Genomic DNA, 56,363 nt, shown 5'->3' with positions numbered 1-56,363 from the left:
AGAGCTCACGTCCCTGCACCGGTTGCTGGTCGACAGCCTCAAACTGTGCCTGTCGGTCTATCTTTCCGGCGACCTGGACGCCGCCCGCCGCCTGCGCCGGCTCAAGCAGCGCTTCCGCTTGCTGGAGCGGCGCTACGCCCATGCCCACGTCGAGCGGCTGCACCAGCAGGTGGTGGAAAGCTTCGAGACCAGCTCCCTGCACCTGGGGCTGCTCAGCGACATGCGCCGGGTCAATTCGCTTTTCTGCAGCATCGCCCACGGCGTGCTGGAAGCGGCGGACGCCGGCTATGCCACAGAGCATGAATTACCGGTGGAGGGGCGTGAGGAATCGGGCGGGGTTTGAGGCCGCGGTTTGACCCGCGGGTTCGTGGATGAGGCTGCGCCGTCATCCACCCTACGGAGCTCCGCCGATGCTATGGGCACTTCGGTTCATCGCGGCCATGGCGGTCCGCCGATGCTGCCGCTCCTGCAGGGGCTTGACGCTTTCGTAGGAGCGGCCCATGGCCGCGATAACAAATCCGCTTACCGCACCCGGCTATCGAGCTTCTGCAAAATCCGCCAGGCCGTCTCGATCCGCGCCGGGATCGGGTAGTTGCGGTTGGCCAGGATCACCAGGCCGAGCTGGCGCTCGGGGATGAACAGCGCATAGGCGCCGAAGCCGTTGGTGGAGCCGGTCTTGTTCAGCAGGCGGGCGCCGCTGGCCGGTAGGGGCGGGTGCTGCCAGTCCACCGGTTGTGGCTCCAGGGCCATCGCCGGGGTGTTACCGGCCAGCAGTTGGGTCTTGGGCAGCGGATAGGCGTAGGCTTCCCAGCCCAGGCCCTGGGTCATGGGGCCGCTGCGGTAGTAGCCCTGTTGGGTAGTGGTGATGGCCTTGGCCAGGGGCGCCGGCAGCTTTTCAGGTTTCAGATTCGCCTCGATGAAGCCCAGCAGATCGCCCGCGGTGGTCTTGATGCCATAGGCCTCTTCGGCATAGACCCCTGGATTGACCCGCAGCGGCTGGCCCTGCTTGCCGATTCCCCAGGCATAGTGAGTCTCGGCGGCCGCTGGCACCTGCAGATAGGTGTGGCTGAGGCCCAGCGGGGTCAGCACCCGGCGCTGCAAGGCGGTGGCGAAGGACTCGTCGAGTCGCTCGGCTGACAGGGCGCCGAACAGGCCGATGCTGGGATTGGAATAGAGCCGGCGGCTGCCCGCGGGGAAGGGCGGCTGGAAGTCGCGATAGAAGGTGGTGGCCTGGGCTTCGGTGGTGATGGCGTCGGGAAACTGCAGCGGCAGCCCGCCGGCGGTATAGGTGGCCAACTGCAGCAGACTGGCCTGGCCGATGGCACTGCCGGCCAGGGCCGGGCGGACCTGCTGCGCCTTTTCGTCCAGGCGCAATCGGCCGGTCGCCGCCGCATAGGCGCCCAGGGTGGCGGTGTAGGTCTTGCTCAGGGAGCCGATCTCGAACAGGGTGGCGGCGTCCACCGGCTGGCCGCTGCGGCGGTCGGCGGTGCCGAAGTAATAGAGCCGGCGCAGGCCCGGGGCGCTGACGCCTATGGCCAGGCCGGGAATGTCCTGTTCGGTCATCACCGCACGGGCCGCGGCGCGGATCTCGTCGTCGAGGGGCGTGGCCGCCTGGGCCAGGAGCGGCAGGGCCAGGCCTAGGCCGAGCAGGCAGGAAAGGCGCGGGAAAACCGTCATGGGGGTGGGTTCCTGGAGACGAGGCCAGGAGTCTAGCCGAGCATCCGCCGCTCGGCGTGAGAACCGGACAACGCTGCGAGGTTTTGCCGCCCGTGCTGTCCATGGCTGGCTGGAGCCCGGCCATGGACTGGACTACAGTCGCCCTTTCCCTTTTTCAGGAGTCGCCCCATGTCCGCTGCCCCCCTCGTCGAACAGATCCAACTGGGCCAGTTGCCCGTCTGGCGCATCCGCGTCGGCCAGGCCGAAGCCCTGGTGGCCTGCCAGGGCGCCCATGTCCTGCGCTACGGCTTCGACGGCGAGCCGGACATCGTCTGGGGCAATCCGCAAGCCGTGTTCGAGCCCGGCACCCCGATCCGCGGCGGCATCCCGGTCTGCTGGCCCTGGTTTGGCGATCTGCTGAAGAATCCGGCCGAGGTCCAGGCCATGTGCACCACCACCGCGGACGCCCCGGCCCATGGCCTGGCGCGTCAGGTGGCCTGGCAGGCCGGGGGCGTCGAGGTGGATACCGATCGGATGCGCCTGGACTTCCACCACCGCACCTCCGCCGAGACCACCCCCGGCTGGCCCCATGCCACCGAGCTGACCCTGAGCCTGAGCGTGGGCGAGCGCCTGGAGCTGACCCTGAGCGTGCGCAACCTGGAAGATCACCCGTTGGTGCTGAGCCAGGCGCTGCACACCTATTTCGCCGTGAGCGACGTGCGCGAAGTGGGCATCGAAGGCCTGGCCAATGCCGACTACTACGACTGCCTAGACGGCTGGACGCGCAAGCGGCAGAACGGCGAGCCGACCATCACCGGCGAGACCGACCGGGTCTATGTCGGCCTACCGGCGCGCCTGGCGATCCGCGATGCCCAGTGGCAGCGTCGGCTGTTCGTCGAGACCCGCAACAGTCATTCGGCGGTGCTGTGGAATCCCTGGATCGACAAGGCGGCGCGGCTGAGCCAGTTCGCCGACGACGCCTGGCCCGGCATGCTGTGCATCGAGACCGCCCGGGTGATGGACGATGTCCTCACCGTGGCGCCTGGTGCTACGGCCGAGATGGCGGTGAGCCTGTGGCGCGAGGCGCTGTAGGGGCTGCTTAGGCGCTAGGGCTTGCCCTCACCCCGGCCCTCTCCCGGAGGGAGAGGGGGCGCTCGGATGGGCTTCGGCGCTATGGGTTGGGGCTTGCAGGCTTCAAGCGCACTCTCACCCGGCATTCTCGCTGAGGGAGAGGGGGCGCTCAGGGGACTTTGGTGCGCAGGGCTTGGCGCTGCCAGGCTTCAAGCGCACCCTCACCCTGGCCCTCTCCCAGAGAGAGAGGGGATGCTCCGATAGGCGTTGGCGTGTTGGGTATTGGCGCGTGCGCAGGGCTCACGCCTGGCTCACTGCCTTGCTGCGGCGCTTACCCAAACGCCCCCTCTCCCCCTGGGAGAGGGCCGGGGTGAGGGAACAGCCGGCACTAGCCGACCCTCACAACTCCTCGCACAGATTGCGCCCGATCCACTCGGCTGCCGCCGCGCGGTCCAGGCCGGCACCGAGCAGGGCATGCAGCTTGCCGAGGGCAGCTTCGCGGGTCATGCCTCGACCGGAGATCACACCGGCGTCGGCCAGGCCGCTGCCGGCGGCGTAGGTGCCCAGCTCCACGGTGCCTCGGGCACCCTGGCTCAGCGCGACCACGGGGACCCCGGCGTCACGCAACTCGGCCAGAGCGGCCAGAAAGTCGGCGTCGTCCGCCGGCCCCGTGCCGCTGCCATAGCACTCCAGCACCAGCCCCTGCACGCCACTGCCCGCCAGACCACGCAGGACCGCGCCGTCGACACCCGGAAACAGCGGCAAGACCGCCACCCGCACCGGTTGGCGTGGCTGGTCGAAGCGCAGCGCGGTAGGCGCGGGAACGAGGGCGTCACCACTACGCGGCCGGGCGCTTTCCACGAAGGCCTGCCAGCCGCTGCTGGCCTGCTTGGTGCAGCGCGCGGCGGGCAGGCGTTCACCATGGAATTGCACCTGCACGCCTGGCGCCAGTCCGCTGGCGAAGGCGGCGAAGCTGTCGGCCAAGTTGCCGTCGGCATCGCTGTCCGGCACGCCGGCCGGCAGCATGGAGCCGGTGAGCAGCACTGGGATGGCAAGGCCGAGCAGGCGGAAGGCCAGGGCGGCGGCACTGTAGGCCAGGGTGTCGGTGCCGTGCAGCACCAGCACGCCGCGGCAGGCCGGGTCCGCGGCCGCGGCGATGATCGCCTGGGCCATGCGTTCCCAGGCGGCGGGGGTCATGTTGGCGCTGTCGATCAGCGGCAGCAGCTCCTGCAGGCGCCAGGCCGGATCGCCCAGCTCCGGGCGGCTGGCCAGCAGGGCCTCGATGCGCGCCTCGAAGCCGGCGGCAGGGGCCAGGCCGGCGGCGGTCTCTTGCATACCGATGGTGCCGCCAGTGTAGAGGATGTGCAGGTAGGGAGCGCTCATAGGAGTTCCTGGGGATCGGGCCATGCAGGATTATCGCGGGGTCGTGGTTCGGGTCGTTGGGCTTCGGCGATGGCGCCGCCTCAACCCAACCTACGGAGTGACGTAGGTTGGGTTGAGCGCAGCGAAGCCCAACGTGACCGCAGCGGTGCTCAGTGCGCCTGGCGCGGCTGGGCGGCGCGGGCCTCGGCGACGGTCTCTTCCAGACGATCCAGCGCCGGCCAGGCCTGGCGATCCAGGTCCAGGTCGCGGAACTGGTCGGCATCGAACACCGGCTGGTCGACACCGGCACGCCGCTGGGCGTCGTAGTCGTTGAGGATGCGCATGCCGACCTTGATCAGCATGGCCAGTGCGATCAGGTTGACGAAGGCCAGGCAGGTCATGGTGATGTCGGCGAAGGCGAACACCGTGGTCAGGTTCTGCATGGAGCCCCAGCAGATCAGCACCAGCACCAGGCCACGATAGCCCAGCAGCACGGCCTTGCCGCGGCCGAGCAGGTAGCGCAGGCCGTTCTCGCCCAGGTAGATGTTGTAGAGGATGCAGGTGAAGACGAACAGCGACAGGGCGACGCTGATGAAGATGCGCCCCCAGTCACCGACCACCGCGGCCAGGGAGTTCTGGGTCAGGACGATGCCATCGCCTTCGAAGCCCGGGGTGTAGAAACCCGACAGCAGGATCAGCAGCGCGGTGCAGGTGCAGATGACGAAGGTGTCGAGGAAGACGCTGAAGGCCTGCACCACGCCCTGGGCGGCCGGGTGCTTGACTGCGGCCACGGCGGCGACGTTGGGGGCGGCACCCAGGCCGGCTTCGTTGGCGAAGACGCCGCGCTTCACGCCCATGGTGATGGCGGCGCCGAGCAGGCCGGCGAAGGCCGGTTCCAGGCCGAAGGCGCTCTTGACGATGGTCAGCAGGGTGCCGGGGACCAGGTCGATCTGGGTGACGATCACATAGAGGGTGACGGCGATGTAGGCCAGGGTCTTGACCGGTACCAGGATGTCGGAGACCGCGGCGATGCGCTTGATGCCGCCGATGAACACCAGGCCCAGCAGGATGGCCAGGGCGATCCCGGTGTACTGCACCGGCAGGCCGAAGGCGTTTTGCAGCGAATGGGTCACGGTGAAGGACTGCAGGCCGACGAAGGCGAAGCCGTAGGTCACCAGCAGCAAGCCCGAGAAGATCAGCGCCATCCAGCGCTTGTTGAGGCCATGCTGGATGTAGTACGCCGGACCGCCGACGTAGAGGCCTTCGCCGTCGGCGCGCTTGTAGACCTGCGCCAGGGTGCACTCGAAGAAGCTGCTGGCCATGCCGACCAGGGCGGTCACCCACATCCAGAACACCGCGCCGGGTCCGCCCAGGGTCACCGCCAGGCCCACGCCGGCGATGTTACCGGCACCCACGCGGCCGGCCAGGCTGAGCATCAGCGCCTGGAAGGAACTCAGGCCGTCGCCGCTGTTGCGCAGGGAGTCCTTGAATACGGTGAACATGTGCGGGAAATGACGCACCTGCACGAATCGCGAGCGCAGGGTGAAGTAGCTGCCCAGGCCGACGATCAGCACGATGAGCACGTGGCCGGACAGAAAGTCGTTGAGCATTTCTAGGTAGTGCATGAAGAATCCTCGAGCATGCTAGTGATGCCCCAAGGCCGGCTCGCACGCCGTGGGGCTATTATTGTGGGATAGCCATGCCAGAGCCGCTTCCCGTCATGGGGAGACGACGAAAATGGGCTCTGGCATGGATCGGTCCGTGCGGATCGGGCAGTGAATCGGACCGTGCGCCTAGGTTCGGCTATCCCACCGGCGTGGACAATTCCGCGCCTCGCTTCAAAATGGCGCGACTTGATGCTAGTTTTCCGGCCGTCTGTCAAGTTCGGGCGCCCGCCATGAGCGACTTTTCCGCCAATCTGCAGCTGCTCTGCCGGCACCACCGCTCGATTGCCGCCGTCTGTCGCGCCGTCGGCATCAACCGCGCCCAGTTCAATCGCTACCTCAATGGCCAGAGCCGTCCGTCGGCCTACAACCTCCAGCGGCTGGCCGATTTCTTCGCCCTGCCGGTGGCCGAGCTGCAGCTGCCGCACCGCCAGTTCGAGGCACGTCTGGGCCTGCCGGCGCAGCAGGAGAGCGGCTGGGCGGGACAGGCCCTGGGGCTGTTCGCCAGCCGCCAGGAAGGCCTGGTCCGCTACCAGGGCTACTACCACGAGTACTACCCCTCGCTGTCCACCCCCGGTGTGGTGCTCTGTGGCCTGGTGCGGCTGTTCGAGGAGCAGGGGGTGTTCCGCTACGTGCGCTTCGAACGCCTGCGCCGCCAGGGCGAGGCGATCAGCCAGGCGCGCTTTCGCTATCTGGGCCTGGCCATGAGCCTGGAAAGCCGGCTGTTCTTCACCGATTACGAATCCCTCACCGGCAACGAGCTGTCGCAGACCGTGCTCTTGCCCAGCGCGCGCAACCGCATCGATCGTCTCAATGGCCTCAAGCTCGGCGTCAGCGCCTCCGACCGGCGTGAGCCGGCCTGTACCCGGGTGGTCTGGGAGTACCTCGGTGACCGGCCGCGGCGGGGCGCGGCCTATGCCCGGATCGGTCTGTACGACTGGCAGGACCCGCGCCTGGACGACGACCTGCGCCAGCGCCTGGCCGACGTGACGCTGGTCGACCGGGTCTATCGCCTGGGTTAGAAGGGCTCGCCGATCGGGGTCAGGCAGCGATCACAGGCTTCCAGGCATATCCTGTCGCGCCCTTTTTGCTTGGCCCAGTAGAGCTGCCGATCGGCGGCTTCGATGAGGGTTTCGGCGCATTCATGATCCGGCCCGGCACAGGCGCCGCCGATGCTCACGGTCACCCGAGAATCGACGTTGGCATTGCCCAGGTGAGGGATTTCCAGCAAGCGCACCGCGTCCAGCAGGCGCTGGGCCAAGGCGCCAGCATCCTCGTTGCGCGAGGGTGTGCAAAGCAGGGCGAATTCCTCGCCGCCATAGCGGGCCAGGCAGTCACCGGGGCGTAACTCGCTGGCCAGGGCGGTGGCGACCCGTTGCAGGCAACGGTCACCAGCGGGATGTCCATAGCGGTCGTTGAAGGCCTTGAAATGGTCGACATCGATCATCAGCAACAGCAGGGGTTGAGGGTTCCGCCGTGGCAGCGCGGTGGCGAGTGCCTGCATCAGCGCCCGACGATTGGCCACGCCGGTCAGGGGATCGGTGGCGGACTGCTGCGCCAAGATGCGATTGGCGGCAGCCAGTTCCTCGTTACGCAACCGGTCGCGCAGCACCAGCAGATAGCCCCGTCGCTGCGCCCGCTCCATCCAGAAGGTCGCCAGCAGGGTGAAGAGCGTGGTGGCCATTGCCAAGGTGAACACCAGCGACGTTTCCAGGACCGGCAGGGCTTGGGCGCGGATCGCCAGGCCGATGGCCAGCAGGGCGACGGCGCTATGTGCCGCGGCCTGGCGCAGCGGCGGCGCGATGCAGCTGTTGGTATAGAGGATCAGCAGCGGCAGGATCGCCAGCCAGAGGGCGCGATGGGCGGCATCGCTGGCATCGATCTGCAGCAGGGGCGGGCCGTAGGCCAGCACGCTGGGCAGGATACCCAGCCATTCGCGCAGGGGATGCTCCGCCGGCAGCAGGCTCAATGCCAGCAACACGGCGCTCCCGCCTAGTACCACCAGGAGGCTATGCAAGGTGACGGCCCAGAAGCTGTTCGCCAGCAGGATCCAGTCCCAGATCGAAAAGCAGGCGTAGGCCAGGATAGCCAGCGTCAGGCTGATGCGCAGATGACGGCGCCGTGACCTGGCGATGTCTTGCTGATAGTGCTGTTCCAGCTCGGGCTCGAAGCGCAGGGCCCAGAAGGGCTGGTCCAGCGCTCGGGCAAGAGTGAGATTGAGAGGCATCGGCCGTACCTGGCGGAAGGATCCGGGTGGATCTCTTAGGCAGCGTCAGTCTCTTGGAGCGAGCGTTGGTTCCTGGCCCGAATAGAGAAAGCGCCGAATGGTAGCTATTTGCCACCATTCGGTCTGCTTGAGACATCATGATCCGTAACGGCCGGCCTCGCTCGTGTCCTGGCCGGAGTGTGCCGCGCCCAAGAGACGCGGCGACCATCCTAGATCGACTAGCCACCGAACCAACGCAGGCAAGGACGCCTCGGGGTGGCGGCAGCCTTCCAGGCGAGCAGGCTACTGCTCCTGGGTGTTGCCGTCAGACCTTGGCCTTGAGCGGCACCAGCCGCGGGGCGATCATGTTTTCCGGGCGCAGGATGTCGTCCAGGGTCGCCTCGTCCAAGAGGTTCTCCTCGCGCACCAGCTCCAGCACGCCGCGACCGCTTTCCAGTGCCGTCTTGGCGATGCGCGTGGAGGTCTCGTAGCCGAGGTAAGGGTTGAGCGCGGTGACCAGGCCGATGGAGTGCTCCACCTGGCGGCGGCAATGCTCGACGTTGGCGGTGATACCGGTGATGCAGTGCTCGCGCAGCATGTCCATGGCGCGCTGCAAGAGGCGGATGGAGTCGAAGATCTTGTAGGCGATCAAGGGCTCCATGACGTTGAGCTGCAGCTGGCCGCCTTCGGCCGCCAGGGTCAGCGCCAGGTCGTTGCCGATGATCTCGAAGGCCACCTGGTTGACCGCCTCGGGGATCACCGGATTGACCTTGCCCGGCATGATGGAGCTGCCCGGCTGGCGCGGCGGCAGGTTGATCTCGTTGATGCCGGTGCGCGGACCGCTGGAGAGCAGGCGCAGGTCGTTGCAGATCTTCGACAGCTTCACCGCGGTGCGCTTGAGCATGCCGGAGAACAGCACGAAGGCGCCCATGTCCGAGGTGGCTTCGATCAGGTCGGCGGCGGGCTTGAGCGGCTGGCCGCTGATCTCCGCCAGGCGCTGCACGGCGAGGAGCTGGTAGCCGGGGTCGGCGTTGATGCCGGTGCCGATGGCGGTACCGCCCAGGTTGACCTCGGTAAGCAGCTCCGGCGCCAGGCTCTTCAGCCGCGCCAGGTCCTCGCCCAGGGTGGTGGCGAAGGCATGGAATTCCTGGCCGAGGGTCATGGGCACCGCGTCCTGCAGCTGGGTGCGACCCATCTTCAGCACCTCGGCGAACTCAACGCCCTTGGCGGCGAAGGCGGTGATCAGGCTGTCCAGGCTGGCGAGCAGGGCGTCGTGGCCGAGCAGCAGGCCCAGGCGGATGGCGGTGGGGTAGGCGTCGTTGGTCGACTGCGCCATGTTGACGTCGTTGTTCGGGTGCAGGTGGCGATACTCGCCCTTGGCGTGGCCAAGGATCTCCAGCGCCACGTTGGCGATCACCTCGTTGGCGTTCATGTTGGTCGAGGTGCCGGCGCCGCCCTGGATCATGTCCACCACGAACTGGTCGTGGAATTCGCCACGGATGATGCGCGAGCAGGCCTCATTGATCGACTGGTGCTTTTCTGCCGGCAGATGGCCGAGGCGGTGGTTGGCGTCGGCCGCGGCCTGCTTGACCATGGCCAGGGCCACCACCAGCTTCGGATAGTGCCCGAGGGGCACGCCGGAGAGGCGGAAGTTCTGTACGGCGCGCAGGGTCTGGATGCCGTAGTAAGCCTCGGCGGGGACGTCGAGAGTGCCGAGCAGATCTTTTTCGAGGCGGACGGATGATGCAGAGTCGGACATGATAGCGTTAGGCTTCGATCAAGCGGCGGGCGCCGCGATGGCCTAGAATCTAGGCCTGCCAGCCGATCCCGGCCAATGCCGATCCGCCAAGCCTCATGCCGGATCGGCATAACTCCCGTTGTGACCTCGTGAGATCCGACGACGTATGGGTGCCATGAACATCGAATTCAAATGGCTGGAAGACTTCGTCGCCCTGGCGGCCACCTACAGCTTTTCCCAGGCCGCCGAAAAGCGCTTCGTCACCCAGCCCGCCTTCAGCCGGCGCATCCGCGCCCTGGAGGAAAGCGTCGGCCTGACCCTGGTCGACAGATCCCACACCCCGGTCAGCCTCACCGAGGCCGGGCAACTGTTCCTGGTCACGGCGCGCAGCGTGGTGGAGCAGCTGGGCGAGACGGTACGTCACCTGCACCACCTCGAAGGCGGGCAGGGCGAGGTACTGCAATTCGCCGCCGCCCATTCCCTGGCCCTGGGTTTCTTCCCGCAGTGGATCGCCGGCCTGCGCGGCCAGGGCTTGGCGCTGGCCAGCCGGCTGGTGGCCACCAACGTCGGCGACGCCATCCACGCCCTGCGCGACGGCGCCTGCGACCTGATGCTGGCCTTCCACGATCCCGACGCCGCCCTGCAGATGGACCCGGAACTCTTCCCCTCGCTGCACCTGGCGCACACCGCCATGCTGCCGGTCTGCGCCACCGACGGCGACGGCCAGCCACTGTTCCAACTGGACGGGGAGGGTAGCGTGCCCCTGCTGGCCTACAGCGCCGGCGCCTTCCTCGGTCGCTCGGTGAATCTGCTGTTGCGCCAGCGCAAGCTGCGCGCCGTCACCCTCTACGAAACCGCCATGGCCGACAGCCTCAAGACCATGGCGCTGCAGGGCCTGGGCGTGGCCTGGGTGCCGCAACTGTCGGTGGCGGCGGAACTGGCGCGTGGCGAGCTGGCGGTGTGCGGCGACGCCGCCTGGCAGGTCGGCCTGGAGATCCGTCTCTATCGCTGTGCCCTGTTGCGCAAGCGGCTGGTGCAGCAGGTCTGGCGGCATCTGGAGACGCAGCGCCACAGCGGCTGATCGGTGGTACTCGATTATGCTGATTTCGGCATTTCGCTAGCCGACGTCCTGCAAGCCTTTTCCGCGATTCTGCGCGACACTGGGATCTCTCTCACGGAGGTCAGCCATGCAGCGCATCCGCGTCATCGACTCCCATACCGGCGGCGAACCCACCCGCCTGGTGCTGGACGGTTTTCCCGATCTCGGCCACGGCAGCATGGCCGAACGCCGCAGCCGGCTGGCCGGCGAGCACGATGCCTTCCGCCGCGCCTGCATGCGTGAGCCGCGCGGCAATGAGGTGCTGGTGGGGGCGCTGCTCTGCGAGCCGGTATCGCCCGAGGCCAGCGCTGGCGTGGTGTTCTTCAATGAAGTCGGCTACCTCGGCATGTGCGGCCACGGCACTATCGGCCTGGTGGTATCCCTGGCCCACCTGGGTCGGATCGGTCCCGGCGATCATCTGATCGAGACCCCGGTGGGCGACGTCACCGCCACCCTGCACGACGACGGCAGCGTCAGCGTGCGCAACGTCCCGGCCTATCGCTATCGTCAGGCCGTGCGGGTGGAAATCCCCGGTCACGGCCCGGTCACCGGCGACATCGCCTGGGGCGGCAACTGGTTCTTCCTCTGTGCCGATCACGGCCAGCGCGTCGCCGCCGACAACCTCGACGGCCTGCTCGCTTTCAGCCTGGCGCTGCGTGGCGCCCTGGAAGCCGCCGGCATCACCGGCGCGCAGAACGGCCATATCGATCACATCGAACTCTTCGCCGACGACCCGGACGGCGCCGACAGCCGCAGCTACGTGCTCTGCCCGGGCCGCGCCTACGACCGTTCGCCCTGCGGCACCGGCACCAGCGCCAAGCTGGCCTGCCTGGCGGCGGACGGCGATTTGGCGCCCGGTGCGGTCTGGCGCCAGGCCAGCGTCATCGGCAGTCGTTTCGAAGCCCATTATCAGCCCGGCGACGAGGGCCGCATCCTGCCGGTGATCCGCGGCCGCGCCCACGTCATGGCCGAAGCGACCCTGCTGCTGGCCGAGGACGATCCCTTCGCCTGGGGTATCCCGGGGTGAAGCCGGTGGCGGACGTCCTCGTCGTCGGCGCCGGCATCATCGGTGCCAGCTGCGCCGCTGCCCTGGCCGCGCGCGGTTGCCGCGTGCGGGTGCTGGACGCCGGCCTGCCCGGCGCCTCCGCCGCGGGCATGGGCCACCTGGTGGTGATGGACGACGACCCCGCCGAATTGACCCTGAGCGCCCGCTCCCTGGCGCTCTGGCGCGAGCTGGTGCCCCAGTTGCCCAGCGCCGCCGACTACCGCAACTGCGGCACCCTTTGGCTCGCCCGCGATGCCGCCGAACTCGACCTCATCGAGCAGAAGCGCCAGCGGCTGGACGCCCAGGGTATCGCCAATCAGCCGCTGAACGCGGCGGCCACCGCCGCCGCCGAACCGGCGCTCACCGCCCTGGCCGGCAGCCTCCAGGTGCCCGGCGATGGCTTGCTCTATGCCCCGGTGGTGGCCGCCTGGCTGTTGCAGCGCTCGCCGCTGATCGAATTCCAGCGTGCCCGGGTAAGCGCCATCGAAGGCTCGCGGGTGCGCCTGGACGACGGCCGCTGGCTGACCGCCGACGCCGTGGTGCTCGCCGCCGGCTTGCAGGCTGTGACCCTCTGCCCGGACCTGCCGCTGGTGCCCAAGAAGGGCCATCTGCTGATTACCGATCGCTATCCCGCCCAGGTTCGCCACCAGTTGGTGGAGATCGGCTACGGTGCCAGTGCCCATGCCAGCAGCGGCGCTTCGGTCGCCTTCAACGTCCAACCGCGACCCACCGGCCAGTTGCTGATCGGTTCGTCGCGGCAATTCGAACGGCCCGATGCCACCGTGGAACCTGCCGTGGTCGGTCAATTGCTGCGCCGTGCCCTGGCTTTCCTACCGGGCTTGGCGCAGACCAACCTGATCCGCGGCTGGACCGGTCAGCGCGCCGCCAGCCCCGATGGCCTGCCACTGATCGGCGCCCATCCTGATCAGCCTGGTCTGTGGCTGGCGGTCGGCCACGAGGGCCTTGGTGTCACCACCGCGCCGGCCACCGCCGAGGCCATCGTCGCCGGCTTTTTCGCGGAGCGGCCGACGTTCCACGTGGAACCCTTCGCTCCCGACCGTTTCGCGAGCGTCACGAGGAGCCAGGCATGTTGACCCTGTTCATCGATGGTGAGCGCCTGGAAATCCGTCCCGGCAGCCTGCTCACCGCCGCCCTGGCCAAAAGCGGCAACCCAGCGGCGCGCCGTTCGGTGAGCGGTGAAGCCCGGGCGCCCTTTTGCGGCATGGGTGTCTGCCAGGAATGTCGGCTGCAGGTCGACGGCCGGCGCCGCCTGGCCTGTCAGACGCCCTGCGAGGACGGCATGCAGGTGGAGCGACTGCCATGAGCACCACTCACTGCGATCTGCTCATCGTCGGCGCCGGTCCGGCTGGTCTTGCCGCCGCTCGCGCCGCCAGTGGTCGCGACCTGAACCTGATGGTGCTGGACGACAACCCCTTGCCCGGCGGCCAGATCTGGCGCGCCCGCGTGGGTCAGGTCGCCGCCGAAGTCGGCCGTCTGCCCGCCGACGTGACCCTGCTCAGCGGCACCCGCGTCGCGGCGGTACTGGGACCACGCCAGTTACTGCTGGAGGATGCCAGCGGCAGTCGCACCCTGACGTTCGACACCCTCATCCTCTGCACCGGCGCCCGCGAATTGCTGCTGCCGTTCCCCGGCTGGACCCTACCCGGCGTGACCGGTGCCGGCGGTCTGCAGGCGCTGATCAAGGGTGGCGTCGAGGTCGCCGATGAGCGCCTCATCGTCGCTGGCAGCGGGCCGCTGTTGCTGGCCAGTGCCGCCACCGCGCGCCAGGCCGGCGCACGCGTCGCCCTGGTCGCCGAGCAGGCCGCGCGCCGCGCCGTGCGCGATTTCGGCCTGGGGCTCTGGCGCTGGCCGAACAAGCTGCGCCAGGCGCTGACCCTGGCTACTCTCCGCTATAGCCCCGGCACCTGGGTCGAAGCCGCCCTCGGCACCGATCGCCTCGAGGCCGTGCGCCTGCGCCAAGGCGAACGGCGCTGGGAAGTGGCCTGCGACCGCCTGGCCTGTGGCTATGGCCTGGTGCCCAATGTCGAGCTGGCCCAGAGCCTGGGCTGCACGACCCTGGACGGCGCCGTGGCCGTGGATGACCTGCAGCGCACCGCTCAGCCGCATATCCTCGCGGCCGGCGAATGCACCGGCATCGGCGGTAACGAACTGGCCCAGGCCACCGGCCGCATTGCCGGGCTGGTCGCCTCCGGTCAGCTCGACGCGGCCCATGCCGTGCAGTCCGAGGCCCGCGCCTGGCGCCGCTTCGCCACCCAGCTGGCCCGGACCTTCGCCCTCAATCCCGCCATCGCCCGGCTGGCCCAGCCGGACACCCTGGTCTGCCGCTGCGAAGACGTGCCCCTCGGCGCCCTGATCGGTCATGCCGACTGGACGCAGGCCAAGCTGCGCAGCCGCTGCGGCATGGGCGCCTGCCAGGGCCGTATCTGCGGTCAGGCCACCCGGGTGCTACTGGGCTGGACGCCGCCCACGCCCCGTTTTCCACTACAACCCACCCGTATCGACAGCCTCCTGACCCTGACCGAGGACGACGCATGAACGCCGCCGCCCACCTGGACGCCCTGAGCCGTACCCGCCCCGCCGATCTGCCCGCGCTGCTCGCCAGCCTGAGCCTGGTGGCGCCGCTGCTCGACGCCATCCCCGGCGTGGTGTTCTTCGTCAAGGACCTGGAGGCGCGCTATGTGCTGGTCAACCTGACCCTGGCTCAACGTTGCGGCTGCGAGAGCGTCGCCGAACTGCTCGGCAAGACCGCCGAGGAAGTCTTTCCCGCACCCCTGGGCGGCGCCTACGCCGAACAGGATCGCCGCGTGCTGCGCGAAGGCCTGGCGCTGGACGACCAATTGGAACTACACCTCTACGCCGGTCGCACCCCGGGCTGGTGCCTGACCCGCAAGCTGCCGCTGCACAACGCCCAGGGCCGGCTGATGGGCATGGCCGGCATCTCCCACGATCTGCAGGCGCCGGCCGCCGATCATCCGGCCCACGCCAAGGTGGCCGAGGTCGATCGCTACCTACGCGAGCACTACGCCCAGCCGCTCTCGGTGGGCGAGCTGAGCCAACGGGTGGGCCTGTCGGTCTCCCAGCTGGAACGCCAGTGCAAGCGCATCCTGCGCCTCACGCCCCAGCAACTGCTGCACAAGGCCCGGCTCGATGCCGCCTCACGCCTGCTGGCCCGCGACCTGCCCGTCACCGAGGTGGCCCTGGCCTGTGGCTACACCGACCACAGCGCCTTCAGTCGCCAGTTCCGCCGTCTCACCGGCCTGTCGCCCCGGCAATACCGCGACTCTCTCAAGCCCCGTTCCCGTCTGGAGGAAACCCCCGCATGAGCACTCCCCGCGTCAACTGGAGCGGCGTCTTTCCCGCCGTCACCACCCAATTCAACGACGACTTCTCGGTCAACCTGGAGAAGACCCACGGCGTGATCAGCAACCTGGTGCGCGACGGCGTCTCCGGCCTGGTGATGTGCGGTACCGTGGGCGAGAACACCTCCCTGACCCTGGACGAGAAGATCTCCCTGGTGGAAGTGGCCAAGGACGCCGCCGGCGGTCGCGTGCCGGTGATCTGCGGCGTGGCCGAATTCACCAGCCTCAATGCCACCCGCACCGCCCAGGCGGTGGGTCGCGCCGGCGCCGACGGCATCATGCTCATGCCGGCTCTGGTCTATTCGGCCAAACCCCACGAGACCGCGGCCCACTTCCGCAGCGTGGCCAGCGCCCTCGACCTGCCGCTGATGGTCTACAACAACCCGCCCATCTATAAAAACGACGTCACCCCGGACATCCTCATCTCCCTGGCCGACGTCGACAACATCGTCTGCTTCAAGGATTCCTCCGGCGACACCCGCCGCTTCATCGACGTGCGCAACGAGGTGGGCGACCGCTTCGTGCTCTTCGCCGGTCTCGACGACGTGGTGCTGGAAAGCATCGCCGTGGGCGCCGAGGGCTGGGTCTCGGGCATGTCCAACATCTTCCCCACCGAAGGCGAAACCATCTTCCGCCTGGCCAAGGCCGGCCGCTTCGCCGAAGCCATGCCGCTCTACGAATGGTTCATGCCGCTGCTGCACCTCGACGCCCGCCCGGACCTGGTGCAGTGCATCAAACTCTGCGAAGAACTCGCCGGCCGCGGCAGCGCCCTGACCCGGCCACCCCGCCTGGCCCTGCCGGACGCGGATCGCACCTTCGTCGAACGCCTGATGACCAAGGCGCTGGAAACCCGGCCGCAACTGCCGGACGTGGGGATCTGAGGCCAGGCCTCAATCGCGGCCATGGCCGCGATAGGCCGTAGGTTGGGTTGAGACGGCTCTATCGTCGAAGCCCAACAGGGCCTGGGCCCCGAGACACTGTTGGGCTTCGCTGCGCTCAACCCAACCTACGGCGGCCTATAGGAGCGTTCGCAGCGGCGAACCGCTATGGCCAAGATAGACACCAACGCCCTCATGCCACGCCGCTCCACCCCCTCTCCCGCCTGCGGGAGAGGGCTGGGGTGAGGGCGCTCCTCACCCCAATCCCACCTCATTCACCCAGATATCCTGCCCGCGTTTTTCGCCTTGGATCGCCGTCCATCTCAAAGACGCCACGTTCGGTCTTCCAGCCGACAGGAGCTATCCCTGGCAAGGCGCTCTCCGCCCCGCTTTCGTCTATACTAAGCCGCTCATTTCCCAAGCCACGTCCGCCGCGTGGCTTCTTCATTTCAGAGGCACGACGATGAGCGCACTCGTAGGCGTGATCATGGGCTCCAAGTCCGACTGGTCCACCCTGAGCCACACCGCCGACATGCTGGACAAGCTGGGCATTCCCCACGAAGTGAAGGTGGTCTCCGCCCACCGCACCCCCGATTTGCTGTTCCAGTACGCCGAAGAGGCTGCCGGACGCGGGATCGAGGTGATCATCGCCGGGGCCGGTGGCGCCGCCCACCTCCCGGGCATGTGCGCCGCCAAGACCCATCTGCCGGTGCTCGGCGTGCCGGTGCAGTCCTCCATGCTCTCGGGCGTCGACTCCCTGCTGTCCATCGTGCAGATGCCCGCGGGCGTACCGGTCGCCACCCTGGCCATCGGCAAGGCTGGCGCCATCAATGCCGCGCTGCTGTCCGCCAGCATTCTCGGCGGCAAGTACCCCGAGTACCACGAGCGGCTGAACGCCTTCCGCGACGAGCAGACCCGCACCGTGCTGGACAACCCCGATCCGAGGGACCAGGCATGAAGATCGGCGTCATCGGTGGCGGCCAATTGGGCCGCATGCTCGCCCTGGCCGGCACGCCGCTGGGCATGAACTTCGCCTTCCTCGACCCGGCCCCGGACGCCTGCGCCGCGGCGCTCGGCGAGCACCTGCGCGCCGACTACGGCGACCAGGACCACCTGCGCCAGCTGGCCGACGAAGTCGACCTGGTCACCTTCGAATTCGAGAGCGTTCCGGCCGAGACCGTGGCCTTCCTCTCGCAGTTTGTACCGGTCTATCCGTCCGCCGAAGCCCTGCGCATCGCCCGGGATCGGCTGTTCGAGAAGTCCATGTTCCGTGACCTGGGCATTCCCACCCCGGCCTTCGCCGACGTGCTCTCCCAGGCCGACCTGGACGCCGCCGTGGCCCGCATCGGTCTGCCAGCGGTGCTCAAGACCCGCACCCTGGGCTACGACGGCAAGGGCCAGAAGGTCCTGCGCCAGCCGGAAGACGTGATCGGCGCCTTCGCCGAACTGGGCAGCGTGCCGCTGCTGCTGGAAGGCTTCGTGCCCTTCACCGGGGAAGTCTCCCTGGTGGCCGTGCGCGGTCGCGACGGCGAGGTGCGCAGCTATCCGCTGGTGCACAACACCCACGAGAGCGGCATCCTGCGGCTGTCGGTGGCCAGCTCCGACCATCCCCTGCAGGCCCTGGCCGAAGACTACGCCCGGCGCGTGCTGGAACAACTCGACTATGTCGGCGTGCTGGCCTTCGAATTCTTCGAGGTCGAGGGTGGCCTCAAGGCCAACGAGATCGCCCCGCGGGTGCACAACTCCGGGCACTGGACCATCGAAGGCGCCGAGTGCAGCCAGTTCGAGAATCACCTGCGCGCCGTGGCCGGGCTGCCGCTGGGCTCCACCGCCAAGGTGGGCGAGAGCGCCATGGTCAACTTCATCGGCTCGGTGCCGCCGGTGGCCGCCGTCACCGCCCTGGAAGACTGCCACCTGCACCACTACGGCAAGGCCTTCAAGGCCGGGCGCAAGGTCGGCCATGCCACCCTGCGCAGCGCCGACAGCGCGACCCTGCAGACCCGCATCGCCACCCTGGAAGCCCTGATCCAGGATTGATGCCAGACGGCTTCCGCCCACGGAAGCCGTTTTCCCCTGAACCTCGATGTACCACCGGCTGTCGGAGTCTACAACGGCGGCAGATGCGCGCCGTCTAACCAGCACTCAAACAGGGGATTCTTCACATGGGCATCATCGCAACCATCATCATCGGTCTCATCGTCGGCCTGGTTGCCCGCTTCCTCAAGCCGGGCGACGACAGCATGGGCTGGATCATGACCATCATCCTGGGCATCGTCGGCTCCGTGGTCGCCACCTACCTGGGCCAGGCACTGGGCATCTACCAGGCCGGTCAGGGCGCAGGCTTCATCGGTGCCGTGGTCGGTGCCATCATCGTGCTGTTCATCTACGGCATGATCACCAAACGTCGCTGAGACGGCGCTTCGCCTCGGCGAAGCCCTAGCAGCACAGGTTTCAGCCCTCGGAGTCGCCTGTCGACCCGGGGGCTTTTTTGTGGACGCCGTTCTGGCTTGAAGCGCAAGACTGGACCCTAGGCTCGCCGCACCGCACACTCGATCTTTTGCGCCGCCACTACCTGCCCATGTCCAGACTGCTCATCACCCTGCTGCTCGCCAGCCTGCCGCTGCTGACTCACGCCGCTAAGGGCGAACCGCCGGAAACCAACTGGCTCGACCTGCTCACCAAGGAAGACCGTCGAGCCCTGGAAACCATGCCCGAGATCACCCACGACAGCCCCGAAGCTCCTGGCGGCTTCGGCGCACCGGGCGGGCTCAAGCAGAAGGACAGCCGCCTGCCCGCGGTGATGCACTCCACCCGTACCGTGGCGGCCTTGAATGGCAAGACCATCCGCCTGGGGGGCTTTCCGGTACCCTTGGAAAGCGACGCCAAGGGCAATTTCCGCGAATTCTTCCTAGTGCCCTATCCGGGCGCCTGCATCCACGTCCCGCCGCCACCACCGAATCAGATCGTGCTGGTGCGCTATCCCAAGGGCGTGCCGCTGCCGGATATCTATGAACCCTATTGGGTCATCGGCACCCTGCATACCGAGGCGGTCGACAACGACTTGGCCGAAGCGTCCTACACCCTGGACGCCAGCAAGGTCCGCAAGGTCGAAGAAAGCGATCTGTAGCAACCGCCGGTAGGGTGGACAACGGCGCAGCCTTGTCCACCACTGCATGTCCCGGAACCCTTAGGCCGCCGGCCGCTCGCCGTAACGCTGCTCCAGATAGGCGATGATGTCGTCCGACTCGTACATCCACACACTCTGGTTGCCTTCGTCGATGCGCAGGCAGGGCACCTTCACCCGGCCACCGCCCTGTTCCAGCTCGGCGCGCAGCTGCGGGTCCTTTTTGATGTCCTTGAGGCGGATCGGCAGGTTCAGCCGATGTAGCGCCCGACGCGTCTTCACGCAGAAAGGGCAGGCCTGGAACTGATAGAGCGACAGATTCGCCAGCTCCGCCTCGATGGCCGCCTGGGCTTGCTCACTGCGCTTGAGCTTGCGCGGCCGGGTCACCAGATCCAGGCCGACGATCACCTGGCCGAGGCCGTTGCGTAGCAGATTGATCAACGGGATTCACCTTGAGGTCGTTCGAGCCGGGCAGTCTACCCTATCGCTTCCAGGCTGCCTCACCATCAGTCGTTACGGAACGTCACCCGCAGGGCAGAGCTCTACAGGAGGGATTAATTCCTCGATGGAGACCTGTTGCATGCCGCTGTCTTCCGCAGAGCGCGAGGCCTTCCGCCAGCTCGCCGCCGATCTTCCCGGTATCGATCTTCCGGTCTACGAACACTTCGCCAAGGACCCGCGAGATCCCATCATCGGCCTGGGCGACCCCGATGCGCCCCTGGGCTTCTTCGGCCGCGATCCGGGGCGAGACGAGGTGAAATACGGCGAACCCTTCATCGGCAGCGGCGGCCAGATCGCCCGCAAGGTGCTCTACCAGCACCTGCACGGCCAGCCCCCGGCCGACTTCGAGGCCACCCGCAGCCTCAGCCAGCAATTCTTCTGGGCCAACACCGTGCCCTACAAGCCGCTGGGCAACAAAGCCTGGTCGGAACGGGTGAAGAAAACCTTTCATCCCCTGATGCGCCGGCTGCTGGTGGAGCACTGGCACGGCACCCAACTCATCACCCTCGGCCGCGAAGCCTTCCTCTGGTTCGGCATCGGCCAACCCAAGGAAGAACGCGCCCGCCTGGAAGCCTTCTGGAAAAGCGAAGACCGCTTCGAAAGCAGTATCGAGGTCACCCTGGAAACGGAGGATGGCAACCGCAAGACGCTGACGCTTTACCCGCTGCCGCATCCGTCACCGTTGAATCAGACGTGGTATACGAGGTTTCCGGGGTTGTTGGAAAGTAGGGTTAAGATTCTTCTCGAAAAATAATCTTACTAAAAAATATAGTTTTAGTGGGGTTATCTATCCCTCTTCTTTTTTTCGGTTTCGCACTATGGGTGCTTCATATTTTGGCTTCAATTGTCTAGTGCTTATCTATTGTTGGTTGGCTAACGAACTTTTAAATTTTTCGAGCTGCGAAAGCGATTTTTGTAACCTGCTGCTGCGTGATAAAGCCCAGAGACGGGCTGGCACCTTGAATAGGTAGGTCGGTTTCCTATTTTCACTTATCCATCAGGCTGACTATTCTTTTCAATTATTGCAATGTTGGTTGAATCTTCTTTAAGTATTGAGTTCTTTTTGTCGACTCATCTGCTATGCAGTTATTGACGGTCGTCTCAAATGCCTGAGTGCCTGTTTCGATCTCAAAGGACTCCAGACGGCAATTTGAATCTCTTAGTTTTATCCAATTAATTTGAGATTTATTTAGAATCGCTAGAAATTCTTCTTTTAACTGCGGTTCACTCTCATAATTCAGAGCGATCCTTCTCTTTAAGTCAGAATATTCTTTGTTAAGCGCGTTATCAGAATTTTGGGCGTTCTCTTTCGCGCATTCATATACTTTTTGGCTGTTGTCTTGAGTGGAGCACGCTATGCTTTCGGAAGCGATTTGCGAATAGGCAGGCTTAGCTAGCAGGGTTAATAGGAAAAGAATTTTTTTCACGATCAGTCTCTCAGGTATTGAGCTCTACGTCGGCCACTTTCATATTGCATCATGCTGGGTGTGTTTTCTATATAATTAATTAGTTCGGCTTTGCTATTTCTCATTCCGGCCTTCATAGGATTGGCTCCTTTGGTAAATCCTTGATAAACGAAATCTACTAAGATATCTTGGATTTTTGGGTCTAGTTCTCCCCATTCAACTCTGTCGCTGTATTCATTCGTCCACCTATTGTAGTTTGATTGAGCCTTTTCAATATATTCCGGATAAATAATGTTAAACAGTGCTGCTTGTTGCTCTCTGCTTATTTCTCCAATTTCTTCTTTTTTCAAACGAACAAAATCTTTTGCCGAGTGCCCCCTCAACTTAGACGCTAGTGAAAGCTTTTGCGCCATTGATTCTTCTACACCTGATCGAAGCATATGGGCTAGTATTTCGTTTTGACTTCTAAATCCCATGTCATAACCCCTGCCGATAGTAACACCTGATAGATCATTGCCCGGCCAGTGTATCCGGCGGCTGAAGTAGGGTGATTCGACGATGTCATTGCCTTCGGCGTCGAACGTGATTTTACCGCGAGTTATGACTGAGAGGTTAAGCTCATATATTATCTGAGAGCTCGAAAGCAGCTCCAAGAGGGTGGTAGGCTCAAAACACCAAAGCTGATCCTCAATGGATAGCCCTTTTATATTTTCACAGTTGTTCATCCAAGAGATATTTTCGATCTTTCTCTTTTCTGCTTGCCATTCAGGGTTTGGCGTGGGAGCGTCGTGGTTCAACAGGCCGTCTAGCTGATCCCATTTTTCTTTACTCCAATACCATTCACTCTGATGAAGTACCAAAAGGCTTCCTATGGCCTGGGCTTTCCAGGGCTTTAGATAGGCATCTTTTATTTCGTTGCTGGAAATTCGCCTATCGTGCTCCATATCTATTATGGAGCTAAGCTTTCCTCTAATCAGACAATTTTCAGACTCATCAATTAGTTCTTTGTATTTTTCTTCTTCTTCTTTTTTTAGCAATTCTTGGATGTGCAGTTTGTAAGCTAATTTTGATTTCGGAGAAGTAAGGTCTTTTAGTTGGATATAATCCACCCACTCCCACGGACTATGCCTGCTAGTAATAAAATCCTGCTCACAAAGCCACCCTGCTATCGGCTTCCCTTCACCATCCGCTAATAGACCTTTCAGATGCCACCAACGCTGTTCCTGCGAGCGAATACCCCCTTCGGTTCGCGCGGGTACGACGATCCTGTCGGCAGCGGGCAGAGCATCCAGTTGGGCCTGGCTGAGGATGAGATCCACGCCTACTTGGACGCCTGGATCGCTGATCCGTGGGGGATGGCTGGCGTCGATGTCGGGTCTGTGGGTGATCAGCTTGCTGGCGCCGGCATAGATTTTCAGTAGGGTTTTGTCGCTTTCCGGCAAGCGGGTGGCCCAGGCGCGGCTGCGGTCGATGAAAGCGGGGAGGTCATCGCAGCTGAAGGTTTCGAGGTGGATCTGCTGGCGACCTTCGTAGAACCCCGGGTGGCCGAGCAAGGTGCCAGCCTTGATGGGGAAAGGCTGGTCCAAGACCACCACGGTGTTCTGTGCCTTGGGCGTCGCCTCTGGCTTGAGATAGCGTCTCGCGACATAGCCGAGAATCACCTGCGTTCTTCCCGGGAGGGGCGTCAGACCGTTGTCGAGCAGCTCGGTGAGCCGGCACCAGTCACCGTTTCCCTCAATGCGGACCAAGCTCCCGTTGCTCAATTCGCAGTGTACGGGCGCGCTGTTGCTAGGCGCTTGGCGGACGTTGAGTTTTCCGCCCTGGGTCTGCACACGGAAGCGGTCGTTTTCCCAGAAGGCTGGTCGCGGCAGGTTGAGGTCGGCTTGGTAGCTGGCCCAGTCCAGCAGGTGCATATAGAGACTGAAGAACACCAATGAAGGCGGCGTATCCCTGCCGTCGGGCAGTTGCGGCGCTTCCAGGCGATGGCGGACCAGCACGAAACTGGTGGCGTAGGTCTTGCCCTCCGGCGCCGAACCTTCGTCAGGCTCAAAGCGATGGACCTTGGCGTCGATGCGATAGGCGACCACCTCGCCGTCGGCGATGCAGTGGATGCGGGATTGGTCCAGGTAGGCCGCGGTGCCTTCGTCGAAGTGCACGCCGCCGTGCCAGAGGCCATTGCTGCCCAGCAGGTAGGTGCCGCCGCGGGCGTGGGCCAGGGCCTGCTGGTAGAGCTGGGGGTCGGTGACGTCCTGGCCACCCTTCGCCTTGAAGGGGTAGGCCCAGTTTTCCACCTTGGGCTGCTGCGAATGAGCTGGAGCGGTCATATTGCAATCCTTGGCTAAGGCCGCTTGGTGGCGGCCGATCCTGTGAAGGGCACTGGTGTCATACGGAGAACTTGAGCATTCGCTGAAGCGTCACGTCCTCTCGCTCAGCCTCGTTAGCCAGCGCCAACTGGTTCGGATCTCCAGCGCCATCCTGATGGGCATTGCCCGGCGGTCGTGGCAGTTGCAGGGCGAGGCCGGAGCCGTTGCCGGGTGAGCCGCCGGCATTGAGGCGGGCCAGGGGGCCGGAGAGGGTGATGCCGCTGGGGTCGAGCTTGATGAAGTTGCCGCCGGCGGTCAGGGTGAGTTCGGTGCCGGCTTCGATGACGATCTTGTCGCCGGCCTTGAGATGGATCTCCTGGCCGGCTTCGAGGAACTGGCCGGTGCCCAGTTTGAGGTGCTGGTTGCCCCCGATCAGCAGATGGTCGCGGGCCTTGACCTCGGTCTTACGCAGGCCATGGACGAGGCGATGTTCTTCGCCGTGCAGTTCGCTGTGGCTGTTGCCGCGAATCCGCTGGTGGCGTTCGTTGCCGATCTCGCTGCGATGGTCGTGGCGGATGAGTTCGTCCCAGTCGCGCTGGGCGTGGACGTGGATCTCCTCCTGGCCCTGGCGATCCTCGATGCGTAGCTCGTTGTAACCACCGCCGCCGGGGCTGCTCAGGCTCTTGAAGCTGCTACGGGTCTTGTCCTTGGGCAGTTCCAGTGGCGGACGGTGCTCGGCGTGGTACAGGCAGCCGGTGACCAGGGGCTGGTCGGGATCGCCTTCGAGAAAGCCCACCAGCACCTCCATGCCGATGCGCGGCACGGCCAGGGCGCCATGGCCGTTGCCCGCCCAGCCACTGGCGACGCGCAGCCAGCAACTGGTGCGTTCATCCGCCTGGCCTTCGCGATCCCAATGGAATTGCACCTTGACCCGGCCCAGGGCGTCGCAGTGGATCTCTTCGCCGGCCGGGCCGGTGACCACGGCGCTCTGCTGGCCGAGCAGGCGCGGCTTGGCGTGGCGCCGCGCCGGCCGGAAGGGCAGTTGCCAGGGGATGGCCTGGAAGCGGTTGCGATAACCCTGGATCCAGCCATCGGCCTCCGGCTCGAGCAGCAGGCCGGGCGTGCCCAGGCCTTCTTCGAGCACCTGGGGCTGACGGCCCTGGTGTTGGAGGCGGGTGAGCAGCCACAGCTGATTCCAGTCCGCGCGGGGATGCTCGGTGAGGGGCAGGAAGTGGCCGCTGCTCAGGCTGGGTTGGTCGCCCTGGCCCTCGGCTAGCTGGGTGTCGGCACGCAGGGCTTCCAGCCCACGGGTGCTGAGTCGCTGGCCGCGGGTCCGGTCGTGGAAGCCGGCGGAATAGCCGTAGTGCTCCAGCGCGGGTTGTTGCTCGGCGTCGCTGCGGCTCTCCAGGCGCAGCCGCGGTTGCAGCGGGTCCTGGTCGCGCAGGGTCAGTTGGGTGCTGCGGGTCTGCAGGCCCACCTGCAGGCGACGGATGACCGGCCGGTCGGCGACCTGGCCGCTCCCAGGGTGGTAGGCGGTGGTGGCCAGGCGGGGAAAGCCGGTGGCGTCGTCGCCAAAGACCAGGACGGCGCCCTCGGGCTGGTGCTCGAAGTGGTAATGGATGCCTTCTTCCTCGCACAGGCGATGGAGAAAGTGCAGGTCGCTTTCGCCGTATTGCACGCAGTAGTCGCGTGCGGGATAGGGCGTGGGTCCCAGGGCCAGGCGGTAGGCACCCTCCAGGATGCCGTGCTCCTCGAGAAGCGTGCCGAGGATCTGCGGCACCGAGAGGTTCTGGAAGATGCGCGAGTTGGTGCGTTGGGCCAGATAGGCCAGCCGCGGAACCAGCTCGACGAGGTAGCGGGTCAGCCGCGTGCCGGAATCGCCCTGGGTGACGGTGCCGAACAGGCCGTGGATGCCCGGACCGTTGGCGGCCAGGCTCAGCCAGGCCGGTCGGTGGAGTAACTGGGTAAGGTCCCAGTCGCTTCTTTCGCTGACCAGCTCCACGTGGAAACGATAGGGCTCGTTGAGGGCTTCCTGGCCGTGGAAGGCCAGGACCTGGAAATCATGGGTGAGACCCGGCAGGGTCAGGGTGAAGTCAGGGGCGTTGGCAGGGCTGAACATGAGGGGTCTTCCTGACGGTGTAGGTTTCACGTGGAACGCCTGAGCAGTCGGTGCCACCAGCGGCGCGCTGGTGGGGCCGTTATCCGCCAGTGCGCGAGCCACTCGCCGAGGTCCTGCTGGCGCTGCGCCGAATCGATTTCCAGCGCCCGCCGCAGCAGCTGCCAGGCGACGACGGGCATATCCCGTGGGCGCTCGGGCTCGATCTGCATGCTGCGCGCCTGCTTGGCGCTGAGGCGGCGGTAGGGGTGCTTGCCGGTGGCCAGTTCATAGAGCACACAGGCGCAGGCGTAGAGATCGCCTGCCGGGGTCAGAAGGCCGTCTTCGAGCAATTCGAGGGGGGCATAGCGCACCGTCCAGGCATTGAAGCGCCCACGGCTCAGCCGTGGCAGACCGGGCAGTAGGTCTTCGCAGGGCTGGCCGAGACCGAAGTCGAACAGGCGTAGGCCGCTGTCGGTGAGGATCACGTTGCTGGGTTTGATATCCCCATGCAGCACGCCGTTGGCATGGGCGAACTGCAGGGCTTCCAGCAGGGGCACGGCGATTTCCTGCAGCTCCGACCAGGAGAGACCGTCGGGCCGGTCGCAGAGCAGGGCATCGAGGGTCGGGCCGCGCATGAGTTCGAGGGTGATGAAGGCGCGTTCGCTGTCGCGGTCGACCTCGAAACCGTGCAGCCGCACGATGTGTGGATGGCGCAGCCGCACGGTCAGGGCGAATTCGCCATAGAGCAGGGCGTTGGCATCGTTGTACTCGGCGAAGTCGTCGTTGAGGACCTTGATCGCGACGTGAGGCGCCGGATCGCCGTATTGCTCGCGCAGCAGATCGCGGGCGCGGTAGACAGCGCCCATGCCGCCGACGCCGAGCAGGGTTTCCAGGTGATAGCGACCACCGAGCAGCTCCGGCAGGGGCGTCAGCTGGCGGGTGACGGGGACGCTGGGTTGAGTGAAGGCGAAATGGGTGAGGCCTTCGTCGAGGGCGGAATCCTGAATGCTCATGCAGCCTCCTGGGGATGGATAACGATGGCGGTGAGGTTGTCCCGCGCCGGCCCCTGGAGGACGCCATCGAGCAGGCGCTCCAGGGCCACGGCGGGCGACGGCAGCGACAGGGCGGCGCCCAGGGCGCGCTCTTCCAGGGCGCCGTGCAGGCCATCGCTGCTGAGCAGCAGGCGATCGCCGGGCAGCAGTTCGAAGCGGACGATGTCCAGCGCCAGTTCGTCCTGGGCGCCCAGGGCGCGGGTCAGGGCGCGGGCGCTGGGATGCCGGGTCGCCTGTTGGGGACTGAGGCCTTCGCGCTCGATGAGCTGCTCCAGCAGGCTGTGGTCGCGGGTCAGTTGGTAGAGCTGGTTGCCGCGCCAGAGATAGGCGCGGCTGTCGCCGGCCCAGACGCAAGCGGCTTCGCCCCCTTCGAGGAGCAGCGCCACCACGGTGGTGCCGACCAGGCGCTCGGCGCTGTCGGCGAGCACCGTGAGGTCCTGGGTGAGGCGCCGATTCACCTCGTGCAGCACCTGGCGAACCTTTTCCAGGCGGTCGTCCAGGCTACCGTCCAGCGACAGTTCGGCGAGCCGTTCCACCACCAGGCGGCTGGCCCGCGCGCCTTCCTGGTGGCCGCCCATGCCATCGGCAACGGCCCAGAGACCGTCGGCGGCGCGCTCCAGCAAGGCGTCCTCGTTGTGCGCCCGCACCTTGCCGGGATGGCTGCGGGCGATGCTCAGGGGCCTGCTCATCAGAGTCGCTCCGGCAGCTTGAAGCCGCGCAGGGTGGCCAGGTCGAAGGGGTTGGGCGAACGCTGGCTGGAGAGCAGGTAGCCGGCGTGCCGGCCTTCGAGATCGGCCTGGACCAGCATGACGTCGCGGGCGCTGTGCTGTTGCAGCTTCAGGCGATCCAGCAGGCGGAACAGCGACCAGGCGCTGCCGTCCTGCTCCAGGCCGACCCGGCGACCGCCCAGCTCTTCCAGCACCAGGGTGGTTCGCAGGGCGTCGTTCTGCGGCCAGCGGAAGGTGGCGGCGACGATGGGGCCATGGCGATATTCCAGGCGATCCTTGCCGATGCTGAGGTCGGCGCGGGTCAGGCTCGGGTCCAGGGAGTAGGGCTCGAGCTTGAAGACGATGCCCGGCTCGGCCGGATTCTCGGCGAAGAAGCCGCGACGGATCTGCTGGGTACGGCCCATCTGGGCGAGGAATTCGCGCGACAGCGGCAGGCTGTGGCCGTCGATGGCGCGCGGCCGATAGGCGTCGCTATCGCCACGGATGACGAAGGGTTTGAGGTAGGTATCGAAGAAGGTGTCGGCGGTGCCCTGGGCCTTGAAGAACTCGCGGAAGTCGGCCAGGGAGACATCGCTTTCGCTGTCGGCCTTGAATGGATAGCGCTTGTCCAGGCCGTTGCGATAGCTCGCCAGAAGTTCGCTCTGGTAGCGGTCGTTGAGGTAGTCGTAGGCGCCGGCCAGGATCAGATTCCAGCTGTCGTCCACCAACAGGCCGAGCCAGCCGTTGACCGGTGTGGGCAGGCGGCTGGACGCGTTACGTAGGCTATTGAGGGCATCGCGATTTCCGGCCATGCGTGCCCTGGCTAGGTCGAAGGCGGCCTGTTCCGGGGCGCTGGCATGGGCCAGGCCGGCGAGTTGCTGTTGGAGGTCGTTGAGCGCGGCCATGGCCGGGGCGAGATCGGCCACCGCGGCGCCCTGGTCGTCGAGCAGCCGGTGCAGATTCTCGAAGCGGGTCTGCAGACTGCGGCGGGCAGTGTCCGGCAGGGGATCACCCCCACTAGCCGTATCGCTGGCAGCGGCGAGGCGGGTGTTGTCACGGACCTCCACCAGTAGCTGCAGCAGCGGCGAGTTGGCCGAAGTCAGCCCGGCCAGCAGGGTGGCGCCCTGATTGGCATCGCCCACCGGTTGCAGGGTCACGCGGGCGAGGGCTTCGCTCCAGAGATTGGCGTAATCGCGGAAGTAGAGTTGCTCCAGTTCCACCTGCAGTCGGCGCAGGTCCATGCCGGTGATGCCGTCGCCATCGCCCAGTACCCAGTTGTCGGCGGCCAGCTCGCGGATCACCGTGAGACCCTGGGTGGAGAAGGTCTGGGTGTAGCCCTGGCGGGTATAGAAGCCGGGAATGGGATAGTCGGCGCCTTCGAAAGCCTGTGCCTGGGGTCCCAGGTGCTGGCTCAGACGATAGACCGGCAGACCGCTGGCTTGGTCGCGCAGGATGCGATAGACCACCGCGGCGAGGGATTCGCTGCGCAGTACCTGGCGCGCCTGGCTGACCAGTTGCGCATCCACCGCATAGCTGCCGAAGCCCTGTTCGAGCAGCCGGGCCAGGTGGGTGTCCAGGCTGTTCTGGGTGAGGGCGTCGCCGGGATAGCGTTGCGACCAGTTCGCCGCGGCCCAGTCGCGCAGGGCTCGGGCGTCACGGCGCTCGGGCAATTGCAGCATCAGGTAGGCGCGCAGGTGGCCGATCAGCCGTTCACGGTCGCCGAGGCTGCCGCGGATGCGCTCTTCGAGTTGCGCCTTGAGGCGGGGCAGCAGGTAGGTCTGCAGCGCCTCGTGGTAGGCGGCCTCGGTGGTGGGGCGTACCGCGTCGCCCTGATAGAGCCCGGTGTGCTCGCGCAGGGGCGTGGCGCCCGCGGCGGGGAAGACCTGGGTGCCGGCGTAGGCGTTGTCCAGCACCGGCAGGGCGGCGCGGGCATCGGCGCCGGGCTTGAGCTGACTGCGTGCCTGCAGGCCGTTCTGCGCCAGTTCGCGCAGGCGTTCCAGGCGTTCGTGGTTGCCGCCGAAGCTGGTGGTCCAGAGCGCCGCGCCGAGGGCCAGGCCGGCGAGGGCGGCGGCATAGAGACCGCGCTGGCCCCAGCTCAGCCGGCGCACCTCGCGCTGGTCGAGGCCGGCGAGCGAGGCTTCGGGGAAGATCACCCGGCTGAACAACTGGCGGATGAAGCGTGGCTGGCCGCTGCGGTAGTGCGGCAGCAGGGTGCTGGGCAGCCCCAACTGGTCGCCGATGCCCTGGGTCTGGGTATCGAGACTCTGGGTCAGTGCCGGGGTGCTGGTCAGGTAGAAGCCACGCAGTTGGGCGGCCCGCTGGTAGCGGTTGCCGGAGAAGGCCAGTTCGACGAAGAGGATGAGGCCGTCGCCCAGGCGACCCAACTGGTGCGGGAAGTCGAGGATCTGGCCGCGGCGCTGGCCGTCGCGTTCCTGGTGGATGCGCGGGATGACCTGGCTGTTGAGGCGGCGCAGCAGTTCTTCGAATTCCTGGCGCAGGGTGGCGGTGTCGGTGCCGTTCTGGGCTTCGCGGAAGGTGGTGCCGAGGACTTGTTCGCTTTCCTCGCGGGAGAGGCCGTCGAAGAAGGCATTGAAGCCGGAGAGACGATCCGCCTGGGTCAGCACCAGGTAGACGGGTACCTCCACCTTGAGTTCGCGGGAGACCTCGTGCAGCCGGGCGCGGACCTGGCGCGCGAGGGTTTCCAGCTCGACCTCGTTGCCGCTGGCCAGCCGCTCCACCGGGAGGGCGACGAGGATGCCGTTGAGTGGCCGAGTGCGGCGCTGGCGCCGCAAGAGCCGCAGCAGGGTCAGCCAGGCGCTGCCATCCACCGGGGCGTCGCCCTGGGTCAGGTAGCGCCCGGCGGTATCCAGCAGCACGCCCTGTTCGGCGAAGTACCAGTCGCAATGACGGGTGCCGCTGACGTCGCGGGTCAGCCGGGATTTCTCGACGTTGAGCGGGAATTCCAGGCCGGAGAAGTCCAGCAGGGAGGTCTTGCCGGCACCCTCCGGGCCCAGCAGCAGGTAGTGCGGCAGCTCGCGGCGCCAGCGCGGGCTGCGCCCCCGGTAGAGGCCGGCGCCGAGCAGGGTGCGGCGCGCGTCACGGGCGCGCGTCTGCAATTCGTGGGCTTCGTCGTCGATGCGGTCGGCGCGCAACTGGTCGTGCTGGCCCTCCTCGGTGGCGAGGCGTTGCCGACGCCGACGATTCTGCCAGCCTTGCAGCACCACCATGATCAGGCCCCAGGCCAGGAACAGCCCGCAGAGGGTCGCCAGGCGATGGGTGGCCGACGCCCAGGGGCTGTGGCCGGCGAAGGCCAGCAGGGGACCGACGGTCCAGATCAGGCTGCCCAGGCCGAGGGCGATGACCAGGGTCCAGGTCCAGGGACGGCGCAGCGTGCGCCCGAGTGCGATGATGAGTCCTTTCATGACGGCGATCCGAGTCAGGCGTGGGGAGCGGTGGGTGAGGTCGCGGTGGCGGCGGGGCGACCGGGGTAGCCTTGCAGCAGGCTGTCGCGTTGCTGGTCCAGCACCAGGCGGAAGCCGCCGTAGAGGCTGCCCAGGCAGATCAGGGTGAACAGGCCGACCAGCCACCAGGGCACCAGGCGCACCAGCCGTCGCGGCTTGGCGTCCAGGCCCTGCCAGTGCGGCGACAGCTCGCGGGGCACGTCGCCACGCAACTGGCGGATCTGCCGATAGAGGCTGTCGCGGATGGCCTCCAGCTCGTGCATGCCGCGCGGCAGCACGCGGTACTTGCCTTCGAAACCCAGGGCCAGGCAAAGGTAGAGCAACTCCAGCAGCGCCAGGTGCTTGGCCGGATTGCGACTGAGGCGTTCGAGCAGCAGGAAGAATTTCTCGCCGCCGAAGGTCTCGTTATGGAAGTTGCTCAGCAGACTGAACTGCGACCAGTCGCCGGCATTGCCCCAGGGGGTGGTGACCACGGCTTCGTCGACGGTGGTGCACAGGGCGTAACGCGCCGCCATGACCTCGCCGCTGTCCATGCCGTCGGCCAGGGCGCGTTGTTCGAACAGGCGCAGGGTGGCGGCCAGGCGTTCCTTGAGTACGTGCAGGTCTTGGGCGGCGTAGCTCTGGCGCAGCCTCACCACCTCGGACAGCAGCGGCGCGGCCGCGCCCACCAGCGGATTGATGCTCAGGTTGAGGGCTTCGCCCGGACGCAAGCGCGCGGCCTGCACCATGCGTTCTTCCAACTGCGCGTAGCGCGGCGGCTCGCTGAAGTCGGTGAGCGGACTGCGCGGGGCGTCCGGACCTTGGGCGTGGCGGCTGAGCACCACGGTCTTGTCGTGCCGGCCGTAGTCGGTGGCGGTGTGCATGCTTAGCTCCTGATCGCCCAGAAGGCGAGGTCGAGCCCCGGGAAGGTGCCGGAGACGTGGAAGGCGAAACCGCCGGACTGTTCGAGCTGGGCGATGTCGGCGGGGGTGAGTTCGAGGGCGAAGTAGGCCTTGTCGGTGTGGAAGGGCAACTGGCGCGGCGCCACCGGGAGCGGCTTGAGCGCGAGACCGGGCAGGTGCAGGTTGACCAGTTGCCGGATGCGCTCGACCGGGCCGACCTTAAGGTGCGCCGGCAGGCGCTGGCGCAGCTCCTCGGTGCTGCAGTCGGCACCGGCGATGAGCACGAAACTGGCGTTGGCCAGCAGGCCGTGATCCTGCAGCGGCGCCACCTGGATGCCGTACTGGCGCTGTTGCAGGGGCAACGGCAGGGCGTGCTGTTCGAGCACCATGGACAGCGCCTGACGCAGGGCCTGGAACAGGGGCTCGAAGCTGCCACCCTGGTTGGCGTGGCGGTAGTGCAGATCCTGGGTCGGGCGCTTGTCCGCGGCAGCGAAGGTGGCCAGCTCGCCGTGCAGGGCGAGTAACTCGCGGAACAGACTGCGCGGGTGCAACTGCTCGTAATCCAGGCAGTGGCGCAGCACCGCTTCGTGGCGGTTGACCAGTTGCAGCAGCAGGAAGTCGCCGATTTCTGCAGTGCCCAGGCTGCCGGCCTGGCGCAGCCGCTGCGACAGCACCTCGCCCCGGTGGGCGAGCAGGGTGATGATCTCCTTGAGCCCGGCCAGCAGCGGCTCCGCCGCCCGCACCTGGATGACGCTGGGCGAGAAGTCGGGGTCCAGTTCCAGGCTGCCGTCCGGCGCGGTCTCCAGGACGTGGCAGACCTGCAGGCGGACGTAGGCATCCAGCCGCGGATGGTCGTCCAGCAGCAGGCGGAAGTCCGGGCGCCCACAGGTGACCGCGCCGGGCTCGCCGAAACCGGCATGGGAATCGGGGATCTCGCTGTCGACGCTGAGGTAGCGGGCGATGATCTCGTCCTGGTCGGCTGGACGGCTTTCCACTCGCTGGCCGCTGGTGAGTGGCAGCGCCAGCCAGACCGCGCTGTCGCGCGTATTGGCGGGGACGTCGAGGGTCAGGGGTTCGCTGTCGGCACCCAGCTCGAAGAGCGTGCCGTCGGGCAGGATGCCGCTGGCCTGGCTCACCACCACCTTGCCCATGGCGAGGAATTGCCGGTCGAGGGTCAGCTCGAAGAAGCCCCAGGCCGGCTCGCCCAGGCGGCGGGTGCGGGTCTGCAATTGCTGGGCGTGGTAGCGGTCGTTCTGCTGGAAGTGCTGCGGGCGCAGCAACATGCCTTCCTGCCAGATCACCTTGAGTTGCTGCATGACCTACTCCTTGGCCGCCGGCGCGGGCTGGATGCCATCGGCCGTGAGTTGCAGGCGCACCTGGGCCAGGGCATTGGGCTTGAGCTGGATGACCTGGCGCCACTGGCTGCCGCCGAGGTTGCGGTAGGCGCCGTAGATGCCGACGTAGCGGCTGTCGCCCTGTACCCTGAGCTTGAGTTCGCGGGATTCGCCGGGGCGCAGTTCGATCTCTTCCTCGGCCACCCAGTCCGGCGCCAGCACCTGCTTGGCGTTCTCGTAGAGCGGGAAGAAGTCGGCGTTCTCGAAGCTCACCGGATTCTTCAATTCGATCAGCCGGACCACCAGCGGCGAGGGCCGGCCGTTGAGGTCGGGGTTGAGGTCTTCGTCGCCGTTCAGGGTCAGGTCGAGCAGGGTCGGGTCCGGGGCCTTCTGACTGGTGCAGGCGCCCAGCAACAGGGCCAGGCCGAAGGCGCAGAAGCGCAGGAAAAGGGTCATGTCAGCGTCCTTGCTGGGTGGGGTTGAGGGTGGCGATCAGACGGACCTGCTCGGCATAGGCCTGGGCGAAGTCCTTGGCGAACAGCCGCTCGCGCCAGTCTTCGTCCTGGCGCAGATCGCGGTACTGGCGTTGCCAGGCGCGCCAGAGGGTGGCGTCGCGGCCCCAGCGCGGGAGACGGCCTTCGCGTTCGCGCCGGGCTTCGCACTGGGCCGGTGCCAGCTGTTCGAGGGTGGCCAGCACCGCCTGGCGACTGGCCGCGACCAGGCCGACCTGATGCGCCTGGAGTTCGCTGCAGGCGCGCAGCAGGGCCTGGTCGGCGGGCAGTTGGCCGACGGCGTTGGGGCGTAGCAGCTGGGCCAGGGCGGTATCGCCATCGGCGGCGAACTTGAGCGGATTGTTGCCGCTGCTCTGCACCGTGGTGAGCGGCAGGCGCAATTCGTTGCGCGTCTCGTTGCGGGTGCGCAGGCAGCCATGCAGGCCCTGGGTGGCCAGGCGCAGCAGGCGGGCGGCCTCCAGGGCCAGGGCTTCGCGGGCGCCTTCGTCGAGGGTGCTGAGGTCCAGGCCGAGGGCGTCGCCGAAGCGCTGCCAGAAGGCCGACGTCTGCCGCGCCGGCGCCGCCGGGCGCTCCACCGCTGGAGCCGGGGCTTCCGATACCAGGGCGGGAATGCCCAGGCTGTCCAGATCGACCCGGGCGTAGTCGCTGCGGGTCGCGTCGCTGGCGGAGAGAGCCCGGCCCTCGAGTTCGGCGAGGCCGTGGGGATCGCGACGTTCCAGGGCGTGCAGCGGGTCCAGTTCGAGGAAGGCGTCGTCCGGGATCAGGCCTTGGTGACCGTTGGGGACGCTGAAGTCGTCGGCGAAACCGGCGGGATCGCGGATCAATCGGGCGGCGAGGGTGAAGGTGCCGAGGATGAAGGCCTGGCCGTGCTGGATGCGCCAGGGCTCGCCCTTGTTCAGGCGCTGGCCGTCGGCGAGCTGGATGCCGTTGCTGCTCAGGTCGGTGAGGAAGTAGTCGCCCTCGCTGTAGCTGATGCGGGCGTGCTGACCCGACAGCACGCGCTGCGGATCGGGCAGGTACCAGTCGCAGTCCTCGCTGCGGCCGATGAGTCCGCCGACGTGGCGGAAGGTTTTTTGGGTGAGCAGGCCGGGCGTGTGCTGACGGCTGCCGACCAGGTCGAATACCAGTTCCATGGTGACTTCCTGTCCTAGGTGAGGCGGTGGGGTGTCTTGGGGTCGCCCAGGGGGCGATAGTCCTGCAGGTCCTTGGGCGCCGATTGGCAGGCCGCCAAGGCCAGCAGGCCCAGGAGCAACAGGGGGCGAAGCGATGAGGTCATGGCGGTCCCTCTTCAGGAAAGTTGCAGATCGGCGCAGCGGATGCTCAGTCGCTGCAAGCGATAGAGCAGGGTGCGACGTGGCAGGCCCAGTTCCTGGGCGGCCTGGGTCTGGTTGCCGCGGTTCTTGCGCAGGCAGTCCACCAGCAGGCCGCGTTCGAGCTGGTCCAGGCGCTCGCGCAGGGTCAGGCTGCTGGAGGTGGCGGCGAGGGTGGTGGGGCGGATGGCGAAGTGCTCGGGCAGCAGTTCATTGCCTTCGCACAGCAGCACGGCGCGCTCCACCAGCCCCTTGAGTTCGCGGACGTTGCCGGGAAAGGCGTAACCGGCGAGCAGATCCAGGGCGGCGCTGGACCAGCGGCAGCGCGAGCGTTGCAGGCAGGCGCAGGCCTGGTCGGCGAAATGGCGGGCCAGCAGCGGCAGGTCCTCGCCGCGCTCGCGCAGGGGCGGCAGCTGGATGGGGAAATGGGTCAGGCGATAGTAGAGGTCTTCGCGGAAGGTGCCCTGTTCCACCAGGCGCAGCAGATTGCGATGGGTGGCCGCGACGATGCGCACGTCGACCCTGTGGGTCTCGGCGCTGCCCAGCGGGCGCACCTCGCCTTCCTGCAATACCCGCAAGAGCTTGGCTTGCAGCGTCAGCGGCATGTCGCCGATCTCGTCGAGGAACAGGGTGCCGCCGTTGGCCGCATCGAACAGGCCGGCGCGATCACGTTCGGCGCCGGTGAAGGCGCCCTTGCGATAGCCGAAGAGTTCGCTTTCCAGCAGATGCTCGGGTAGCGCCGCGCAGTTCTGCACCACGAACGGCTGGGTGCGCCGCGAGCCGCGTTCGTGGATGGCGCGGGCCACCAGCTCCTTGCCGGTGCCGGTCTCGCCGGTCAGCAGCACGGTGATGGGGGTGTGCAACACCTTGCCGATCAAACGATGTACCTGACGCATGGCGCCGCCGTCACCGAGCATGCCGAAACCATCGGCAGGCGTGCCGGCCGGTTGCTCCGGCACTGGGGTCATAGGCCGCGCCTGGACCCGCTCCAGCAACTGACTCTGCGCCAGGGCGAAGCGGCCGAGCGGTGCCAGTACCTCGGCGTGGGCTTCCAGATCGCGGCGAGTGCGGCTGGCCTGGACCAACAGGCCTTCGACCTGGCCTGCGGGACCCGTCAGGGGTAGGCAACCCAGGCTGCGCCAGCCTTCACCGGGCAGGAAGGCGGTGGCGTGCAGCAGCGGATCCAGCTCGCGCAGATGCAGGCTGCGATTCTGCATCAGGCAATAGTGCAGCAGACTTTCCTGTTCGAGGGGCAGGGCTTCACCGCTTGGCGCGGAGCGGCCATCCAGACTCTGGGCAAGCAGTACCAACTGGGTATGGGTGGCGTCCAGGCGGTAGTACTGCACCAGATCGAGACTGGCCAGCAGCCGAATGCCTTCGACCAACCCGAGCACGAGTTGGGCGGTGTCTTCGCACTGGCCGAGTTCGATGAACAGTGGCAGGGCGCTGTCCGGCGCGGCAGGCAGGGTCATGCCGTCACCTCGCACTGCAGCTCGCCAGTGGCGGAGACGTCGAGGTGTAGCTGGCGCGGTGTTCGGCCTTGGGCCAGGGCGTCGAGCAGGTGGTCAGTCAGCAGTGGCAGCACCCGTTGTTCCAGCAACAGATCGATCCGCCGCGCGCCGCTGTCGGCGTCCAGGCAGCGCGCCGCCAGTTCGTCCAGCAGCGCCGGGGCATAGCTGAAGGCGACCCGGCGGGCGGCCAGCCGGGCGCCGAGGCGACCGAGCTTGAGCTGGAGCAACTCACCCAGCAACGCGCCATCCAGCGGGTAGTAGGGCACCACGCGCATCCGTGCCAGCAGGGCCGGCTTGAAGTGGCGGGTCAGGGTGGGGCGGATCGCCTCGGTGAGACTGGCCACGTCCGGGCGCCCATCGGTGCAGAGACGCTGGATCTCGGCGCTGGCGAGGTTGGAGGTGAGCAGGAAGAGCACGTTGCGGAAGTCCACCTGACGGCCTTCGCTGTCGGTGGCCTGGCCGCGATCGAAGATCTGATAGAACAGGTTCAGCACTTCCGGATCGGCCTTTTCCACCTCGTCCAGCAACACCACCGAATAGGGCTGGCGGCGTACGGCTTCGGTCAGCAGACCGCCTTCGCCATAGCCGACGTAACCGGGCGGTGCGCCGATCAGCCGGGAGACGCTGTGCTTCTCGGCGAACTCCGACAGGTTGAGGGTGGTGAGGAAGCGCTCGCCGCCGTAGAGCAACTCGGCCAGGGCCAGGGCGGTTTCGGTCTTGCCGACGCCACTGGGGCCGACCAGTAGGAAGACGCCGACCGGTGCCTCGGGGGCGTTGAGGCCCACGGCGGCGGCGCGTAGGGCGCGATCCAGGGCGACCACCGCCTGCTCCTGACCGCGTAGGCGTGCGCGCAGATCGCTGGCGAAACGGGTCAGACGTTCGTCGTGTCGACGGGCGAGTTGGCTGGCCGGGATGCCGGTCCAGGCGCTGATCACCTCGGCCACCAGCTCCGGGCAGACCTCCAGGCTGACCAGCCGCTCGCCCTGGCCTTGCAACTGCGCCAGTTCGGCCTGGGTGGCGGCCAGCGCTTCCTGGGCAGCGGTGGCGCGCAGGTCGAGGATGCGTTCGGCCAGGGCGCGCTGCCGTTCCCAGGCCGCTTGCAGAGCGGTGGCGGCCTCGCGATCGCTGGCCAGGCTGGCGGTCAGCTCATCCAGGATGGCCACCTCGACCGGCAGGCCGTGGCCGGCATCGCGTTGAGCGGCGGTCAGGGCGCGCTCGCTGGCGGCCAGGCGCTCGCGCAGCCGCTCCAGCGCCGCCGGCGGACTGGCCAGGCTGATACGCACCCGGGCGCAGCAGGTGTCGAGCACGTCCACGGCCTTGTCGGGCAGCTGGCGACCACTGAGATAGCGCGCGGCCAGTTCCGCGGCGGCCACCACGGCATCGTCGCGCAGATAGACCCCGTGGCTCTCGGCATAGGTCGGCGCCAGGCCGCGCAGCACGGCGATGGCGGTGGCGACGTCGAATTCGTCCAGCTTCACCGGCTGGAAGCGGCGGGCCAGGGCCGGGTCCTTCTCGAAGTACTTCTTGTATTCGCTCCAGGTGGTGGCAGCGATGGTGCGCAATTCGCCACGGGCCAGGGCCGGTTTGAGCAGATTCGCCGCATCCGAGCCGCCCGCGGGCCCGCCGGCGCCGATCAGGGTATGGGCTTCGTCGATGAACAGGATGATCGGCTCCGGCGCCTGGCGCACGGCGTCGATCACCCCCTGCAGCCGGCGCTCGAATTCGCCCTTGACGCTGGCACCGGCTTGCAGCAGGCCGAGGTCGAGGGTACGCACCTCCACCCGGCGCAGACTGTCGGGGACCTCGCCCGCAGCGATGCGCAGCGCCAGGCCTTCGACCAGGGCGGTCTTGCCGACCCCGGCTTCGCCCACCACCAGGGGATTGTTCTTGCGCCGCCGCGAGAGGATGTCCACCAACTGGCGGATCTCGGCGTCGCGGCCCAACACCGGGTCCAGGCGCCCGGCGCGGGCCTGGGCACTGAGGTCATGGGTGAAGCGGCTCAGCGGTGAGTCGCTGGTAACGCTCGTCACGGCCGGCTGCTGCGCCTTGACGTAGTCCAGCAACTGTGCGGCATCCACCCGCTCCAGTAGGCGTCCGTAGCGGGTCCCCAGGTGGCGCTCGGGATGCCGCAGCAGCGCCAGCAGCAGGGCGGCGCTGTCCGTCGCCGGCTGTTGCAACTCCAGCCGCGCCAGCAGCACGGCGTCCTGCAGCCACAGCAGCAACTCCGGGCTGAACACCGGGTCGCCGCCCTCGCCAGCACCCGGGCGGGGCTGCAGGGTGTCGGCAAAGGCCTGGTGGTCGACCTCGGCGGCGCTCAGGGCGCGCCCGAGCAGGCCATCATGGGTCTCCAGCAGCACGGCCAGCAGGTCTTCGATGAGGATCTGCCGTCCGCCACGGCGCACGCAGCGCTGGGCGGCCTGTTCCAGATCCTGGCGCGTCGTGGCGGCCAGGCTGTTGATGAGGTGTTGCAGGTCCAGGGTGAGCATGTCGATCGTCCTTGATTAACGGTGGCAGGCCAGGGTGACCTGACCGTTGGCATGGGTGAGGCCGAGCCAGGTGGTCCAGCCCAGGCGGCAGGGGCTGGCGGCGCCGAGGCGCCATTCGCGCAGCTCGTCCCGGCGCAGGTGCAGGCGCAGGTCGTAGTCCAACTGGTCACGCAGCGTGAAGCGCAGCAAGGCGCGCAGGGCGGCGTGCTGGGCGCCGGCCGGCAGGAAGGCGTGGAAGGCGTCCCAGTCCAGCTCCAGCAGGTGCAGCCGGAACTTGCCGCCACGATCCCGTACCTCTACCCCCAGCACCGCCGCCTGGCCGAGCCGGGCGGTGCCCTGGCCCAGGCGCGCCTGTTGCTCGGCGGGAATGGCGACGCGGCGCTCCAGGCATTGCTCCAGGCGCAGGGCTGGCTGTTCGAAGTAGTAGCGCAGCACCGCCTCGATCAGCGCCGCCGAATGCACCTTGAGGCTGAGCAGGCCCAGGTAGGGCAGCAGACGCTTCCAGTTCAACTCGGATGCCTGGCGCAGACTGCTGTCGCCGAGCCCGATCAGGCTGAACAGCCGGGCCGACAACTCGTCGCGGGCGCCTTGGCGGAAACGCGCGTGATAGCGGTATTTGCGCCAGATCGGCAGCAGCAGTCGATGCAGTCGATGGTTGAACAGGTCGAGGAAATCACGGGTGGTGCGATGCTGCTCGCTGTCGCCCAGGGCCTGTTCACTGTAGAAGGCCGGCAGTGGCGAGCCGCTGCCCATCAGGGCGCCCAGGTTGAGTTGCAGCCGGGCACGCAGGCCGTCGGCATCCGCGACGAATTCCAGGCGTTCGATGTCGCTGCCAGGAAAGGCCAGGCTCGGGTTGGCATGGAATTCCAGGCGCTCGTAGAGGGCCTCTTCATCCAGCGCCGGCTCCAGGCGATGCAACTGCCCCAGCACCTGCTGGATGCCCTGGAACAGCGAATAGTCGCGAATCTCTCGGCACAGCGCCGAGCGGTTCAGATCAGCGGCTGCTGACCCATGCGCGGTGTCCATAGGTACACCTCTCCCTGCAGGCTGCGAACGCTGAGTTGATGGAAGGAGTTCAGGCTGGCGTAGAGCGCGAAGAACTCGTTGAGCACACTGGCGAACAGATACAGCTCGCCCTCGCTGCGAAAGCCGCTGGCGTCCATCTCCAGCTGGGTGGCGATGCCGCGGATCGGCAGGCCCCGGTAGAGACGATCCACCGGGCGATGGCTGATGGCTCGCAGCGCCGCCAGGCGCTGGCGGCTGATCCGTTCGGCCTGGCGATCGTGCTGGCGCGGCAGGTCGTAGCTGGCCAGCACCGTGCGCAGGGCCTCCACATCGGTCAGCGACAGGTAGTTGAGCGACAGGTTGGAGACCAACTGCCACAGGCGGTCGCCGGAGAGCACCGGGGCGTGGCTGGCGGTGGGCGCCGCCAGGTTGCGGAAGGCCAGGCCACCCGGGGTGTTCTCGGTGGGCAGGCAGAGATCGCCGGCGCGCAGGCGCAACGGGAGATTCTGGTTGGTGCAGGTCAGCTCGATGGACAGGGTGTCCTGGTCGTTGCCCGGGTCGCCGAAGGCGAGGTAGGTGTCGATGCCGCCATGCAACAGGGCGGTCCGCTGGCGCACGGCATAGTGCGGCCGGCCCCCCTGGCCGCCGAAGCTGAGGTCATGGGCGAAGGATTCGAAGGGCAGGTAGTCGCGGTGACCCAGGCCGCCGGGCTGCCAGCCGGTCACCCGCTCCACGGCGAACACGCCCAGGTGTTCGCGGCCATGGCCGGCGGGGAACAGCGGATACTCGTCGCGCTTGCCGTCCAGGCGGATCGGCAGGGCGTCGTGGCGAAACAGGTTGACCACCGGCACGCAGTGCAGCCGCAGGTTGTCGCGGCTGGGCAGACGCGGTTGACGGGCGATGCGCCGGATCTCGAAACGCAGCTCCAAGCCGCGAGCTTGGCGCCGGACTTCGTCGGGGAGGGCCAGCAGGGCGGCCAGCCCCTGTACCGTCACGAACAGGAATTTCTCCGGGAAGGCGAAATATTCCTGTAGGTGCCGATAGCCACGGAAGGCATTGGGCGGATAGGGCAGCAGCGCCTCGTCTTCGCCGAAGCCGAGCGGTTGGACCTGCTCGGCGGCCAGCGGCAGGCTGCGTTCGCGGCCCTGGTCATCGACCAGGGGCTCGCCCGCGCCATCGACCGGAACGAGACTCAGCCCCGTCAGGTTGTGCAACAGCGCCAGGTACAGATCCTGGCTGAGGGCGCGGTCGCCCGCCAGGTGCAGCGGCAGCTGGCGCAGATCCATGGCGGCGAGGGTGCCGGTTCCGGTGATGCCCAGGCGCACGGTCAGCCGGGCGCCGTCGCCCTGGGGGGCGAAGCCTACCTCGTCCACGCGCAGCGGCTGGACCTGGGCAGCGAAACAGGTGCGGAAGCGGCAGCTCACCTCATCCAGCGGCTGGGACTCCACTTCCGTTCCACGTGGAACCTCCAGCGGCGCACCCGGCGCGGGCAGGGGATCGAATTCCAGGATGGCGCAACTCGGCAGCGGCCGCAGGTAATGGGGCCACAGCAGGTTGAGCAGCGAGTGGGTCAGCTCCGGCAGTTCGTCATCGAGTTTTTGCCGCAAGCGGCCGGTGAGGAAGGCGAAGCCCTCCAGCAGTCGCTCGACGTCCGGGTCCTGGCCGCCCTGGCCGAGGAAGGGGGCGAGGGCGGGATTGCGCTCGGCGAAGCGCGCGCCCAGCTGGCGCAGTTCCGCCAGCTCGCTCTGGTAGTAGTGATTGAAAGACATGGACCTATCCCTGGCTGACCTTGACCTGACCGCTGCCATCCAGGCTGGCGGTGAAGCGAATGGGGCGACGCTGGCCGTCGAGTTCGAGCTGGCCTTCCAAGGCGAAGGCCAGGGTGGTGCCTTCCCGCGGCAGCGGCAGCACCTTCACCCCCGACAGCCGTGGCTCGTAGGTGGCGACGAACGCCTCGATGGCCAGTCGCGCCCGTTGCAGCGAATCGTGTAGCGACAGACGCAGGTCGTTGAGGTCGGGCAGTCCGTAGTCGGCCTGGATCGGCACGCTGCCGGCGCGGGTGCTGAGCATCTTCGCCAGGTGCGCGGCCACCGAGGCGCTCAGGGCCTCGAAGGGCGAGCCCTGGGGGCGCGCGGCACGGGTGCCGGCCAGGCGTTCGAACAGACTGCCGTGGCTCATCGTCCCTTACTCCTTGTCCAGCTTGCCGACCAGCGAGAGGGTGAAGTCGGCGCCCTGGTACTTGAAGTGGGGCCTGACGCTGAGACCGACGCGGAACCAGCCCGGATTACCCTCGACGTCGCTGACGCGGATGCTGGCCGCGCGCAACGGCCGGCGACCGCGGACCTCGGCGCTAGGGTTTTCCTGGTCGGCGACGAACTGGCGGATCCACTTGTTGAGTTCCAGTTCGAGGTCGGTACGCTCCTTGGTGCCGCCCAGTTGCTCGCGCTGCAGCACCTTGAGGTAGTGCGCCAGACGACTGACGATGAACAGGTAGGGCAGCTGGGTACCCAACTTGTAGTTCAGCTCGGCGGTGCGGCCCTCTTCGCTGTTGCCATAGAACTTGGGCTTCTGCGTCGAGCAGGCGGAGAAGAAGGCGGCGTTGTCGCTGCCCTTGCGCATGGTCAGGGCGATGAAGCCGGCGTCGGCCAGTTCGTATTCGCGGCGATCGGAGATCAGCACCTCGGTGGGAATCTTGGTCTCGATCTCGCCCATGCTCTCGAAGTGGTGCAGCGGCAGGTCTTCCACCGCACCGCCGCTTTGCGGACCGACGATGTTCGGGCACCAGCGGTACTTGGCGAAGCTGTGGGTCAGGCGGGTGGCGAAGGCGTAAGCGGTGTTGCCCCAGAGGTAGTGGCCGTGGTTCTGGCTGACGTTCTCGCGATAGGCGAAGGTCTTCACCGGATTCTCTTCCGGATCGTAGGGGGTGCGCAGTAGGAAGCGCGGCAGGGTCAGGCCGACGTAGCGGGAGTCTTCCTGTTCGCGAAAGGCTTGCCACTTGGCGAATTGCGGGCCGTCGAAGTGATCCTTGAGGTCCTTGAGATCGGGCAGACCGGTGAAGCTTTCCAGGCCGAAGAATCGCGGCCCGGCGGCGGCGATGAAGGGCGCATGAGCCATGGCCGACACCGCGGCCACCTGCTGCAGGGTGCGGATGTCCGGTGCGGTGGGATCGAAGTCGTAGTTGGCGATGATGGCGCCGACCGGCTCGCCGCCGAACTGGCCGAACTCGGCGGTATAGACGTGCTTGTAGAGACCGGACTGGACGATCTCCGGCGCATCCTCGAAGTCTTCCAGCAGGTCCTGCTTGGAGACGTTGAGCATCTCGATCTTGTTGTTTTCACGGAAATCGGTGCGGTCCACCAGCAGCCGCAGGCCACGCCAGGCCGCTTCCAGCGACTGGAATTCGGCGTGGTGCAGGATCTCGTCCACCTGGCGACTGAGCTTTTCGTCGATCTCGGCGATCATGCGGTCGACCAGCGCCTTCTTCACCGGCTGCTGGGCGTTATGCGGCTTGAGCAATTCCTCGATGAAGGCGGAGACGCCGCGCTTGGCTGCGCCATAGCCTTCGTCCTGGGGCGCCAGGCGGGTCTCGGCGATGATGCGGTCGAGAATGCCGTGGTCTTCGGCGACGTCGGCGGAGCGGTGCTGGAGCAGGGTATCGGTCATGATGGGCTTCCTGGTCAGACGTCTTGCTGCGGCAAGCCGAGTTCGCCGAGCACCTGCTCGCGGGCGACCGGATCGGCGAGCACCTGTTCGATGGCCTTGCGGAAGGCCGGCGCGTTGCCGAGCGGCCCCTTGAGCGCCACCAGGGCGTCGCGCAGGTCCATCAGCTGCTTGAGTTCGGGCACCTGCTGCACCAGTCGCGCCGGGCTGAAGTCGGCCATGGCCTTGAGGTCGAGTTGCACCGCGAGGTCGTCATCGCTGCCTTCCTGCAGGCGATTGGGGACCGCCAGAGTCAGCCCCAGTTGCTGCTTGGCCATCACCTCGTCGAAGTTGTCCTTGTCGATGGCCACGGGTTTGCGGTCTTCGAGCTTGCGGTCGTCGCTGCGCTGGGTGAAGTCGCCCAGCACCATGAGCTTGAGGGGCAGCTCCAGTTCTTCTTCAGCACCGCCGGTGGCGGGGCGTACCGTGACGTTGATGCGCTCTTTCAGCGCAACCGAGCCTTCTTTGGCCATGTCTTTCTCCTGATGGGTGAGGGCGAGCCTCAGTCGAGTGCCGCTTCGAGGTCGAGGCGGCAGAGTCTTGGGCGCAGCTGCTGCAGCTGCGCCCGGCTGTCGGCGGTGACGGGTAGCGCTTCCAGGCACTGGCGACGTGCCTGGAGGATGTCCAGCGCCAGTTGCGGCTCCCAACGCGCCAGCAGGGCACCGTGTTCGGCATCCAGCTCGGCGAGCTGGAGATGGGCCAGTTCGAACTGGCGGGCGTGGATCAGCAGGCGGGCGCTGGCCAGGTCCCAAAGCAGGCGTTGGCGCTCGCCTTCGGCGTGGCGGCGACCGGCCTGCAGGCGCCGGACGGCGCTCTTGAGGCCGTTGCTGCGCAGGTCGGCGAGGGCCTCGGCCAAGTCGACGTGCCAGGCTTCCGGCTGGGCGTCGCCGGCCGAGGACTCGGCGGCTGGTGGGGCGCTCCGAGTGGCCAGGCTGGCTAGCCAGAGGCGGGTCTGGGCATCGGCGAAAGGCTGGCCGTCGTGGAAGGCGAGGGCTTCGAGCCCGGGCAGGCGTTCCAGCAGCAGCACCAGCGGCCATTCGATCTCGCGGCAGGCGGCCTCGGCGCCGAGGGTCTGCAGGCATTCCCAGGCCAGGCGCTGACCATCCAACCAGAAGGGCGCGCGGGCCAGACTGGTTTCCAGTTCGCCGAGCAGGGCCGCCGCTCCGCCGGCGGCCTGGCGTTCCTGGAAGAACTTCAGGCGATCGGCCGGCAGGCCACGCAGCCCGGTGATGCCCTGGGCATCATGAGCGGGCAGGCTGTCGATGCCGCTCCACAGCAAGGCGCGGTTCAGCCGCAGCGCACGGGGATCGCCGGTGCGTTGGCGCAGCCACCAGCCGCTCAGGCTGCGGGCGGCTTCCTGCACCTGACGCAGCAGGCGATGGGCATCCTTGTCCGATTCCAGCGGGCCCTGAGGGAGCGGCTGGGCGGCCTGGGCGGATACGCTGGGTGGGGTGACGGCAGCAGGCGTCGAGACGCTCTGCGCCTGGCGGCGCTGCTGCTCGTCCAGACGCCGAACCAGTGGCAGCAACAACGGTGCCTGCTCGCCCAGTCGCGGCTGCAGCAGTTGCTCCAAGCGCGCGAGCTGAGTGCTGAAGACCTCCAGCCAGGAGCCTTCCAGGCCATTGAGCGTGGCTGTGTCGAAGAGGCCGTCCAACCGGCCGCACAGCCAGTTGCAGGCGGCGGCCCGGGTACGGTCCTTACGCGGATGCAAGACGTCCCAATGACTTTCCACCAGCCGTTCGAGGAGTGCCAGTCCAGCCTGTAAACCCGCCCAGCCCTGGATCTGTCGCAGCGCCCAGGTCAGCCAGACGACGACCCTTAGATCCTTGGATTGCTGCTGCAGAAATACGGTGGCCTGTTCCACGGTGGCGGCCCAGTCCGGCTTGAGGTCGCGGTGCAGCGCCTGGGTATCGTGGCAGGCCGTCTCGAGTCGCTCGAACTCCAGGCTATAACGGCAATCTTCACCTGCGAAGTTGTCTGCCTTAATAGGCTGGTCGCCGAGTTCCATATAATGGAGTGCGAGCGGGGGCAATAAAGTCATCCGTGACCTCACTGAGTGAGAAGTTCTGATCCTTGAACTTCTTTTGGGTGAAAACCCTGTGTGAAAGTTTTCGACCGCCGCTGCGCAGCTAATGGCACAGCGGAGGTGTGAGGCGCATCCTAAAGCGGGTGGTGGCCTTTGGGTAGCACGAAAAACGTGATGGACACCCGATTTTTAATGAGGAATTACCGGTTAAAAATCAGTGTTTTTAGTGAGGTGACAATTTTTGTCTTAATTAAACTTTAAAAGTGACTGCCAGTGTCATTTTTATAAGAGTTGTGTTTTTGACTGACGAAAACATGACTTTCAAGAGCCCTGGTAATAGCTGGCAATAAGTGACCCTTGTTGTCTCAGAGCCAGCCATATTCCGCCATGGACAGCGGCTCGCCATCCCCCACTATGAAATGATCCAGCACCCGCACATCCACGAAACCCAGCGCCTCCTTCAACCGGGTGGTGAGCAGGCGGTCGGCCTGGCTGGGTTCGGCGACACCGGAAGGGTGATTGTGGGTCAGGATGACGGCAGCGGCGTTGTGGGCGAGGGCGCGCTTGACCACTTGGCGGGGATAGACGCTGGCGCCATCGATGGTGCCGTGGAACAGGGCTTCGAAGGCGAGCACCCGATGGCGGGTATCGAGGAACAGGCAGCCAAAGATTTCGTGGGGCTCATGGCGCAGGCGCGCCTTGAGGTAATCGCGGACCTGCTGTGGACTTTCCAGCGCCGAATCGCGCCTGAGGCCTTCGGCCAGGTGGCGCCGGCCCATTTCCAGGACCGCCTGCAGTTGGCTGTATTTAGCCGGTCCAAGCCCCAGATGACTGCTGAAGGCGGCGAGATCGGCCTCCAGTAAGGCCCTCAGGCTGCCGAATTCACCAAGCAGCTGGCGGGCGAGGTCCACCGCGCTTTTGCCTGCCACGCCGGTGCGTAGGAAGATCGCCAGCAACTCGGCGTCGGTGAGCGCCTGGGCGCCTTGGTCCAGCAATTTTTCCCGTGGCCGCTCCTGGGCCGGCCAATGCTTGATGCTCATGTACACCTCCTTGTCTGGCGCTGAGCCTGCGTCCTGCAGGCGCTGTGCTATCTTAGCGTGATCGTTTCTGGGCATCCGTAAGCCTCTTTTGGCCACGCGATGCCCGTCCTAGACAGTTTTACAACGGATCAAGGCAATATGCAGCGGCTCCATCGTAAACGCATCCTGTTGGGCGTCGGAGGTGGCATCGCCGCTTACAAGAGCGCCGAACTGGTGCGCCGACTCAAGGATCAGGGCGCCGAGGTACGGGTAGTGCTGACCCGCGGCGGTCGCGAATTCATCACGCCGCTGACCCTCCAGGCGCTATCGGGCTTGCCCGTCCATTTGGATCTGCTGGATCCGGCTGCCGAAGCGGCCATGGGCCATATCGAACTGGCCCGCTGGGCCGATCTGGTGCTGGTCGCCCCGGCCACCGCCGATATCATGGCGCGCCTGGCCCAGGGCGTGGCGGACGACCTGCTCACCACCCTGGTCCTGGCCACCGATGCCCAGATCGCCCTGGCGCCGGCCATGAACCAGGCCATGTGGCGCGATCCGGCTACTCAGGCCAATGCCGAGCTCTTGCGCAGTCGCGGCATCAAGCTGTTCGGGCCGGCCAGCGGCAGCCAGGCCTGCGGTGACGTCGGTCCCGGCCGGATGCTGGAAGCCACCGACCTTGCGCAGCTCGCCGCGGACTGCTTCCAGCGCCTGGATTTGACCGGTCGCCACGTGGTCATCACCGCCGGCCCGACCCAGGAAAACATCGATCCCGTGCGCTATATCACCAACCACAGCTCCGGCCGCATGGGCTTCGCCCTGGCGGAAGCGGCAGCGGAGGCGGGTGCCCGCGTCAGCCTGGTGAGCGGTCCAGTGCATTTGCCGACCCCTGATCGCGTCGAGCGTATCGACGTGGTCAGCGCCCGCGACATGCTGGCGGCCTGCGAGGCCTTGATGCCCTGCGACGTACTCATCGCGTCGGCCGCGGTGGCGGACTATCGCCCCGAGGTGATCGCTCCGCACAAGCTGAAGAAGGATCCCACCCGCGGCGACGGCCTGCTGCTGGAGCTGGTGCGCAATCCCGACATCCTCGCCACCCTGGCGGGGCGCCCGGATCGTCCCTTCAGCGTCGGCTTCGCGGCGGAAACCCAGAATCTGCTGGAGTACGCCCAGCGCAAGCTGCGTGACAAGAACCTCGATCTCATCGTCGCCAACGACGTGGCCAACCCGGCCATCGGCTTCAACAGCGAAGACAACGCGGTCACCGTGATCGACCGTGGCCTGCACGAGATCCGCTTCGAGCAGACCAGCAAGAGCAAAATCGCCCGCCAGCTCATCGCGCTGATTTCCACTCATTTGAAAGACACCGCCAAGACCCATGCATAGCCTTCAAGCCAAGATCCTCGACCCGCGCCTGGGGCGCGATTTCCCGCTGCCGTCCTATGCCACCCCCGGCTCGGCCGGTCTCGACCTGCGCGCCATGTTGCAGGAGGATCTGGTGCTGGAGCCGGGGCAGACCGCGCTGATCCCCACCGGGCTCGCCATCCACATCGCCGATCCGTCACTGGCCGCCTTGGTGCTGCCGCGCTCGGGGCTGGGCCACAAGCACGGCATCGTGCTCGGTAACCTGGTCGGGCTGATCGACTCGGACTATCAGGGTGAACTCATGGTGTCCTGCTGGAACCGCGGCCAGACCACCTTCACGATGAGCATCGGCGAACGTATCGCTCAGCTGATGCTCGTACCTGTGGTGCAGGCGCATTTCGATATCGTGGAGAGCTTCACCGAAACTGAGCGTGGCGCCGGCGGCTTCGGTCACTCCGGGACCCGCTGACGCCAGGCACGCCGTGACATAAAGGAGAAGAGCGGCATGGCAAGCAAGGAGCGACATAAGATCATGGCTCGCAACGCTGCGTTGCCCGGCCTGGGCGGCGGCCTGTTGCTGGCCTTGGCCGGGCTGCTGCTGGCCGCGGCGCTGCTCTGGTTGCTGGTCCTGGTGCCCCAGGGGGAGCGCAACCAGGAGAAGCAGGCCGATCAGGCGTTGCAGGCCCAGGCCGCCTCGCTCAATCAGTTGCTGGTGGCCTTGACCCGACGTCTGCAGGGCGTCGCCGGGGATGCCCTGGTGCTGCAGGCCTTGCAGGGCGATGATCCCGCCGCGCGTACAGCGGCGGAAACCCAGTTGCGCGAGCGGCTGGGCGTGGTCGATGTGCTGGTAGTGCCGGCCGGCATGCGGCAGATCGATAACGACCGCCCCGGCCCACTCAACTACGCCGCCCTCGATCTGCTCAAACGCCTGGAAAGCGGTCAGCGCACGCCGCCGGAAGCCTATCGGCTCGGTGATCGCTGGCTGGTCTACAGCGCCCAACCCATTCGCCGTGGCGATCAACTGCTGGGTAGCGTCGTGCTGGTGGAAGACCTGTCAGCCGTGCTGCAGGGCTGGGCCACGCCGCCGGCGAATATCGGTCACTGGCGCCTGCTGCAGCAATTCCCCGGGGGCGCCGTCCAGCAATTGGCCAGCGGTGGCGCGCCCGGCGACACGGCGTTGAGCCGGCGACTGGCCACGGGCAGTGCGCTCTGGGCGCTGGAGCTGGCACCCGCTACGGAGAGGAACGACGACCTTTCGCTGGGCGCCCCCCTGGTTGCCTTCGCTCTCGCCCTGTTTGGTCTGCTGGCGGGCTTTTGGCTGGTTTCCCGAGAGGTGTCACGACGGCTACGTGACGACGTCCGCACTCTGGCGGTCTATGCCGAGGAACTTGATTCCAATAAGACAGCCAAAAACCCGGCCTTACGCCTGGCGGTAATGGAACCCGTGGCCAAGGCGATGGCTCGATTGGCCGGCCGACCGGCCGGTTCGTCGCCGGACCTCTATGCCACCGTACCTAGCGATGCCGTGGCCAAGACCCTGGCGGAGTTTGCCGACAGAGGCCGCCCTACCCAGAGCGAGCCGCTGTTCCAGACCACCGACATCCTCGACATCAGTATCCTCGACGAAGACCAGGATCTCCTGGGATTGGAGAAACCCCCGATGAGCACTACCCCGCAAGCCCCCCAACTCAATGCCAGCATCTTCCGCGCCTACGATATCCGTGGCGTGGTCGGTGACTCCCTGACCGCCGAAGCCGCCTACTGGATCGGGCGTGCCATCGGTTCGGAGAGCCTGGCGCGTGGCGAGCCCAACGTGGCCGTCGGCCGTGACGGCCGCCTGTCCGGCCCCGAACTGGTCGCCCAACTGATCAAGGGCGTGGCCGACAGCGGCGCCAATGTCAGCGACGTCGGCATGGTGCCGACCCCGGTGCTCTACTACGCGGCCAATGTGCTCGAAGGCAAGTCCGGCGTCATGCTCACCGGCAGCCATAACCCGCCGGACTACAATGGCTTCAAGATCGTCATCGCCGGCGAGACCCTGGCCAACGAGTCCATCCAGCGTCTGCGCCAGCGTATCGAGACCGGCGACGTGGCCAGCGGCCACGGCCAGATCCAGCAGGTCGACGTGCTCAAGAGCTACGCCGACTACATCCGCAACGACGTGGTGCTGGCCAAGAAACTCAAAGTGGTGGTGGACGCCGGCAACGGCGTGGCCGCGGTCAATGCGCCCCAGCTGATCGAATCCCTGGGCTGCGAGGTCATCCCGCTGTTCTGCGAGGTGGACGGCAACTTCCCCAACCACCATCCGGATCCGGGCAAGCCCGAGAACCTCGAAGACCTCATCGCCAAGGTCAAGGAAACCGGGGCCGACCTGGGCCTGGCCTTCGACGGCGACGGCGACCGCGTCGGCGTGGTGACCAACGAAGGCAAGATCATCTATCCCGACCAGTTGCTGATGCTGTTCGCCAAGGACGTGGTCTCCCGTAACCCGGGCGCCGACATCATCTTCGACGTCAAGTGCACCCGTCGCCTGAACAACCTCATCGCCGGCTATGGCGGTCGTCCCATCATGTGGAAGACCGGCCATTCGCTGATCAAGAAGAAGATGAAGGAAACCGGCGCGCTGCTGGCCGGTGAGATGAGCGGCCACGTGTTCTTCAAGGAGCGCTGGTTCGGTTTCGACGACGGCATCTACAGCGCCGTGCGCCTGCTGGAGATCCTCAGCCAGGAGAAGGGCAGCGCCCAACAGGTGTTCGATACCTTCCCGGTAGACATCTCCACCCCGGAGATCAATATCCAGGTGACCGAAGAGAACAAGTTCGGCATCATCGAAACCCTGCAGCGCGACGCCCAGTGGGGCGATGCCCAGATCACCACCCTGGATGGCGTCCGCGTCGACTACCAGAACGGTTGGGGCCTGGTGCGTGCGTCCAACACCACGCCGGTGCTGGTGCTGCGCTTCGAGGCGGAAACCCTCGAAGAGCTGGAGCGCATCAAGACGGTGTTCCGCAAGCAACTGCTGGCGGTGCAGCCGGATCTGAACCTGCCGTTCTGACCTTGGGTCAGCGGTGGCACAGAGGGCGCTTAGGCGCCCTTTGTCTTTTCTATGTCGACCTTGAGAGGTGAGCCATGACCCTGAGCCGCGAGGATGCCTCGCACGTCGCCGAGGTACTGTCCGAGGCGCTGCCCTATATCCGCCGGTTCGTCGGCAAGACGCTGGTGATCAAGTACGGCGGCAACGCCATGGAGAGCGACGAGCTCAAGGCCGGTTTCGCCCGGGACATCGTGCTGATGAAGGCGGTGGGCATCAACCCGGTGGTGGTGCACGGCGGCGGTCCGCAGATCGGCGATCTGCTCAAGCGGCTGTCCATCGAGAGCCACTTCATCGACGGCATGCGCGTCACCGACGCCCAGACCATGGACGTGGTGGAGATGGTGCTGGGTGGCCAGGTCAACAAGGACATCGTCAACCTGATCAACCGTCACGGCGGCAAGGCCATCGGCCTGACCGGCAAGGACGCGGGCCTGATCCGCGCCACCAAGCTCAAGGTCAGCCGACAGACGCCGGAGATGACCAAGCCGGAGATCATCGACATCGGCCACGTCGGCGAGGTCACCGGGGTCAACACCGACCTGATCAACATGCTGGTGCGCGGCGACTTCATCCCGGTCATCGCCCCCATCGGCGTGGGCCAGGACGGTGAGTCCTACAACATCAACGCCGACCTGGTGGCAGGCAAGGTGGCCGAGGCGCTCAAGGCCGAGAAGCTGATGCTGCTGACCAACATCGCCGGCCTGATGGACAAGCAGGGCCAGGTGCTCACCGGGCTTTCCACCGAGCAGGTCAATGGCCTGATCGCCGACGGCACCATCTACGGCGGCATGCTGCCGAAGATCCGTTGTGCGCTGGAAGCGGTGCAGGGCGGCGTGCAGAGCGCCCATATCATCGATGGCCGGGTGCCCAATGCGGTGCTGCTGGAGATCTTCACCGACGTCGGTGTCGGTACCCTGATCACCAACCGCAAGCGCTGAGCGCTTTCGGGCGGATAGGAAACGGCGCCCAAGGGCGCCGTTTTCATTGCTGGCCTGGACTTACTGCTCCCAGCTGGGCTTGGGCAGGGTCAGGCCATGCTGGCCTTGGTAGGCCGCCCGCTTGGGCGATTCCCAGCCTTCCAGCAGGCTGTCCTCGACGCGGTAGATCTCCACGCCCAGCGGCCGGCAGACACTGAGCGGGTCCTGGGCCTCGGGCCCCCACATCGCTAGCGACAGGTCACCCCCTGGACAGGTGGACAGGGCGCAGAGCACATCGATCTCGGCGAAGAATTCCAGGTAGTCGCCGGGCTTGGCCGGGCAGGCCTTCATGAAATACAGGTCATCGTGATTCAGGCCGGTGCACTGGAAGATGTTCAGCACATCGTGGACATCGAATTCGGTGAGGCCATGGGGCAGCACCGCGCGGGTCAGATTGGAGTGGCAGTGGTGATGGAAGTCCTCACCGGTGAGCATCTTGTTGACGTAGGGGTCGCAGCGGGTGCCGAGCAGGTCGTGCAGGCGGCCGCCGTGTTCATCGATGCCATAGTCGGCCAGGCTGTCATCGGTGATGGTCAGCAGCGGGCGCAGGAAGGGCAGGTTCGACCAGAGCCGGTCGTAGGTGCTGACGTGGGCGCCCTGCAATTGCCGGGTGCGCGCCGCCCACATCCGCTCGCGGGGGTCATGGGCGTTCCACACGTTGAAGTCGCCCACCTGGGGGCCGTGTGGGGTGGTGACGCGGAACAGGTGGCCGGCCGGGACCTTCCAGGCGCGACCGGTACGGATCGGGATCTCGAATTGCTCGATCAGGGTGCGCGCCCCTTTGTTTTCGCGCAGGCGATCATAGAAGGCCCGGTCGACCTGCAGGGCCGAGCCCTTGGTGGTCTGGTAGGCGGCAGGGTAGTCCTTGTACATGGGCGGGGCTCCTCGGTCAGAGTGGCTTGGCTGAGCTCAACAGGTCCAGCAGTCGGTTTTCGGAATCCTCGAGGTAGCTGGCCATGGCCTCGGCTGCCTCCTGGGGGCGACCGGCACTGAGTAGGTCGTGGATCTCGCGGTCGCGCTCCAGCCAGGGGCGCTGGAAGTGCTCCTCATCGGGCGCGAGGGAAAACAGCAGGCGCATCTGGGCGGCGACATTGGCGAAGAATTCATCGAGCAGCGGACTGCGCAGCAGGCCGACGATGTGCCGATGGAAGTGCAGGCTATGGGTGCCACAGGCGCGCCAGTCTTCGCGCGACTGCGCCAGTTCGGCGGCCTCGAGGGCGTTCAGCATGAGATCGGACTGGTACTCGCGCAGCGGCCGGCTGCTGCGGATGGCCTGCAATTCCAGGGTACGGCGCACTAGAAAGAGGTCACGCACTTCCGCCAGCCCCAGGCGGCGCACCATCACGCCTTTGTGGCGCACATAGGTGGCCAGGCCCTCGTGGTCCAGCTGGTGGAGGGCTTCCCGAATGGTGTTGCGCGAGGCGTTGTAGGCCTTGACCAGATCCGACTCGACCAGCGCCGTGCCGGGTAGCAGGCGGCCATTGATGATGTCCTCGCGCAGCTCTTTGAGCAGCTGAGCGCCCAGGGATAGGCCTCCCGCCTCTTTACCGCTCATGGGGCCTCGCCCACTGATAGCGGTTGTGCAGACTGCTTAGGTCTTCGCTGGATCATTGCTCGCTACCGCCAAGTCGCTATTCGATTGTTCAACAATGAGTTGAAGTTCAATTAGCACGGTGCGTGCCATAGAGCTGAAAGACTGGCAGGTCGATTGATCTTGAGGAGCCGGGAAGGGTCAGAAGGCGCATTGCCGACCCGAGAGAGTGGACGGCTGAGGAGCGCCTGTAGAACTAGCGGGTCGTACCCTGGTTAGCTTCCAACCGCTGCATGCGCGCGCGGTCGGCGTCGAAGGCGGCAAGGGTGCTACGGCGCAGCTCGGCGTAGCGCTGCAGATCGGCCTGGAGGCGGAGCTGATCGGCGGCGGCGGCATCGATGCGTGCCTGTAGGTCCGCGGGGAGCGTCTGGCCGTTGCGCTGTTGCACCGCGGCCTGCTCCATCAACTGATTTTGCAACTGGCGTGCAGACTCCAGATTGGCTTGCTTGATCTCTACCAGGCCATCCAGCTCCGCCAGCTTGCGCGCCTTGGCTCGGTCGACATCCGCGACGTTGCTGTAGAGCTTGCGCAGCTGTCCATCAGCCAGCGCCTGCTGGCGCTCCCGCTCACGACGTTCCAGTTCCTCGGCGGGCAGGGCGGGGGCGACCTTGCGGATCACCCGGCCTTGCTCGTTGAGCACGTCATAGCCCTTGCCGGCATATTCCGGCGGCACGCCCTGGCGATCGATGACCAGGGTGCCGTTGCGATCCCGATAGCGATACAGCTCGGCCGCCGAACTGGCCAGCGGCAGGGCGATGAGCAAGAGGCCGGCGACAGCGCGGCGTACCACCATGGCCGTCTCTCCTGTGGCTAGTGTGGTGTTTGAGAAGTTCGCGCAAGAATTGGCGAGTGATTTTTTGACCTGGGCCAGGCGCCGCGACGAGTCATAGCAGGGCTATGGCGAGGAGTGGCAACGCCGCCCAGGCCGAAAAAGCGCCGCCAAAATTGTGCAGTCAACTTCTGAAATACCACACTAGATTCCGTATTGAGCGCGATAGTCCTGCACGGCCGGCAGATGCCGCTTGAGCTCGGCATCTTCGGCCAGGTATTCGAGCACCTGATCCAGCGCCACGATGCTCAGTACCGGAATGCCGTAGTCACGCTCGACTTCCTGGATGGCCGACAGCTCGCCGCGCCCGCGCTCCTGGCGGTTGAGGGCGATGAGCACCCCGGCGGCACTGGCACCCTGGGCCTGGATGATCTGCATGACTTCGCGGATGGCCGTGCCGGCGGTGATGACGTCGTCGATGATCAGCGCCTTGCCGGTCAGGGGAGCGCCCACCAGCAGGCCGCCTTCGCCGTGATCCTTGGCTTCCTTGCGGTTGAAGCACCAGGGCGTGTCTTGGCCATGGTGCTCGGCCAGGGCCACCGCTGTGGCGGCAGCCAGGGGAATTCCCTTGTAGGCCGGGCCGAACAGCACGTCGAAGGGCAGCTTGGCCGCGACCAGCGCATCAGCGTAGCAGCGACCGAGCTCGGCCAGCGCCGAACCGCTGTGGAACAGGCCGGCATTGAAGAAATACGGGCTGACACGACCCGATTTCAGGGTGAATTCACCAAAACGCAGAACTCCGCGCTCGATGGCGAAACGAATGAAATTACGCTGATACGCCTGCATATAAGTCCTTGCGCGGCTTGTATTTAGCTAAACCGGTTTAGCTCGGGTATCATACATCCACGATTTTTTGGGGGCCATTTATGCGGATCATCAGCTTGAACGTCAATGGTATTCAGGACGCTGTCGAGCGGGGCCTGTTGCCCTGGTTGAAGGCGCAGAATGCCGACGTGATCTGCCTGCAGGATACCCGCGCCTCTTCCTACGACATGGACGACCCGGCCTACGCCCTGGATGGCTACATCCTCTACGCCTGCGATGCCGAGGTGCCGTCCCAGGGTGGAGTCGCGCTCTATACGCGGGTCCAGCCGAAAGCGGTGATCAGCGGCCTGGGCTTCGAGTCATGTGATCGCTTCGGTCGTTATCTGCAAGCGGACTTCGACAAGGTCAGCATCGCTACCCTGTTGCTGCCTTCGGGCAAGCGTGGCGATGAGGATCTGAACATGAAGTTCAAGTTCATGGACGACTTCACCCACTACCTGAACAAGCAGCGCCGCAAGCGCCGCGAATACATCTATTGCGGCTCGCTGTACGTGGCGCACCAGAAACAGGATGTGAAGAACTGGCGCGACTGCCAGCAGATCCCCGGCTTCCTGGCTCCGGAGCGGGCCTGGATGGACGAGGTGATCGGCAACATGGGCTATGTGGATGCCCTGCGCGAAGTGAGCCGTGAGGGTGACCAGTTCAGCTGGTGGCCCGACAGCGACCAGGCCGAGCATCTGAACCTGGGCTGGCGCTTCGACTACAACATCCTCACCCCGGGCCTGCGCCGCTTCGTCCGCTCGGCGCGCCTGCCGCGACAACCGCGCTTCTCCGAACATGCGCCTTTGATCGTCGATTACGACTGGACCCTCAGCATCTAAGGCGTCCACCCATAAAAAGCCAGCCCAAGGGCTAATGCCAGTCAGTTAAGAGTTCGGCCTTGACGCCTGACTGGCAGCGCACAGAATCCGGTGCTTGATTCCAAGCACCGGATTTTTTATGCGTATTGCTCAAGCCCTGGAAATGACTCGCGAGTTTTCTTCGACCACGACGACACTCGAAGCCTTGGGTGAGCTGCTCGATCCCGACCTGATCAAGACCGCGCTGGAAACAGCCGGGGTGGCTACCCTACGCAAACGTCGGCTGCCGCTGGAATCCATGCTCTGGTGCGTCATCGGCCTGGCCCTGTTTCGTCGCCTGTCGGCCTGGGA

51 protein-coding genes (1 of these 51 running past the window's edge) are annotated in these 56,363 nt (G+C 66.3%); 21 read left to right on the top strand and 30 right to left on the bottom strand.

Annotated elements, in window-relative coordinates; translation table 11 throughout:
* Positions 1-343 carry the end of a Na/Pi cotransporter family protein gene (locus FAZ11_RS19285; protein WP_058773841.1) on the top strand. 1,331 nt of this gene lie to the left of the window's left edge, so 343 of the gene's 1,674 nt are visible here — the last part of the coding sequence; its start codon lies beyond the left edge, outside the window; it ends in the stop codon at positions 341-343.
* Between the two features lie 179 nt (positions 344-522).
* On the opposite strand, the gene ampC is transcribed toward FAZ11_RS19285, so the two are convergent.
* Complete coding sequence (ampC, locus tag FAZ11_RS19280) at positions 523-1,677, bottom strand: class C beta-lactamase (protein WP_058773840.1); 1,155 nt, start codon at positions 1,675-1,677, stop codon at positions 523-525.
* A 168-nt stretch (positions 1,678-1,845) separates the two neighbouring features.
* On the opposite strand from ampC, the gene FAZ11_RS19275 reads away from it, so the two are divergent.
* Positions 1,846-2,748, top strand: a complete 903-nt coding sequence (locus tag FAZ11_RS19275) for a D-hexose-6-phosphate mutarotase (protein ID WP_058767431.1) — start codon at positions 1,846-1,848, stop codon at positions 2,746-2,748.
* Between the two features lie 378 nt (positions 2,749-3,126).
* Here the strand turns inward: FAZ11_RS19275 and FAZ11_RS19270 are convergent, their stop codons facing one another.
* A complete protein-coding gene (locus FAZ11_RS19270) occupies positions 3,127-4,110 on the bottom strand; it encodes an asparaginase (RefSeq protein ID WP_058773674.1) in 984 nt (327 codons plus the stop codon).
* A gap of 149 nt (positions 4,111-4,259) precedes the next feature.
* Entirely contained in the window at positions 4,260-5,714 is a 1,455-nt protein-coding gene (locus tag FAZ11_RS19265) for an alanine/glycine:cation symporter family protein (RefSeq protein WP_058762273.1), read from the bottom strand.
* A gap of 272 nt (positions 5,715-5,986) precedes the next feature.
* Between FAZ11_RS19265 and FAZ11_RS19260 the strand changes: the two genes are divergently transcribed.
* Entirely contained in the window at positions 5,987-6,775 is a 789-nt protein-coding gene (locus FAZ11_RS19260; protein WP_058773673.1) for a helix-turn-helix domain-containing protein, read from the top strand.
* Here FAZ11_RS19260 and FAZ11_RS19255 read toward each other — a convergent pair.
* Complete coding sequence (locus FAZ11_RS19255) at positions 6,772-7,980, bottom strand: GGDEF domain-containing protein (RefSeq protein ID WP_058773672.1); 1,209 nt, start codon at positions 7,978-7,980, stop codon at positions 6,772-6,774. The genes FAZ11_RS19260 and FAZ11_RS19255 overlap by 4 nt on opposite strands.
* A gap of 304 nt (positions 7,981-8,284) precedes the next feature.
* The gene (locus FAZ11_RS19250) at positions 8,285-9,718 is read right to left on the bottom strand and encodes an aspartate ammonia-lyase (protein ID WP_058773671.1); all 1,434 of its coding nucleotides are present in this window, start codon (positions 9,716-9,718) and stop codon (positions 8,285-8,287) included.
* A gap of 154 nt (positions 9,719-9,872) precedes the next feature.
* Here FAZ11_RS19250 and FAZ11_RS19245 point away from each other — a divergent pair, with 154 nt between their 5' ends.
* The 11 genes from FAZ11_RS19245 to FAZ11_RS19195 all read left to right on the top strand — a co-directional run bounded on the left by FAZ11_RS19245 (position 9,873) and on the right by FAZ11_RS19195 (position 19,226).
* Complete coding sequence (locus tag FAZ11_RS19245; protein WP_058773670.1) at positions 9,873-10,778, top strand: LysR substrate-binding domain-containing protein; 906 nt, start codon at positions 9,873-9,875, stop codon at positions 10,776-10,778.
* A gap of 106 nt (positions 10,779-10,884) precedes the next feature.
* Entirely contained in the window at positions 10,885-11,823 is a 939-nt protein-coding gene (locus FAZ11_RS19240; protein ID WP_058773669.1) for a 4-hydroxyproline epimerase, read from the top strand.
* Entirely contained in the window at positions 11,820-12,935 is a 1,116-nt protein-coding gene (locus FAZ11_RS19235) for an NAD(P)/FAD-dependent oxidoreductase (RefSeq protein WP_058773668.1), read from the top strand. The genes FAZ11_RS19240 and FAZ11_RS19235 overlap by 4 nt, the downstream gene beginning before the upstream one ends.
* Positions 12,929-13,165 carry a (2Fe-2S)-binding protein gene (locus tag FAZ11_RS19230; protein WP_058766886.1) on the top strand — a complete coding sequence of 79 codons (237 nt, stop codon included), beginning with the start codon at positions 12,929-12,931 and terminating at the stop codon, positions 13,163-13,165. The genes FAZ11_RS19235 and FAZ11_RS19230 overlap by 7 nt, the downstream gene beginning before the upstream one ends.
* Positions 13,162-14,397, top strand: a complete 1,236-nt coding sequence (locus FAZ11_RS19225; protein ID WP_058773667.1) for an NAD(P)/FAD-dependent oxidoreductase — start codon at positions 13,162-13,164, stop codon at positions 14,395-14,397. The genes FAZ11_RS19230 and FAZ11_RS19225 overlap by 4 nt, the downstream gene beginning before the upstream one ends.
* Positions 14,394-15,185, top strand: coding sequence for an AraC family transcriptional regulator (locus FAZ11_RS19220; RefSeq protein WP_137279465.1), 792 nt, complete (start codon positions 14,394-14,396; stop codon positions 15,183-15,185). Before FAZ11_RS19225 ends, FAZ11_RS19220 begins: the two co-directional genes overlap by 4 nt.
* On the top strand, positions 15,182-16,102 hold the full coding sequence (locus FAZ11_RS19215; RefSeq protein WP_137279466.1) for a dihydrodipicolinate synthase family protein: 921 nt from the start codon (positions 15,182-15,184) through the stop codon (positions 16,100-16,102). Before FAZ11_RS19220 ends, FAZ11_RS19215 begins: the two co-directional genes overlap by 4 nt.
* Before the next feature lie 460 nt (positions 16,103-16,562).
* Positions 16,563-17,057 carry a 5-(carboxyamino)imidazole ribonucleotide mutase gene (gene purE, locus FAZ11_RS19210; RefSeq protein ID WP_058766889.1) on the top strand — a complete coding sequence of 165 codons (495 nt, stop codon included), beginning with the start codon at positions 16,563-16,565 and terminating at the stop codon, positions 17,055-17,057.
* Positions 17,054-18,136 carry a 5-(carboxyamino)imidazole ribonucleotide synthase gene (locus FAZ11_RS19205; RefSeq protein WP_058773664.1) on the top strand — a complete coding sequence of 361 codons (1,083 nt, stop codon included), beginning with the start codon at positions 17,054-17,056 and terminating at the stop codon, positions 18,134-18,136. Before purE ends, FAZ11_RS19205 begins: the two co-directional genes overlap by 4 nt.
* 125 nt (positions 18,137-18,261) lie before the next feature.
* On the top strand, positions 18,262-18,510 hold the full coding sequence (locus tag FAZ11_RS19200; protein ID WP_058762286.1) for a GlsB/YeaQ/YmgE family stress response membrane protein: 249 nt from the start codon (positions 18,262-18,264) through the stop codon (positions 18,508-18,510).
* A 167-nt stretch (positions 18,511-18,677) separates the two neighbouring features.
* The gene (locus FAZ11_RS19195; protein ID WP_058766913.1) at positions 18,678-19,226 is read left to right on the top strand and encodes a DUF3299 domain-containing protein; all 549 of its coding nucleotides are present in this window, start codon (positions 18,678-18,680) and stop codon (positions 19,224-19,226) included.
* Between the two features lie 60 nt (positions 19,227-19,286).
* Here FAZ11_RS19195 and FAZ11_RS19190 read toward each other — a convergent pair whose 3' ends face one another.
* Positions 19,287-19,664: a glutaredoxin family protein gene (locus tag FAZ11_RS19190; RefSeq protein WP_058773663.1), complete on the bottom strand. Its 378-nt coding sequence runs from the start codon at positions 19,662-19,664 to the stop codon at positions 19,287-19,289.
* Positions 19,665-19,803: 139 nt separating this feature from the next.
* Here FAZ11_RS19190 and FAZ11_RS19185 point away from each other — a divergent pair, with 139 nt between their 5' ends.
* Positions 19,804-20,478, top strand: a complete 675-nt coding sequence (locus FAZ11_RS19185) for a uracil-DNA glycosylase family protein (RefSeq protein WP_058773662.1) — start codon at positions 19,804-19,806, stop codon at positions 20,476-20,478.
* Positions 20,479-20,743: 265 nt separating this feature from the next.
* Here the strand turns inward: FAZ11_RS19185 and FAZ11_RS19180 are convergent, their stop codons facing one another.
* From FAZ11_RS19180 to radC, 20 genes are all read right to left on the bottom strand, one after another.
* Positions 20,744-21,151 carry a lysozyme inhibitor LprI family protein gene (locus FAZ11_RS19180; protein ID WP_158295281.1) on the bottom strand — a complete coding sequence of 136 codons (408 nt, stop codon included), beginning with the start codon at positions 21,149-21,151 and terminating at the stop codon, positions 20,744-20,746.
* A gap of 2 nt (positions 21,152-21,153) precedes the next feature.
* Positions 21,154-23,454 (bottom strand): pesticin C-terminus-like muramidase, encoded by a 2,301-nt coding sequence (locus FAZ11_RS19175; RefSeq protein ID WP_058773661.1) that lies wholly within the window; start codon positions 23,452-23,454, stop codon positions 21,154-21,156.
* Between the two features lie 58 nt (positions 23,455-23,512).
* Entirely contained in the window at positions 23,513-25,552 is a 2,040-nt protein-coding gene (locus tag FAZ11_RS19170) for a type VI secretion system Vgr family protein (protein WP_058773660.1), read from the bottom strand.
* Positions 25,553-25,578: 26 nt separating this feature from the next.
* Positions 25,579-26,544, bottom strand: a complete 966-nt coding sequence (locus FAZ11_RS19165) for a serine/threonine-protein kinase (RefSeq protein WP_058773659.1) — start codon at positions 26,542-26,544, stop codon at positions 25,579-25,581.
* Complete coding sequence (locus tag FAZ11_RS19160; protein ID WP_058773658.1) at positions 26,541-27,272, bottom strand: PP2C family protein-serine/threonine phosphatase; 732 nt, start codon at positions 27,270-27,272, stop codon at positions 26,541-26,543. The genes FAZ11_RS19165 and FAZ11_RS19160 overlap by 4 nt, the downstream gene beginning before the upstream one ends.
* On the bottom strand, positions 27,272-30,712 hold the full coding sequence (gene tssM, locus FAZ11_RS19155) for a type VI secretion system membrane subunit TssM (RefSeq protein ID WP_058773657.1): 3,441 nt from the start codon (positions 30,710-30,712) through the stop codon (positions 27,272-27,274). The genes FAZ11_RS19160 and tssM overlap by 1 nt, the downstream gene beginning before the upstream one ends.
* Positions 30,713-30,726: 14 nt before the next feature.
* Positions 30,727-31,614 (bottom strand): type IVB secretion system protein IcmH/DotU, encoded by an 888-nt coding sequence (gene icmH, locus FAZ11_RS19150; protein WP_058773656.1) that lies wholly within the window; start codon positions 31,612-31,614, stop codon positions 30,727-30,729.
* Positions 31,615-31,616: 2 nt separating this feature from the next.
* Complete coding sequence (tssK, locus tag FAZ11_RS19145) at positions 31,617-32,948, bottom strand: type VI secretion system baseplate subunit TssK (RefSeq protein WP_058762298.1); 1,332 nt, start codon at positions 32,946-32,948, stop codon at positions 31,617-31,619.
* 3 nt (positions 32,949-32,951) lie between these two features.
* A complete protein-coding gene (gene tssJ, locus FAZ11_RS19140) occupies positions 32,952-33,422 on the bottom strand; it encodes a type VI secretion system lipoprotein TssJ (RefSeq protein ID WP_058773655.1) in 471 nt (156 codons plus the stop codon).
* A 1-nt stretch (position 33,423) separates the two neighbouring features.
* Positions 33,424-34,611 carry a type VI secretion system-associated FHA domain protein TagH gene (tagH, locus tag FAZ11_RS19135; RefSeq protein WP_058773654.1) on the bottom strand — a complete coding sequence of 396 codons (1,188 nt, stop codon included), beginning with the start codon at positions 34,609-34,611 and terminating at the stop codon, positions 33,424-33,426.
* 14 nt (positions 34,612-34,625) lie between these two features.
* Positions 34,626-34,754, bottom strand: a complete 129-nt coding sequence (locus tag FAZ11_RS25230; protein ID WP_257787161.1) for a hypothetical protein — start codon at positions 34,752-34,754, stop codon at positions 34,626-34,628.
* A gap of 12 nt (positions 34,755-34,766) precedes the next feature.
* Entirely contained in the window at positions 34,767-36,260 is a 1,494-nt protein-coding gene (locus FAZ11_RS19130; protein ID WP_058762301.1) for a sigma-54 interaction domain-containing protein, read from the bottom strand.
* Entirely contained in the window at positions 36,257-38,785 is a 2,529-nt protein-coding gene (gene tssH, locus FAZ11_RS19125; RefSeq protein ID WP_058773653.1) for a type VI secretion system ATPase TssH, read from the bottom strand. The genes FAZ11_RS19130 and tssH overlap by 4 nt, the downstream gene beginning before the upstream one ends.
* A 15-nt stretch (positions 38,786-38,800) precedes the next feature.
* Entirely contained in the window at positions 38,801-39,811 is a 1,011-nt protein-coding gene (gene tssG, locus FAZ11_RS19120) for a type VI secretion system baseplate subunit TssG (RefSeq protein ID WP_058773652.1), read from the bottom strand.
* Positions 39,775-41,559: a type VI secretion system baseplate subunit TssF gene (gene tssF / locus FAZ11_RS19115; protein ID WP_058773651.1), complete on the bottom strand. Its 1,785-nt coding sequence runs from the start codon at positions 41,557-41,559 to the stop codon at positions 39,775-39,777. Before tssF ends, tssG begins: the two co-directional genes overlap by 37 nt.
* Before the next feature lie 4 nt (positions 41,560-41,563).
* A complete protein-coding gene (gene tssE / locus FAZ11_RS19110; protein WP_058766905.1) occupies positions 41,564-41,968 on the bottom strand; it encodes a type VI secretion system baseplate subunit TssE in 405 nt (134 codons plus the stop codon).
* 6 nt (positions 41,969-41,974) lie between these two features.
* Positions 41,975-43,453, bottom strand: a complete 1,479-nt coding sequence (tssC, locus tag FAZ11_RS19105) for a type VI secretion system contractile sheath large subunit (RefSeq protein WP_058766906.1) — start codon at positions 43,451-43,453, stop codon at positions 41,975-41,977.
* A gap of 14 nt (positions 43,454-43,467) precedes the next feature.
* Positions 43,468-43,962, bottom strand: coding sequence for a type VI secretion system contractile sheath small subunit (gene tssB, locus FAZ11_RS19100; RefSeq protein WP_058773650.1), 495 nt, complete (start codon positions 43,960-43,962; stop codon positions 43,468-43,470).
* Between the two features lie 29 nt (positions 43,963-43,991).
* Entirely contained in the window at positions 43,992-45,497 is a 1,506-nt protein-coding gene (gene tssA / locus FAZ11_RS19095) for a type VI secretion system protein TssA (protein WP_058773649.1), read from the bottom strand.
* Between the two features lie 383 nt (positions 45,498-45,880).
* Positions 45,881-46,555, bottom strand: coding sequence for a RadC family protein (radC, locus tag FAZ11_RS19090; protein ID WP_058762309.1), 675 nt, complete (start codon positions 46,553-46,555; stop codon positions 45,881-45,883).
* 138 nt (positions 46,556-46,693) lie between these two features.
* On the opposite strand from radC, the gene coaBC reads away from it, so the two are divergent.
* The 4 genes from coaBC (at position 46,694) to argB (ending at position 51,928) form a co-directional block, all read left to right on the top strand.
* The gene (coaBC, locus tag FAZ11_RS19085) at positions 46,694-47,917 is read left to right on the top strand and encodes a bifunctional phosphopantothenoylcysteine decarboxylase/phosphopantothenate--cysteine ligase CoaBC (RefSeq protein ID WP_058773648.1); all 1,224 of its coding nucleotides are present in this window, start codon (positions 46,694-46,696) and stop codon (positions 47,915-47,917) included.
* The gene (dut, locus tag FAZ11_RS19080; RefSeq protein ID WP_058766909.1) at positions 47,910-48,365 is read left to right on the top strand and encodes a dUTP diphosphatase; all 456 of its coding nucleotides are present in this window, start codon (positions 47,910-47,912) and stop codon (positions 48,363-48,365) included. The genes coaBC and dut overlap by 8 nt, the downstream gene beginning before the upstream one ends.
* A gap of 63 nt (positions 48,366-48,428) precedes the next feature.
* A complete protein-coding gene (locus FAZ11_RS25265) occupies positions 48,429-50,951 on the top strand; it encodes a phosphomannomutase/phosphoglucomutase (protein WP_338052963.1) in 2,523 nt (840 codons plus the stop codon).
* Positions 50,952-51,025: 74 nt separating this feature from the next.
* On the top strand, positions 51,026-51,928 hold the full coding sequence (argB, locus tag FAZ11_RS19070) for an acetylglutamate kinase (protein WP_058762313.1): 903 nt from the start codon (positions 51,026-51,028) through the stop codon (positions 51,926-51,928).
* A gap of 60 nt (positions 51,929-51,988) precedes the next feature.
* Here the strand turns inward: argB and FAZ11_RS19065 are convergent, their stop codons facing one another.
* The 4 genes from FAZ11_RS19065 to pyrE form a co-directional block, all read right to left on the bottom strand.
* The gene (locus FAZ11_RS19065; protein ID WP_058773646.1) at positions 51,989-52,840 is read right to left on the bottom strand and encodes an urea carboxylase-associated family protein; all 852 of its coding nucleotides are present in this window, start codon (positions 52,838-52,840) and stop codon (positions 51,989-51,991) included.
* A 16-nt stretch (positions 52,841-52,856) separates the two neighbouring features.
* A complete protein-coding gene (locus tag FAZ11_RS19060) occupies positions 52,857-53,522 on the bottom strand; it encodes a GntR family transcriptional regulator (protein ID WP_058773645.1) in 666 nt (221 codons plus the stop codon).
* Between the two features lie 232 nt (positions 53,523-53,754).
* The gene (locus FAZ11_RS19055; RefSeq protein ID WP_058773644.1) at positions 53,755-54,351 is read right to left on the bottom strand and encodes a hypothetical protein; all 597 of its coding nucleotides are present in this window, start codon (positions 54,349-54,351) and stop codon (positions 53,755-53,757) included.
* A gap of 180 nt (positions 54,352-54,531) precedes the next feature.
* A complete protein-coding gene (gene pyrE, locus FAZ11_RS19050) occupies positions 54,532-55,173 on the bottom strand; it encodes an orotate phosphoribosyltransferase (protein ID WP_058762317.1) in 642 nt (213 codons plus the stop codon).
* 80 nt (positions 55,174-55,253) lie between these two features.
* On the opposite strand from pyrE, the gene FAZ11_RS19045 reads away from it, so the two are divergent.
* Both FAZ11_RS19045 and FAZ11_RS19040 read left to right on the top strand, forming a co-directional pair.
* The gene (locus tag FAZ11_RS19045; RefSeq protein WP_058762318.1) at positions 55,254-56,033 is read left to right on the top strand and encodes an exodeoxyribonuclease III; all 780 of its coding nucleotides are present in this window, start codon (positions 55,254-55,256) and stop codon (positions 56,031-56,033) included.
* Between the two features lie 118 nt (positions 56,034-56,151).
* Positions 56,152-56,363 (top strand): transposase domain-containing protein (locus tag FAZ11_RS19040; RefSeq protein WP_193557484.1); only part of this gene is annotated, 212 nt, incomplete at its 3' end.

It is taken from the genome of Pseudomonas rhizoryzae (genome assembly GCF_005250615.1).
Classification (GTDB): domain Bacteria; phylum Pseudomonadota; class Gammaproteobacteria; order Pseudomonadales; family Pseudomonadaceae; genus Chryseomonas; species Chryseomonas rhizoryzae.
This window is presented reverse-complemented; position numbering and strand designations above follow the sequence as displayed.

Coding starts and splice junctions, on each gene's coding strand:
- ampC (WP_058773840.1), bottom strand. CDS start 1,677: ATGACGGTTTTCCCGCGCCTTTCCTGCCTGCTCGGCCTAGGCCTGGCC.
- FAZ11_RS19275 (WP_058767431.1), top strand. CDS start 1,846: ATGTCCGCTGCCCCCCTCGTCGAACAGATCCAACTGGGCCAGTTGCCC.
- FAZ11_RS19270 (WP_058773674.1), bottom strand. CDS start 4,110: ATGAGCGCTCCCTACCTGCACATCCTCTACACTGGCGGCACCATCGGT.
- FAZ11_RS19265 (WP_058762273.1), bottom strand. CDS start 5,714: ATGCACTACCTAGAAATGCTCAACGACTTTCTGTCCGGCCACGTGCTC.
- FAZ11_RS19260 (WP_058773673.1), top strand. CDS start 5,987: ATGAGCGACTTTTCCGCCAATCTGCAGCTGCTCTGCCGGCACCACCGC.
- FAZ11_RS19255 (WP_058773672.1), bottom strand. CDS start 7,980: ATGCCTCTCAATCTCACTCTTGCCCGAGCGCTGGACCAGCCCTTCTGG.
- FAZ11_RS19250 (WP_058773671.1), bottom strand. CDS start 9,718: ATGTCCGACTCTGCATCATCCGTCCGCCTCGAAAAAGATCTGCTCGGC.
- FAZ11_RS19245 (WP_058773670.1), top strand. CDS start 9,873: ATGAACATCGAATTCAAATGGCTGGAAGACTTCGTCGCCCTGGCGGCC.
- FAZ11_RS19240 (WP_058773669.1), top strand. CDS start 10,885: ATGCAGCGCATCCGCGTCATCGACTCCCATACCGGCGGCGAACCCACC.
- FAZ11_RS19230 (WP_058766886.1), top strand. CDS start 12,929: ATGTTGACCCTGTTCATCGATGGTGAGCGCCTGGAAATCCGTCCCGGC.
- FAZ11_RS19225 (WP_058773667.1), top strand. CDS start 13,162: ATGAGCACCACTCACTGCGATCTGCTCATCGTCGGCGCCGGTCCGGCT.
- FAZ11_RS19220 (WP_137279465.1), top strand. CDS start 14,394: ATGAACGCCGCCGCCCACCTGGACGCCCTGAGCCGTACCCGCCCCGCC.
- FAZ11_RS19215 (WP_137279466.1), top strand. CDS start 15,182: ATGAGCACTCCCCGCGTCAACTGGAGCGGCGTCTTTCCCGCCGTCACC.
- purE (WP_058766889.1), top strand. CDS start 16,563: ATGAGCGCACTCGTAGGCGTGATCATGGGCTCCAAGTCCGACTGGTCC.
- FAZ11_RS19205 (WP_058773664.1), top strand. CDS start 17,054: ATGAAGATCGGCGTCATCGGTGGCGGCCAATTGGGCCGCATGCTCGCC.
- FAZ11_RS19200 (WP_058762286.1), top strand. CDS start 18,262: ATGGGCATCATCGCAACCATCATCATCGGTCTCATCGTCGGCCTGGTT.
- FAZ11_RS19195 (WP_058766913.1), top strand. CDS start 18,678: ATGTCCAGACTGCTCATCACCCTGCTGCTCGCCAGCCTGCCGCTGCTG.
- FAZ11_RS19185 (WP_058773662.1), top strand. CDS start 19,804: ATGCCGCTGTCTTCCGCAGAGCGCGAGGCCTTCCGCCAGCTCGCCGCC.
- FAZ11_RS19175 (WP_058773661.1), bottom strand. CDS start 23,454: ATGACCGCTCCAGCTCATTCGCAGCAGCCCAAGGTGGAAAACTGGGCC.
- FAZ11_RS19170 (WP_058773660.1), bottom strand. CDS start 25,552: ATGTTCAGCCCTGCCAACGCCCCTGACTTCACCCTGACCCTGCCGGGT.
- FAZ11_RS19165 (WP_058773659.1), bottom strand. CDS start 26,544: ATGAGCATTCAGGATTCCGCCCTCGACGAAGGCCTCACCCATTTCGCC.
- FAZ11_RS19160 (WP_058773658.1), bottom strand. CDS start 27,272: ATGAGCAGGCCCCTGAGCATCGCCCGCAGCCATCCCGGCAAGGTGCGG.
- tssM (WP_058773657.1), bottom strand. CDS start 30,712: ATGAAAGGACTCATCATCGCACTCGGGCGCACGCTGCGCCGTCCCTGG.
- icmH (WP_058773656.1), bottom strand. CDS start 31,614: ATGCACACCGCCACCGACTACGGCCGGCACGACAAGACCGTGGTGCTC.
- tssK (WP_058762298.1), bottom strand. CDS start 32,948: ATGCAGCAACTCAAGGTGATCTGGCAGGAAGGCATGTTGCTGCGCCCG.
- tssJ (WP_058773655.1), bottom strand. CDS start 33,422: ATGACCCTTTTCCTGCGCTTCTGCGCCTTCGGCCTGGCCCTGTTGCTG.
- tagH (WP_058773654.1), bottom strand. CDS start 34,611: ATGGAACTGGTATTCGACCTGGTCGGCAGCCGTCAGCACACGCCCGGC.
- FAZ11_RS25230 (WP_257787161.1), bottom strand. CDS start 34,754: ATGACCTCATCGCTTCGCCCCCTGTTGCTCCTGGGCCTGCTGGCCTTG.
- FAZ11_RS19130 (WP_058762301.1), bottom strand. CDS start 36,260: ATGACCCTGCCTGCCGCGCCGGACAGCGCCCTGCCACTGTTCATCGAA.
- tssH (WP_058773653.1), bottom strand. CDS start 38,785: ATGCTCACCCTGGACCTGCAACACCTCATCAACAGCCTGGCCGCCACG.
- tssG (WP_058773652.1), bottom strand. CDS start 39,811: ATGGACACCGCGCATGGGTCAGCAGCCGCTGATCTGAACCGCTCGGCG.
- tssF (WP_058773651.1), bottom strand. CDS start 41,559: ATGTCTTTCAATCACTACTACCAGAGCGAGCTGGCGGAACTGCGCCAG.
- tssE (WP_058766905.1), bottom strand. CDS start 41,968: ATGAGCCACGGCAGTCTGTTCGAACGCCTGGCCGGCACCCGTGCCGCG.
- tssC (WP_058766906.1), bottom strand. CDS start 43,453: ATGACCGATACCCTGCTCCAGCACCGCTCCGCCGACGTCGCCGAAGAC.
- tssB (WP_058773650.1), bottom strand. CDS start 43,962: ATGGCCAAAGAAGGCTCGGTTGCGCTGAAAGAGCGCATCAACGTCACG.
- tssA (WP_058773649.1), bottom strand. CDS start 45,497: ATGGAACTCGGCGACCAGCCTATTAAGGCAGACAACTTCGCAGGTGAA.
- radC (WP_058762309.1), bottom strand. CDS start 46,555: ATGAGCATCAAGCATTGGCCGGCCCAGGAGCGGCCACGGGAAAAATTG.
- coaBC (WP_058773648.1), top strand. CDS start 46,694: ATGCAGCGGCTCCATCGTAAACGCATCCTGTTGGGCGTCGGAGGTGGC.
- dut (WP_058766909.1), top strand. CDS start 47,910: ATGCATAGCCTTCAAGCCAAGATCCTCGACCCGCGCCTGGGGCGCGAT.
- FAZ11_RS25265 (WP_338052963.1), top strand. CDS start 48,429: ATGGCTCGCAACGCTGCGTTGCCCGGCCTGGGCGGCGGCCTGTTGCTG.
- argB (WP_058762313.1), top strand. CDS start 51,026: ATGACCCTGAGCCGCGAGGATGCCTCGCACGTCGCCGAGGTACTGTCC.
- FAZ11_RS19065 (WP_058773646.1), bottom strand. CDS start 52,840: ATGTACAAGGACTACCCTGCCGCCTACCAGACCACCAAGGGCTCGGCC.
- FAZ11_RS19060 (WP_058773645.1), bottom strand. CDS start 53,522: ATGAGCGGTAAAGAGGCGGGAGGCCTATCCCTGGGCGCTCAGCTGCTC.
- FAZ11_RS19055 (WP_058773644.1), bottom strand. CDS start 54,351: ATGGTGGTACGCCGCGCTGTCGCCGGCCTCTTGCTCATCGCCCTGCCG.
- pyrE (WP_058762317.1), bottom strand. CDS start 55,173: ATGCAGGCGTATCAGCGTAATTTCATTCGTTTCGCCATCGAGCGCGGA.
- FAZ11_RS19045 (WP_058762318.1), top strand. CDS start 55,254: ATGCGGATCATCAGCTTGAACGTCAATGGTATTCAGGACGCTGTCGAG.